This is a genomic window from Rhodococcus sp. PML026, from assembly GCF_000963615.1.
Taxonomy (GTDB): Bacteria; Actinomycetota; Actinomycetes; order Mycobacteriales; family Mycobacteriaceae; genus Rhodococcoides; species Rhodococcoides fascians.
Genome location: NZ_KQ031375.1, coordinates 173014 through 230684 on the forward strand (window position 1 = coordinate 173014; position 57671 = coordinate 230684).

52 protein-coding genes (2 of these 52 only partly in view) are annotated in these 57671 nt (G+C 65.6%); 24 read left to right on the plus strand and 28 right to left on the minus strand.

Annotated features, from left to right (window positions below):
- The 3 genes in view from cobG to VF34_RS16290 are tightly spaced (at most 54 nt apart) and all read left to right on the plus strand, a layout consistent with a single transcriptional unit that may run on beyond the window.
- A protein-coding gene (gene cobG / locus VF34_RS16280) for a precorrin-3B synthase (RefSeq protein ID WP_045841901.1) crosses the window boundary here: on the plus strand, positions 1–492 show its 3' end. The gene continues 639 nt to the left of window position 1, outside the view; 492 of the gene's 1131 nt are visible here — the last part of the coding sequence; the start codon falls outside the window, past its left edge; it ends in the stop codon at positions 490–492.
- Positions 493–546: 54 nt separating this feature from the next.
- Positions 547–1173, plus strand: coding sequence for a precorrin-8X methylmutase (locus VF34_RS16285; protein WP_032372419.1), 627 nt, complete (start codon positions 547–549; stop codon positions 1171–1173).
- Positions 1170–2663 (plus strand): precorrin-2 C(20)-methyltransferase, encoded by a 1494-nt coding sequence (locus VF34_RS16290; protein ID WP_032372420.1) that lies wholly within the window; start codon positions 1170–1172, stop codon positions 2661–2663. Before VF34_RS16285 ends, VF34_RS16290 begins: the two co-directional genes overlap by 4 nt.
- On the opposite strand, the gene VF34_RS16295 is transcribed toward VF34_RS16290, so the two are convergent.
- The 3 genes from VF34_RS16295 to VF34_RS16305 are packed head-to-tail and all read right to left on the minus strand — an operon-like array spanning position 2646 to position 5412.
- Positions 2646–3392: a cobalt-precorrin-6A reductase gene (locus VF34_RS16295; RefSeq protein ID WP_032372421.1), complete on the minus strand. Its 747-nt coding sequence runs from the start codon at positions 3390–3392 to the stop codon at positions 2646–2648. The two genes, VF34_RS16290 and VF34_RS16295, sit on opposite strands and share 18 nt — an antisense overlap.
- A complete protein-coding gene (gene cbiE, locus VF34_RS16300) occupies positions 3389–4681 on the minus strand; it encodes a precorrin-6y C5,15-methyltransferase (decarboxylating) subunit CbiE (protein WP_230595112.1) in 1293 nt (430 codons plus the stop codon). Before cbiE ends, VF34_RS16295 begins: the two co-directional genes overlap by 4 nt.
- Complete coding sequence (locus VF34_RS16305) at positions 4654–5412, minus strand: decaprenylphospho-beta-D-erythro-pentofuranosid-2-ulose 2-reductase (protein ID WP_032372422.1); 759 nt, start codon at positions 5410–5412, stop codon at positions 4654–4656. The genes cbiE and VF34_RS16305 overlap by 28 nt, the downstream gene beginning before the upstream one ends.
- 64 nt (positions 5413–5476) lie before the next feature.
- On the opposite strand from VF34_RS16305, the gene VF34_RS16310 reads away from it, so the two are divergent.
- Positions 5477–5890 (plus strand): TIGR03618 family F420-dependent PPOX class oxidoreductase, encoded by a 414-nt coding sequence (locus VF34_RS16310; protein ID WP_032365855.1) that lies wholly within the window; start codon positions 5477–5479, stop codon positions 5888–5890.
- On the opposite strand, the gene VF34_RS16315 is transcribed toward VF34_RS16310, so the two are convergent.
- A complete protein-coding gene (locus VF34_RS16315) occupies positions 5887–6420 on the minus strand; it encodes a nucleotidyltransferase family protein (protein ID WP_230595113.1) in 534 nt (177 codons plus the stop codon). The genes VF34_RS16310 and VF34_RS16315 overlap by 4 nt on opposite strands.
- Before the next feature lie 50 nt (positions 6421–6470).
- The gene (locus VF34_RS16320) at positions 6471–7601 is read right to left on the minus strand and encodes a M24 family metallopeptidase (RefSeq protein WP_032372424.1); all 1131 of its coding nucleotides are present in this window, start codon (positions 7599–7601) and stop codon (positions 6471–6473) included.
- A gap of 27 nt (positions 7602–7628) precedes the next feature.
- Here VF34_RS16320 and VF34_RS16325 point away from each other — a divergent pair, with 27 nt between their 5' ends.
- Complete coding sequence (locus VF34_RS16325) at positions 7629–8606, plus strand: 5'-3' exonuclease (protein WP_032372774.1); 978 nt, start codon at positions 7629–7631, stop codon at positions 8604–8606.
- 6 nt (positions 8607–8612) lie between these two features.
- On the opposite strand, the gene VF34_RS16330 is transcribed toward VF34_RS16325, so the two are convergent.
- The 7 genes from VF34_RS16330 to pafA all read right to left on the minus strand — a co-directional run bounded on the left by VF34_RS16330 (position 8613) and on the right by pafA (position 17411).
- The gene (locus VF34_RS16330; protein ID WP_052061589.1) at positions 8613–9617 is read right to left on the minus strand and encodes a DUF4333 domain-containing protein; all 1005 of its coding nucleotides are present in this window, start codon (positions 9615–9617) and stop codon (positions 8613–8615) included.
- A 122-nt stretch (positions 9618–9739) separates the two neighbouring features.
- Complete coding sequence (locus VF34_RS16335) at positions 9740–12514, minus strand: DEAD/DEAH box helicase (RefSeq protein ID WP_045841756.1); 2775 nt, start codon at positions 12512–12514, stop codon at positions 9740–9742.
- A 27-nt stretch (positions 12515–12541) separates the two neighbouring features.
- On the minus strand, positions 12542–13513 hold the full coding sequence (tatC, locus tag VF34_RS16340; protein ID WP_027497094.1) for a twin-arginine translocase subunit TatC: 972 nt from the start codon (positions 13511–13513) through the stop codon (positions 12542–12544).
- 109 nt (positions 13514–13622) lie between these two features.
- The gene (gene tatA / locus VF34_RS16345; RefSeq protein ID WP_027497093.1) at positions 13623–13889 is read right to left on the minus strand and encodes a Sec-independent protein translocase subunit TatA; all 267 of its coding nucleotides are present in this window, start codon (positions 13887–13889) and stop codon (positions 13623–13625) included.
- A gap of 85 nt (positions 13890–13974) precedes the next feature.
- On the minus strand, positions 13975–14970 hold the full coding sequence (locus tag VF34_RS16350; protein ID WP_032372425.1) for a helix-turn-helix transcriptional regulator: 996 nt from the start codon (positions 14968–14970) through the stop codon (positions 13975–13977).
- Positions 14967–15959: a helix-turn-helix transcriptional regulator gene (locus VF34_RS16355; RefSeq protein WP_032372426.1), complete on the minus strand. Its 993-nt coding sequence runs from the start codon at positions 15957–15959 to the stop codon at positions 14967–14969. The genes VF34_RS16350 and VF34_RS16355 overlap by 4 nt, the downstream gene beginning before the upstream one ends.
- Positions 15960–16052: 93 nt before the next feature.
- Positions 16053–17411 carry a Pup--protein ligase gene (gene pafA / locus VF34_RS16360; protein ID WP_174557245.1) on the minus strand — a complete coding sequence of 453 codons (1359 nt, stop codon included), beginning with the start codon at positions 17409–17411 and terminating at the stop codon, positions 16053–16055.
- 76 nt (positions 17412–17487) lie between these two features.
- On the opposite strand from pafA, the gene VF34_RS16365 reads away from it, so the two are divergent.
- Positions 17488–18957 carry a bifunctional phosphatase PAP2/diacylglycerol kinase family protein gene (locus tag VF34_RS16365; RefSeq protein WP_032391417.1) on the plus strand — a complete coding sequence of 490 codons (1470 nt, stop codon included), beginning with the start codon at positions 17488–17490 and terminating at the stop codon, positions 18955–18957.
- A gap of 37 nt (positions 18958–18994) precedes the next feature.
- Here VF34_RS16365 and prcA read toward each other — a convergent pair whose 3' ends face one another.
- The 5 genes from prcA to arc all read right to left on the minus strand — a co-directional run bounded on the left by prcA (position 18995) and on the right by arc (position 24437).
- Positions 18995–19768 (minus strand): proteasome subunit alpha, encoded by a 774-nt coding sequence (gene prcA / locus VF34_RS16370; RefSeq protein ID WP_027497088.1) that lies wholly within the window; start codon positions 19766–19768, stop codon positions 18995–18997.
- Positions 19765–20706 carry a proteasome subunit beta gene (gene prcB, locus VF34_RS16375; RefSeq protein ID WP_027497087.1) on the minus strand — a complete coding sequence of 314 codons (942 nt, stop codon included), beginning with the start codon at positions 20704–20706 and terminating at the stop codon, positions 19765–19767. The genes prcA and prcB overlap by 4 nt, the downstream gene beginning before the upstream one ends.
- Positions 20703–20897: a ubiquitin-like protein Pup gene (locus VF34_RS16380; protein ID WP_027497086.1), complete on the minus strand. Its 195-nt coding sequence runs from the start codon at positions 20895–20897 to the stop codon at positions 20703–20705. The genes prcB and VF34_RS16380 overlap by 4 nt, the downstream gene beginning before the upstream one ends.
- Before the next feature lie 195 nt (positions 20898–21092).
- Positions 21093–22592: a depupylase/deamidase Dop gene (gene dop / locus VF34_RS16385; protein WP_027497085.1), complete on the minus strand. Its 1500-nt coding sequence runs from the start codon at positions 22590–22592 to the stop codon at positions 21093–21095.
- A gap of 81 nt (positions 22593–22673) precedes the next feature.
- The gene (gene arc / locus VF34_RS16390; protein WP_032365854.1) at positions 22674–24437 is read right to left on the minus strand and encodes a proteasome ATPase; all 1764 of its coding nucleotides are present in this window, start codon (positions 24435–24437) and stop codon (positions 22674–22676) included.
- A 184-nt stretch (positions 24438–24621) separates the two neighbouring features.
- Here arc and VF34_RS16395 point away from each other — a divergent pair, with 184 nt between their 5' ends.
- The gene (locus VF34_RS16395) at positions 24622–25107 is read left to right on the plus strand and encodes a WKL family lipoprotein (RefSeq protein ID WP_032365805.1); all 486 of its coding nucleotides are present in this window, start codon (positions 24622–24624) and stop codon (positions 25105–25107) included.
- A 22-nt stretch (positions 25108–25129) separates the two neighbouring features.
- Here VF34_RS16395 and VF34_RS16400 read toward each other — a convergent pair whose 3' ends face one another.
- Positions 25130–25945, minus strand: coding sequence for a tRNA (adenine-N1)-methyltransferase (locus VF34_RS16400; RefSeq protein WP_045841903.1), 816 nt, complete (start codon positions 25943–25945; stop codon positions 25130–25132).
- 459 nt (positions 25946–26404) lie between these two features.
- Between VF34_RS16400 and VF34_RS16405 the strand changes: the two genes are divergently transcribed.
- Positions 26405–27211 carry a RecB family exonuclease gene (locus VF34_RS16405; RefSeq protein WP_045841904.1) on the plus strand — a complete coding sequence of 269 codons (807 nt, stop codon included), beginning with the start codon at positions 26405–26407 and terminating at the stop codon, positions 27209–27211.
- Positions 27208–28020, plus strand: a complete 813-nt coding sequence (locus tag VF34_RS16410; protein WP_032365804.1) for a thioesterase family protein — start codon at positions 27208–27210, stop codon at positions 28018–28020. Before VF34_RS16405 ends, VF34_RS16410 begins: the two co-directional genes overlap by 4 nt.
- A gap of 33 nt (positions 28021–28053) precedes the next feature.
- Here the strand turns inward: VF34_RS16410 and hisG are convergent, their stop codons facing one another.
- The 4 genes from hisG to metH are packed head-to-tail and all read right to left on the minus strand — an operon-like array spanning position 28054 to position 33507.
- Positions 28054–28905, minus strand: coding sequence for an ATP phosphoribosyltransferase (gene hisG / locus VF34_RS16415; RefSeq protein ID WP_032372777.1), 852 nt, complete (start codon positions 28903–28905; stop codon positions 28054–28056).
- A 48-nt stretch (positions 28906–28953) separates the two neighbouring features.
- A complete protein-coding gene (locus tag VF34_RS16420; RefSeq protein WP_027497080.1) occupies positions 28954–29217 on the minus strand; it encodes a phosphoribosyl-ATP diphosphatase in 264 nt (87 codons plus the stop codon).
- 59 nt (positions 29218–29276) lie between these two features.
- Positions 29277–29945: an HAD family hydrolase gene (locus VF34_RS16425; protein ID WP_032365803.1), complete on the minus strand. Its 669-nt coding sequence runs from the start codon at positions 29943–29945 to the stop codon at positions 29277–29279.
- Positions 29938–33507, minus strand: a complete 3570-nt coding sequence (metH, locus tag VF34_RS16430) for a methionine synthase (protein WP_045841757.1) — start codon at positions 33505–33507, stop codon at positions 29938–29940. Before metH ends, VF34_RS16425 begins: the two co-directional genes overlap by 8 nt.
- A gap of 104 nt (positions 33508–33611) precedes the next feature.
- Between metH and VF34_RS16435 the strand changes: the two genes are divergently transcribed.
- The 8 genes from VF34_RS16435 (at position 33612) to VF34_RS16470 (ending at position 46481) form a co-directional block, all read left to right on the plus strand.
- A complete protein-coding gene (locus VF34_RS16435) occupies positions 33612–34592 on the plus strand; it encodes a PAC2 family protein (protein WP_230073645.1) in 981 nt (326 codons plus the stop codon).
- A gap of 101 nt (positions 34593–34693) precedes the next feature.
- Entirely contained in the window at positions 34694–35041 is a 348-nt protein-coding gene (locus VF34_RS16440; RefSeq protein WP_032365800.1) for a hypothetical protein, read from the plus strand.
- Entirely contained in the window at positions 35041–37530 is a 2490-nt protein-coding gene (gene nirB / locus VF34_RS16445) for a nitrite reductase large subunit NirB (protein ID WP_045841758.1), read from the plus strand. The genes VF34_RS16440 and nirB overlap by 1 nt, the downstream gene beginning before the upstream one ends.
- Positions 37527–37826, plus strand: a complete 300-nt coding sequence (locus VF34_RS16450) for a Rieske (2Fe-2S) protein (protein WP_032400754.1) — start codon at positions 37527–37529, stop codon at positions 37824–37826. Before nirB ends, VF34_RS16450 begins: the two co-directional genes overlap by 4 nt.
- Before the next feature lie 350 nt (positions 37827–38176).
- Positions 38177–39652, plus strand: a complete 1476-nt coding sequence (locus VF34_RS16455) for a TIGR02677 family protein (protein ID WP_308051208.1) — start codon at positions 38177–38179, stop codon at positions 39650–39652.
- Positions 39649–41064, plus strand: a complete 1416-nt coding sequence (locus tag VF34_RS16460; RefSeq protein WP_032370531.1) for a DUF2398 family protein — start codon at positions 39649–39651, stop codon at positions 41062–41064. Before VF34_RS16455 ends, VF34_RS16460 begins: the two co-directional genes overlap by 4 nt.
- 4 nt (positions 41065–41068) lie before the next feature.
- Positions 41069–45253 (plus strand): TIGR02680 family protein, encoded by a 4185-nt coding sequence (locus tag VF34_RS16465; protein WP_032400756.1) that lies wholly within the window; start codon positions 41069–41071, stop codon positions 45251–45253.
- Positions 45243–46481: a DUF2399 domain-containing protein gene (locus VF34_RS16470; protein WP_230593496.1), complete on the plus strand. Its 1239-nt coding sequence runs from the start codon at positions 45243–45245 to the stop codon at positions 46479–46481. Before VF34_RS16465 ends, VF34_RS16470 begins: the two co-directional genes overlap by 11 nt.
- On the opposite strand, the gene mshC is transcribed toward VF34_RS16470, so the two are convergent.
- The 5 genes from mshC to VF34_RS16495 all read right to left on the minus strand — a co-directional run bounded on the left by mshC (position 46478) and on the right by VF34_RS16495 (position 50854).
- Positions 46478–47719 (minus strand): cysteine--1-D-myo-inosityl 2-amino-2-deoxy-alpha-D-glucopyranoside ligase, encoded by a 1242-nt coding sequence (gene mshC, locus VF34_RS16475; RefSeq protein WP_032365793.1) that lies wholly within the window; start codon positions 47717–47719, stop codon positions 46478–46480. The genes VF34_RS16470 and mshC overlap by 4 nt on opposite strands.
- 24 nt (positions 47720–47743) lie before the next feature.
- Positions 47744–48517 carry an SCO1664 family protein gene (locus tag VF34_RS16480; RefSeq protein WP_169879440.1) on the minus strand — a complete coding sequence of 258 codons (774 nt, stop codon included), beginning with the start codon at positions 48515–48517 and terminating at the stop codon, positions 47744–47746.
- Between the two features lie 35 nt (positions 48518–48552).
- Positions 48553–49143 (minus strand): DUF3090 domain-containing protein, encoded by a 591-nt coding sequence (locus tag VF34_RS16485; protein ID WP_027497067.1) that lies wholly within the window; start codon positions 49141–49143, stop codon positions 48553–48555.
- A 135-nt stretch (positions 49144–49278) separates the two neighbouring features.
- The gene (locus VF34_RS16490; RefSeq protein WP_027497066.1) at positions 49279–49998 is read right to left on the minus strand and encodes a histidine phosphatase family protein; all 720 of its coding nucleotides are present in this window, start codon (positions 49996–49998) and stop codon (positions 49279–49281) included.
- A 25-nt stretch (positions 49999–50023) separates the two neighbouring features.
- A complete protein-coding gene (locus VF34_RS16495) occupies positions 50024–50854 on the minus strand; it encodes an undecaprenyl-diphosphate phosphatase (protein WP_032365850.1) in 831 nt (276 codons plus the stop codon).
- 211 nt (positions 50855–51065) lie between these two features.
- On the opposite strand from VF34_RS16495, the gene VF34_RS16500 reads away from it, so the two are divergent.
- The 4 genes from VF34_RS16500 to VF34_RS16515 all read left to right on the plus strand — a co-directional run bounded on the left by VF34_RS16500 (position 51066) and on the right by VF34_RS16515 (position 54962).
- Positions 51066–51998, plus strand: coding sequence for an aldo/keto reductase (locus tag VF34_RS16500; protein WP_032372436.1), 933 nt, complete (start codon positions 51066–51068; stop codon positions 51996–51998).
- A gap of 65 nt (positions 51999–52063) precedes the next feature.
- Positions 52064–53068 carry a heme/hemin ABC transporter substrate-binding protein gene (locus VF34_RS16505; RefSeq protein WP_371828115.1) on the plus strand — a complete coding sequence of 335 codons (1005 nt, stop codon included), beginning with the start codon at positions 52064–52066 and terminating at the stop codon, positions 53066–53068.
- The gene (locus tag VF34_RS16510) at positions 53065–54132 is read left to right on the plus strand and encodes a FecCD family ABC transporter permease (RefSeq protein WP_032372438.1); all 1068 of its coding nucleotides are present in this window, start codon (positions 53065–53067) and stop codon (positions 54130–54132) included. Before VF34_RS16505 ends, VF34_RS16510 begins: the two co-directional genes overlap by 4 nt.
- Positions 54129–54962 carry a heme ABC transporter ATP-binding protein gene (locus VF34_RS16515; protein ID WP_032372439.1) on the plus strand — a complete coding sequence of 278 codons (834 nt, stop codon included), beginning with the start codon at positions 54129–54131 and terminating at the stop codon, positions 54960–54962. The genes VF34_RS16510 and VF34_RS16515 overlap by 4 nt, the downstream gene beginning before the upstream one ends.
- A 21-nt stretch (positions 54963–54983) precedes the next feature.
- Here VF34_RS16515 and VF34_RS16520 read toward each other — a convergent pair whose 3' ends face one another.
- Entirely contained in the window at positions 54984–55517 is a 534-nt protein-coding gene (locus tag VF34_RS16520) for a hypothetical protein (protein WP_228139215.1), read from the minus strand.
- On the opposite strand from VF34_RS16520, the gene VF34_RS16525 reads away from it, so the two are divergent.
- From VF34_RS16525 to VF34_RS16535, 3 genes are all read left to right on the plus strand, one after another.
- Positions 55516–56541 carry a YncE family protein gene (locus VF34_RS16525; RefSeq protein ID WP_032365788.1) on the plus strand — a complete coding sequence of 342 codons (1026 nt, stop codon included), beginning with the start codon at positions 55516–55518 and terminating at the stop codon, positions 56539–56541. The genes VF34_RS16520 and VF34_RS16525 overlap by 2 nt on opposite strands.
- Before the next feature lie 81 nt (positions 56542–56622).
- Positions 56623–56862, plus strand: a complete 240-nt coding sequence (locus VF34_RS16530) for a DUF5703 family protein (protein ID WP_027497059.1) — start codon at positions 56623–56625, stop codon at positions 56860–56862.
- Positions 56863–56954: 92 nt separating this feature from the next.
- The coding region annotated (locus VF34_RS16535) for a quinone-dependent dihydroorotate dehydrogenase (protein ID WP_045841907.1) crosses the window boundary (this coding region is incomplete at its 3' end): on the plus strand, positions 56955–57671 show 717 of its 903 nt. Its footprint extends 186 nt past the window's final position.

Sequence of the window (57671 nt, forward strand, 5' to 3'; positions counted from 1 at the left end):
GACGTGCTCGGGTTGCAGGCCGGACCGGTACTGGCCATGCCCGCGCCGGTCGAGGTGCCACCGATCGGCTGGCTCGATCAGGACGACGGCCACGTTGCGCTCGGCGCAGGTCTGGCCAACGGCGTCCTCGGCGCGCGGTTGGCCGAATTCCTCGCGGCCGTCGATCGTCCGCTGATCGTGACGCCGTGGCGATCGCTGATCGTGGGTGATCTGGACGAGGAACCGGCCGAACAGGTCGTTCGAGTTCTCGCACCCATGGGCCTGATCTTCGACGCCGCGTCACCGTGGATCCGAGTCAGTGCCTGTACCGGATCGCCCGGCTGCGAGAAGTCCCTCGCCGACGTCCGAGCCGACCTCGCGGCCGCGGTCGACGCGCGGATGACGCCACGGGACGAGCGGCAGCATTGGTCCGGTTGCGAGCGTCGATGCGGCCGACCCAAAGGCGAGGTGACCGACGTCATTGCGACGGGAATCGGCTACCAGGTGTCCTGAGCACCTGGAGACCGGCTTCCGGCTGAGGGGTCCCTCTCCCCTATCGTGACACGCATGCACGACTACATCCGTGACGGCGCGGAGATCTACCGCCAGTCTTTCGCAACCATCCGTGCCGAAGCGGATCTGTCTCGGTTCACCCCGGACGTCGCCCAGGTCGTCGTGCGCATGATTCACGCTGTCGGTGAGATCGACCTGACCGAGACGATCGGCTTCACGCCCGACGTGGTGGAGTCCGCCCGAACTGCTCTGCGCGCAGGGGCACCCGTGTTGTGCGACGCCAACATGGTTGCCGCCGGTATCACTCGTCGCCGTCTGCCGGCCGACAACGAGGTGCTGTGCACCCTGTCCGATCCTCGGGTACCGGATTTGGCTCGGAGTATGGGCACCACGAGAACCGCTGCAGCGCTGGAGTTGTGGGGTGACAAGCTGGGCGGTGCCGTCGTCGCGATCGGAAACGCGCCGACCGCCCTGTTCCACCTCATGGAAATGCTCGCGGCCGGGGCTCCGAAGCCCGCAGCCATCGTCGGCGGCCCGGTCGGATTCATCGGCGCGGCGGAGTCGAAGGAAGATCTGATCGCCGCCGAACTCGGCGTGGAGTATCTGGTCGTCCGGGGCAGACGCGGTGGCAGCCCCATCACCGTCGCCGCGGTCAATGCCATTGCGAGCGAACAAGAATGAGCTCCAGCGGAAAGTTGTGGGGAGTGGGCGTCGGCCCGGGCGACCCGGAGTTGTTGACCGTCAAGGCCGCTCGCGTGATCGGCGAGGCCGACGTCGTCGCCTTCCACAGTGCTCGGCACGGTCGCAGCATCTCGCGCGCCCTCGCGGCCGGTTACATGCGCGACGGGCAGATCGAGGAACACCTGGTGTATCCGGTGACCACGGAGGCGACGGCTCATCCCGGTGGGTATCAGGGGGCCATCGACGAGTTCTACGAGTCCGCTGCCGCACGGCTCGCCGCTCATCTCGACGCCGGCCGATCGGTTGTGCTTCTGGCCGAGGGCGATCCACTGTTCTACAGCTCGTACATGCACATGCACAAACGCCTGGCACACCGGTTCGAGGTCGAGGTGGTTCCCGGCGTGACCTCGGTGAGTGCTGCATCGGCCGCCCTGGCGACTCCACTGGTGGAGCGCGACGAGGTTTTCACCGTCCTCCCCGGCACCTTGCCGGTGAACGAGCTCACTCGCCGACTCCGCGGCACCGACGCCGCGGTCATCATGAAACTCGGTCGAACCTATCCGACCGTGCTCGATGCACTGGAACGATCCGGCAGGCTCGACGAAGCGCGGTACGTCGAGCGGGCCAGTACAGCCGAGCAACGCGTCCTCGATGCCGCCGACGCGGACAACGTGCCGTACTTCTCGATGATCGTCGTGCCGAGTCCGTCGAATCGAACCGAACTTCCCACCAGTACGGGCGAAGTGGTCGTGGTCGGTCTCGGTCCGGGCGACGACGTGTGGACGACGGACGAAGTGCGAGCCGAACTCGCGGCAGCAACCGATCTGGTCGGATACATCACCTACATCGATCGAGTTCCTCAGCGACCCGGCCAGATTCGGCATGCGAGCGACAACAAGGTCGAATCCGAGCGCGCGGCATTCGCCCTCGACCTCGCCAAACAGGGTCGCCGCGTCGCTGTGGTGTCCTCGGGTGATCCGGGTGTGTTCGCGATGGCGACAGCGGTCATCGAGGTTGCAGCCGAACAGCAGTGGAGTTCGGTACCGGTACGCGTGGTCCCGGGAATGACGGCAGCCAATGCTGTTGCCAGCCGCGTCGGCGCGCCGCTCGGGCACGATTACGCCGTCATCTCCCTCTCCGATCGCCTCAAGCCCTGGGACGTGGTGGCCCGACGGCTCTCGGCAGTGGCCGAAGCCGACATGGCGATCGCGATCTACAACCCCGCCTCGAAGACTCGCACCTGGCAGGTCGCGGCCATGAAAGATGTTCTGCTCGAACATCGTTCACCGGAGACGCCGGTGGTGATCGGGCGCGCGGTAGGCAGTGCGCAGGAATCGGTGCGCACCGTGACCCTCGGCGAACTCGATCCCGAGTCGATCGATATGCGATGCCTGCTCATTGTCGGCTCCTCGATGACGACGGTGGTGGAGACCGGAAGCGGTCCGAGAGTGTTCACGTCGCGGCGCTACCCGTCAGGGAGTGACGCGTAGGCGTTCGATCAACCACCGAGCGGCGGCATCGACCTCGTCGACCGTCGACGCCGAGGTGTCGGCGGTGGGTCGCGAGATCATCAGCACGGGAATCGAGGCCGATCGCGCCGCGTCGACCTTGGCGCGGGTCATCGTGCCGCCGCTGTTCTTGGTGACCAGCACGTCTATCCGGTTGTCGGCGAGCATTGCCGACTCGTGCGCGAGGTCGAACGGCCCGCGGCCCAGTTCCAGGGTGGCGCGAGGGGGAACGGCACCGGTCGGTGGATCTATCGAACGAATCAGGAACCACGCATCGGCGACTCCGGCGAAATGGTGAACGCCCTGCCTGCCGATGGTGAGGAACACCCGACTACCCGGTTCTATCGATGCGGCCGCCTCGGGGAGGGATGCCACGGTGGTCCAACGGTCGTCCGTCGACGCGATCCACGGCGGCCGGGTCAGCACGAGATGAGCGACACCGGTTGTCCGAGCAGCGAAGTCGGCATGCGCGGTGATGGTGGCGGCAAACGGATGCGTTGCGTCGACCAGTGCGTCGACGGCGTTGTCTCGAATCCACTGTGCCAATGCGTCGGCACCGCCGAAACCGCCGATCCTGGTATGGCCCGACACCGGCGCCGGCTCGGCGACTCGCCCGGCCAGCGAGGTGATCAACTCGATCCCGGGCACGCCGGCCACGGCGGCCGCGAGTTGCCTGGATTCGGACGTGCCGCCCAGGAGTAGGACCTTCACTGCTCGTCCGCATCCGCCCCGTCGGGCGCACCCCAGGGTTTCGTCACGCACCACTGGGTGACCGGCAGTTGTGGTCGCCAGGTGGTGAAGGAGCCCAACGGCTCACCCCGGTAGATCTGGAACCGGCGCAGCCTGCCGCCGTATCGTGCAGCTGCCGAGAGCAGCAGTGAATCCGATTCTGCGGTCACCGAATTGGCGACCAATCGGCCACCCGGACGCACGGCCGCCCAGCACCGCTCGATCATGTCCGGCTCGGTCGCCCCGCCGCCGACGAACACCGCGTCCGGAACGCCTGCACTGCCGGGGACCTCGTCGAAAGCTCCGGGCGCAGTGCCGAGCACGGCCAACCCGGGCACCCCGAGCCGTTGTGCGTTGGTTGTGATCTGGTGTCGACGATCCGCAGACGACTCGAATGTCACTGCACGACACGATGGATCGGTGCGCATCCATTCGATGGCGATCGTCCCCGAGCCCCCGCCGACGTCCCACAGGACCTCGCCGGGTCCGGGCGCCAACGCACACAGCGTCAGTGCGCGCACTTCCTGCTTGGTCATCTGACCGTCGCCGGTGTACTGCGAATCGGGCAGGCCCGGAACGCGAGTGAGTCTGGTGGCGCCTCGATCTCGAACGCATTCGAGCGCGACGACGTTGAGCGGGTCGGCGTCGGCGAACGTCGATTCCGTCGCCGTCCCCCGGGTGACTCGTTCGGCCGGGCCGCCGAGTTGTTCGAGCACACTCACCGTGCTGGCACCGAAACCGTTGTCACGCAGGAGCGCACACACGTCACCCGGTGTCGAGCTGCCTCGGCTCAGTACGAGAAGTCGACGACCGTGGCCCAGTTCCGGGAGGACGGTCTCGACCGGGCTGTTCACCAGCGACACCGTCGTGGTGTGCGCGAGCGACCAGCCCAGACGCGCACAGGCGAGCGAGACCGACGACGGTGCGGGATACACCCTCAGACGTTCGGCGCCGAATTCGCGAGCCAGGCTCACACCGATACCGTGAAACATCGGGTCGCCACTGGCCAGCACACACACGGTCCGGCCGTCACAGGAGTCGATCATCGGCCGCAGGCTCGGCAGCAACGGACTGGGCCACGCACGAGTGTCGGCGCACCTGTCCACCACGCCAACAAGCTGCCTCGCCGACCCGAAGACGACATCTGCCTGCTCGACTACGACACGTGCGACAGCAGACAGTCCGTTCCAACCGTCCGCGCCGATTCCCACCACTGCGATGGGATGAGGGTTGGGCTCCGCCATCAGCGCGGCATCCTGCGCCACAGCCATTGCGGAAGCAGTCGCATCGCGAAGAACACCGGGCGAAGAGTGCCGGGAATCCACACCGTCGACTTCCGGCTGTGCAGCGCAGCCACCACCGCGGCGGCCACCTGATCGGGTGTGCTGGACATCGGTGCCGGGTCCATGCCCTCGGTCATCGAACCGATGACGAACCCTGGGCGCGCGAGCAACAGATGGACGCCGGTGCCGTGCAGGGAATCGCTCAGTCCGCTGGCGAAGCCGTCCAGACCCGCTTTGGCCGAGCCGTAGACGTAGTTGGCCCGCCTCACCCGGATACCCGCGACGGACGAGAAGACCACCAGATCGCCGCTCTTCTGCGCCCGCAGTACCTTCGCGGCGTGGGTGAGGACGGAAGCCTGGGCCAGGAAGTCGGTCGTGATCACCTCCAGCGCATGCCCGGCGTCGTCCTCGGCGCGCGTCTGATCCCCCAGAATCCCGAACGCCAACACCACGATCCCGATGGGCCCGTGCCGTTCCACGACGGAGCGCAGGATTTCCTCGTGGGTGTCCATGGCGTTCGCGTCGAACTCGACCGCATCGACGGTCGTCGCGCCTGCCTGCAGCACACGTGACCTTTGCGTCGCCAGGTCGGAACTGCGTCGAGCGGCCAGTACGACCGTTCGTCCCGGTGCCAGCCGAGTGGCGACCTCGAGACCGATCTCGCTTCGGCCGCCGAGCAACAACAACGTTCCCGAGGCGGGTTCAGATCGTCTGCTCACGCCGAACAGTCTCTCCGATCGAGCCCCGCTCGTGGCAGTCGGGGCACGTCACTACAGTCGAGTCATGGCCGCTACCCCCGCTGACGCGACTGCCCTCACCGACGAGGCGATCGAATTCCTCACCGAACGGCACCTCGCCACGCTGACGACGTTGCGTCCGGACGGCACGCCCCATGTCGTCGCCGTCGGGTTCACCTACGACGCGGACGCCCACGTCGCCCGTGTCATCACCAACAACGTGTCGCAGAAGGCGATCAACGCCGGCCGCGGTGCCTACGCCGCCGTCACCCAGATCGACGGTGCCCGCTGGCTGACGTTGGAGGGTCCGGCCACCGTTCGTGACGACCACGAGTCGGTCGCCGATGCGGAGAACCGCTATGCCCGACGCTATCGAGTGCCGCGGGAGAATCCGACCCGCGTCGTCGTCGAGATAGCGGTGCGGCGGGTACTGGGCAGCCGCTCGCTGCTGCGACGCTAGTCGTCCGTCGGCCAGGGTAGAACGGTCAGGTTCGGCCATTCGGTGGTCCACCGCGCGGCCTTCGCCTCGTAGACGTGCCGCATCGGTAATCGCGGATTCGGCCGGACGATCCCGGCGAACAGGTCTTCGAAGCCGTGTGGGGCATAGACGCGGTCCATACCGTGGGAGTCCACGGTGATTCCGAAACAGCACGTGGTCGACACGAAGTGGTCGATGGCATCCTCGGAGCTTCGGTACGAAGCCAACGTCGCTCCGAAATGCTGCTCGTACCACAGGTGTACACGCGCTTGATTACGCACTTCGACGTCGACCCCGAGGTCGGCGAACACGTCGGCCGCGGTCTCGATCACGTCGTTCTCGGCGGCGTACGACAGATCCGTGTCGTCGAAGTAGAAAAAGTCGTAGTCGCGAATTCCGGCCCCGAGATCTCGGTCGGCGAGGTGATTCCACACGGTTTGGAACAGACCGCCCGCCGTCAGGTACCAACCCGAGAGCCCGAGCTGCGGCGCACGCCGAAGTACCTCGGCCACAATCGGATTCGTCCTGACGACGGAGACGAACTCTACTTGGCGGCCGTCGGTCACACCGGCAGCACGGCGAGACCGTGGGGGCGGAGATTGACCGATTCGCACCCGTTCGCCGTCACGACGACGATGTCCTCGATCCTGGCACCCCACTGCCCACGGAAATAGATGCCCGGTTCGATGCTGAACGCCATTCCCTCGGTGAGAGTGATGTCGTTGCCCGCCACGATGTACGGCTCCTCGTGCACCGACAGGCCGATACCGTGTCCGGTGCGGTGCAGGAACGCCTCTCCCAGACCGGCTTCGACCAACACCTCGCGTGCGGCTGCGTCGATGGACTCCGCGCTGACTCCCGGCGACACAGCGTCGACTGCGGCCTGCTGAGCTCGCTCCAGTACCGCGTACCGGGTAGCGACCTCGGCCGAAGGCTCGCCGAGACTGTAGGTGCGAGTGGAGTCCGAGTTGTATCCCGGCGCAACGGGTCCACCGATGTCGACGACGACCACGTCGCCGGCCTCGACGACACGATCGGAGACCTCGTGGTGCGGATCGGCACCGTGCGGACCGGAGCCGACAATGATGAATTCCGGTGCGGTATGGCCTTCCTCGACGATCGCCGTCGCGATGTCTGCCGCGATCTGGGCTTCGGTTCGGCCCACTCGGAGCCACTCGCCCATCCGGGCGTGAACCCGGTCGATGGCATGACCGGCTCGACGCAGAGCATCGATCTCGGCGTCGTCCTTGATCATCCGCAGCTGGCGCAGAACGTCTGTCGCCAGTACCGGCACGGTCCCGAAAATCGTTGCCAGCGGCACGAAGTGCAGGGCGGGCATTGCGTCGGCGACAGCGGTCTTGCTGCCGGCCGGGACGGCCGCAGCCACGAGCGCGTACGGATCGACGCCGTCCACCCAATCGACGAGCGTCAGTGACAGGTCCCCGGCGGCGGAGTCACCCAGCGCGGCGAGTTCGAGCCGCGGCACGACGATGCTGGGAGTGCTGCCGTCGGCCGGCACCACCAACGCGATGAGACGCTCGAACGAGCTGGCCGTGGACCCGATCAGATACTGCAGATCCGGGCCCGGAGTGATCAGCAGGGCGTCCAAGCCTGCGTCCGACGTCAGGCGGGCCGCGCGCGCGAGCCTGGAGGCGTAGACATCGCTGGGAAAACGAGAAGAATCGACACTCATACCTTCAGGCTAGTGCCGTACGGCAAGATGAGCCCCATGACCACCCCCGGAAAGTCGCCGTTGCTGCTCCTCGACGGCGCGAGCCTGTGGTTCAGGGCCTACTACGCTCTGCCCGAGTCGATTACGGCGCCCGACGGCCGTCCCGTCAATGCCGTGCGAGGTTTCCTCGACATGATCTCGGCCCTGATCACGCGAACCGAACCGAGCCGATTGGCTGTATGCCTCGACCTCGACTGGCGTCCACAGTTCCGAGTGGACCTCGTTCCCTCGTACAAGGCTCACCGGGTTGCCGACGCCGCGCCGGATGTGGCCGAGAGCGAAGAGGTTCCCGAGACCCTGACGCCACAGGTGGACATGATCATGGACGTCCTGGCGGCGTTGGGAATTGCCACCGCGGGGGCCGCCGGCCTCGAGGCCGACGACGTGCTCGGAACCTTGGCTGCACAGGAACGACGCGATCCCGTCGTCGTGGTCAGCGGCGACCGAGATCTGTTGCAGGTGGCGGCGGACGAACCGAACGAGGTACGGGTGCTGTACGTGGGTCGAGGCTTGGCCAAGGCAGAACTCTTCGGCCCGGTCGAGGTGGCCGAGCGGTACGGCGTCCCGTTGCACCGCGCGGGAGCGGCCTACGCGGAATTGGCGCTTCTGCGCGGCGATGCGTCGGACGGGCTACCGGGTGTCAAGGGTGTCGGTGAGAAGACGGCCTCCACACTCATGCTGCAGTACGAGTCCGTCGCGGCCCTGCGTGCGGCGGCACTCGATCCGGAGTCGGGCATGGCCAAGGGAATTCGGGCGAAGCTGGCCAACGCCAGCGACTACCTCGATGCGGCACTCCCAGTGGTGCGGGTCGTCACCGATGCCGACGTCGTCCTGTCGAGGTCGGACGAGATTCCGGCGGAACCGGCAGATCTCGAGGCACTCGACACGCTCGCGGAGACCCTGGGAATCAGAAACGCCGTGGACCGCCTCGTCTCGGCGATGGCGGCCACGGCGTCGCAGAATTGACCGGGGCTATTTCGGGAGTGAGACCTCGTAGTCGGCGTCGTCGTTGAGGAACGTCAACGTCACCTTCTTGAACGCCCCGTCGACCGTCAGCGTGCAATCGACGCTGGTGCCGGCCTTGACTTCGATGTTCTGCGGGCACGACACCCCCGAGACGTTCGTGGCACCGTAGGACTCGGTCAACACCGTGCGAATACCGTCCTGAGCAGCCGTCGTATCGAGGGTGGTCGTGCGCCCGAACGCGAAGTACAGCACTGCCGCGACCACGGCCACGACGGCGATGACGGAGCCCGCGATGATCAGCGGCTTCTTGGACTGCGCGCCACTGCGACCGGGACCTGGCTGCTGGCCCGGGAACTGGCCGGGGTACTGGCCCGGATACTGCAGTCCGGGATAGTGCTGACCGGGATACTGCTGATTCGGATTCTGCCCGCCCGCGAAGGGAGGCTGCTGACCGTACTGGCCGGCACCGTACTGCCCACTGCCACCGAATTGTTGTGGTGCGTAGGGGTTTTGGTAGGCGGCGTCACCGGCAGGCTGCTGTCCGGTCCCCGGATACGGTGCCCCGTACGGCTGTCCCGCCGGGTATTGCGCGGTCGGATTCTGTGCGGTGGGATTCTGTGCGGTCGGATTCTGCGGGTTGTAGCCCTGCGGGTACTGCCCCTGCGGACCCTGAACCTGAGGATTCTGACCCTGCTGCGGGTAGGGCCCGGCCGGATACGCGCCCTGGGGGTATTGCCCCTGGGGATACGCGCCCTGAGGGTATTGCCCCGGGGGAGTTTGCCCCTGGGGAGACTGGCCGTACGCGCCTCCGGAAGGTTCGCCGTACTGCGTGGTCGGGGTGCCGGTGGGCGGCGCGTACTGTCCCCACGCCGACGGAGTCGGAGTCTGCGATTCGGATGTCGCCGCAGCTTCGCCGGTGGAAGCTTCCTGCCCGTCCTTCGCGGCACCGTCCTGGTCCGGCGTTCGTGACCAACTGTTGTCGGGGTCGGTCGGACCGTATGGGCCGCTCATCTCGCCTCCACTGAAATCTCGAATCCGTCGGGGGTACAGTATCCCGCTTGTCGCTGCGTCCGCTGTACCGACCCGGCAGTCCGGTTTCGGCCCGTCACGCAGCGCCGGTCACGCAGCATCGGTCACGCGGCATCGACGGCCACCACTCCTTGTCGCAGCGCGGCGACGGCACGGGCGGCGGTTCGCGACAGCTCGGGTTCGGGAGCGGCGAGCCGGACCTGGTCGAGCAGGTCGATGACCTGCCGACACCATCGGACGAAGTCGCCACCGGACAGCGCCTTGCCGTTGTCGCCTGCCGCGACCAGTGCGTCGACGAGCGAATGGTCGGAAGCCCACTTGTAGATCGCTTTCACGAAGCCCATGTCCGGCTCTCTGGTCGGTGGCAGTTTGTGCCGAACCTCGTCGGCCCGCAGCTCGTGCCACACCCGCACGGTCTCGGTCAACGCGTGCCTGATGGGTCCGGTCGGGCCGTGCGGGGTGATGTCTCCCTCGGAGCGGGACTCGTAGACCACGGCCGAGACCACTGCGGCCAACTCTGCGGCCGACAATCCCTGCCACAGTCCGCCTCGCAGGCATTCCGCGACCAGAAGATCGGATTCGGAATAGATCCGGCTCAATCGCGCACCGTCGTCGGTCACCTTGGGATCCTTGCCCGGGGTCACGTAACCGCGGTCCGCCAGCAAAGCCAGAATGCGGTCGAACGTTCGGGCCAACGAGTTCGTCGTGGCCGACACCTTCTGCCGCATCGACTCGGTCTCCCGGGCCAGCCGGTTGTAGCGTTCGCCGGTTCGAGAGAGTTCCTCACGATCCGGCCGGCTGTGCACCGGATGCGAGCGGATGGCCCGCCGCAGGGTTGCCAACTCCTTGTCGTCGGCGGCGGTCGACTTTCGTCCCACGCGATCGGAGGGCTGGGATATGCCGCGGGTGACCAACGCCGCCGCCAGATCCCGACGGGTCTTGGCGGTGCGGTGATCGACGAACCGTGGCAATCGCATGGAGCCGAGAGGCGTTGCCGGCGTAGGGAAATCGGCAGCGGACAGACGACCGGCCCATTTGTCCTCGGTCAGCACGAGCGGCCGCGGATCGCCGCGATCGTCGTCCGGTTCGAGTACCACTGCCAGTCCGCTGCGCCGTCCGGACGGCACCGAGATCACGTCGCCGCGGCGCAACGCACGCAACGAGTCGACGGCTTTGTCCCGCCGATCGGACCTGTTCTGACGCTCGAGGGTCTTCTCTCGATCCTTCAGACGCTCGCGCAGTCGCGCGTACTCGAAGTACTCCCCGTCGGGGCCACCGAGCGTTGCGCCGAGCGCCTCCAACGTCTTCATGTTCTTCTCGATACCGCGGACCATGCCGACGACGGACCGGTCGGCCTGGAACTGAGCGAAGGACCGCTCGAGCAACTGCCGTGAATCCGCTGCCCCGAACTGTTCGATCAGATTGATCGACATGTTGTAGGCGGGCGCGAAGGAGCTCCGGAGGGGAAACGTTCGCGTCGACGCGAGTCCGGCCACCTCGGTCGGTTCGGTACCGGGCTGCCACAGCACAACCGCGTGACCCTCGACGTCGATGCCGCGTCGCCCGGCCCGGCCGGTCAGCTGGGTGTACTCCCCCGGTGTCAGCTCCGCGTGCGTCTCACCGTTGAACTTGACCAGCTTTTCGAGCACCACGGTTCGGGCAGGCATATTGATTCCGAGAGCCAGAGTTTCGGTGGCGAACACCGCTCTGACCAATCCCTTGACGAACAGCTCCTCGACGGTGTGACGGAAGACCGGCAGCATTCCGGCGTGGTGCGCGGCGAACCCGCGTTCGAGCGCATCTCGCCATTCCCAGAAGCCGAGCACTTCCAGATCCTCGCGCGGGAGTTCGGAGGTGTGCTTTTCGACGATGTACCTGATCTCCTCGGCCTGCTCCGGCGTCGTCAGAACCAGCCGTGAACGCATGCACTGAGTCAGGGCCCCGTCACAGCCTGCACGACTGAAGATGAACGTGATGGCCGGGAGCAGACCTTCCTCGTCCAGCTTGGCGATCACATCGGGACGAGCCAGCGGACGGTTGGCACCTCCGCCTCCCTGGTGGCCGCCGCGTCCGCCGCCCCCGCTTCGACCTCCGCGTCCTCGACTGTGCGGTGCGTGCCACCGATCCATGGAGTCCAGCGACTGACGCTGCTTGACGTGCCGCACCAGGTCTCGGTCCACGACGACCTTCTGGTGGCCGTCCGGTGACTGTGCTCGGGTGTCGAAGAGATCGAACAACCGATGGCCCACCATGATGTGCTGCGAGAGGGGAACGGGACGGTTCTCGTCCACGACCACCGAGGTGTCGCCGCGAACGGTACTCATCCACGCGCCGAACTCCTCGGCGTTGCTGACCGTTGCGGACAGGCTCACCAGACGCACGTCGTCGGACAGGTGCAGGATCACTTCTTCCCAGACCGCACCTCGGAACCGATCCGCCAGGTAGTGCACCTCGTCCATCACCACGTGCGAGAGCCCGCGCAGTGCGTCGGAGGATGCGTAGAGCATGTTGCGGAGCACCTCGGTCGTCATGATGACGATGGGTGCATCCGGATTGATGGACGAATCACCGGTCAACAGACCGACCGTCTCGCGTCCGTATCGCGCAGTCAACTCTGCGAACTTCTGATTGCTCAGCGCCTTGATGGGGGTGGTGTAGAAGCATTTGCGACCGGCAGCGAGGGCCAGGTGCACCGCGAACTCGCCGATCACCGTCTTGCCCGCACCGGTCGGGGCGCAGACCAACACCCCGTGACCGTTCTCCAACGCAGTGCACGCATCCACCTGGAAGCGGTCCAACGGAAAGCTCAACTCCGCGGAAAATCGTTGCAGTTCAGTGGGTTCTGGCCTGGACCGGGTGTCGACAACAGCCTCGCTCATGGTCGCGCCCCGACGCTGGGACTCACATCAGATCGTGTCGTCGTACTGGGCCTGTGTTCGGGTCGCAGTGCCGATACCGCCCACCGGCGGTGTCGGTGCGACAGCGTGTGGGGCCTGGATAGAACTTGCGCCTTCGATGCGTGTTGCTTCGTCATCTGACACATCACCCCATTCGTCTCTTCTCTTGCGCAACTTACGCTTGTCGTGAATCCGCGCAATCTGCACTGCCATCTCGAAGAGCACCGTCAGAGCCAACGCCAAGGCCAGCATCGAGAAGGGATCCTGTCCGGGCGTCGCGATCGCCGCGAACACGAACAGTCCGAAGATCAACCCGCGACGCCACGCCTTCAGGCGTTCGTAGGTGAGAACACCGACGAAGTTCAACCCGACGACCAGCAGCGGTATTTCGAAGCTGACACCGAAGATGATCAGAAGATTGATCAGAAAACCGAAGTACTGATCGCCGCTCAGTGCCGTGATCTGAACGTTGTCGCCGATCGACAGCAGAAAGTGCAAGCCCTTGGCGACGACGAAGTACGCCAGAATCGCTCCGGTCACGAACAGCGCAGCGGCACCGGTGACGAAGGAGACTGCGTAACGGCGTTCGTTGGCGTACAGGCCGGGAGTGATGAACGCCCAGATCTGGTACAGCCAGATGGGGCAGGCGAGCACGACGCCTGCGGTGAACGCCACCTTGAAGCGCAACAGGAACTGGTCGAACGGGCCGGTGGCGAGCAGGCGGCACTGATCGTCGTTGCTCAGATCCGCACGCAGGCTCGGGTCCAGGGTGCAGTACGGGCCTCGGAGCAGATCGCCCAGGCTTTCGACGCCGAAGATCGTGTGTGAGTACCAGAAGAATCCGAATGCAGTGGTCACCGCGATGGCCAGCAGCGACCAGAGCAGCCGGGTTCGCAGCTCGTACAGGTGATCGACCAACGACATCGTGCCGTCGGGATTGACTCGACGCTTACTGCGCCGTGGATCGAACGGAATGCGCATGGTGTTCTACGGTCAGCCTTCTTCGGTCGGCAGGCGGCACGAGGCCGTCACCGACAGCAGTGAACCTTCGGTGCCGACGCGGCACCGAAGGTGTGCTGAGCGGCGTCGCTCAGGCAGACTTCGCGTCGTGCTGGGGTGTGGTCTCGGTCTGCGCCACGGGTGCCGGGGAGGGCAGCTGAGCGGGTGCGGCCGGCTGCTGTGCAGTCGCGGTATCGGTGTCGGATTTGCCGTCGTTCTGCATCTCCTTGACCTCGCTCTTGAAGATGCGCAACGAGCGTCCGAGTCCACGCGCAGCCTCGGGCAGCTTCTTGGAACCGAACAGAATGATGACGACCACCGCAACGATGGCCCAGTGCCAGGGACTGGTGAATCCCATGTGAACCTCCTGAGATCAGATGAATCGAGCGTACCCGACGGCGGGCGGTGCGCTCGGCAACGGAGCGCACCGCTTCACCTCACGTTCATGTTGCGACGCCGCCGCCGGTGTCGGTGGCGTCGAGCTCCGCGTAGGCAATCAGGGCGGATCGCGCGCGATCGCGGACGGAATTCACCAAGGATTCAGGTCCCAGTACTGTTACGCCACCGCCGAACCCGAGGGTCAACCGGGTCATCCACTGCAGCGTCGCGAAACGCATGGTCACCTCGATGGACCCGTCCGAATCGGCGGCTACCTGCGTCATCGGGTAGTAGTCCAGAATCCAGGTGAACGCAGGTGAGACGCGTAACCGCGCTTGGGACAGAGAGGGGTCGTCGTTGAAGATCTCGAACGCGTCCTCGTCCTGCACCGATTCCGGCGGAGACGACGGTTCGTCGAGTTCGGTGGCCGAATCGATGCGATCGAATCTGAACAGCCGAACGCCCTCGGCACCGCGACACCATGCCTGCAGATAGCTGTTGTCGTCGACCACCACGGTCCTGATCGGATCGACGATGCGCTCGGTGAGCACGTCTCGCGACGCCGAGTAGTAGGTGAGTTCGAGTGCGTGCCGGGCTCGGAGCGCAGACCGTACGGTGCTCGACACCGGACCCTCCTCCGCGTCGGCCGTGTCGTGGTCGGACGAGAGCGGCACGTTCGCCGCCGCCGACCCGGCCGCGGTCTCGATCTTCGCGATCGCCCGCTGAGCGGCCGACGGATCGACCATCCCCGGCATCGAGGTCAACGACCGAAGTGCGACCAACAGTGCGGTGGCCTCGGTGGACGTCAACCGCAGCGGCCGGTCGATCCCGGCGGAGAAAGTGACGTCGATGCTCTCCTCCGAGAACGACAGATCGATGAGGTCACCCGGTCCGTATCCGGGCAGACCGCACATCCAGAGCTGATTGAGATCGGCCATCAGCGTCGCGGTGGTCACGCCCAGTTCCCGAGCGGCCTCCTCGGCGCTCAACCCCGGATTGGCCATGAAGAAGGGCACCATGTTGAGCAGGCGGGCCAACCGCACCGACAGACGCGCGCTCATCGTTCGTTCTCCAGTTCGGCTGCAGTCTGCAATGTCGAGATGACATCGGCCCTCAGCTCTGGCGGGGCCAACACCATCGCGTCGGGACCGTGACCGGCGATGAGCCGCGAAATCCAATCCCAGGACCGTACCGGAACCTCGACGACAGTTCCGGTACGCGACCCCACCGTCTGCTCCCCCACCACGGTGCCCATCCTCCGCAGCTCCGTCGCCCGACCGTCCTGGAGCCACACTCGCGCGGTACCCGACACCGAGGACGTGCCCGCGACGCGGCGGACGATGTCCTGAAGATCGATACCGTCGGGCTTGCGGACACTCTGAGGTGATCCGAAGGCTTTGACGTCGTCGCCGATCCGGGACAGTCGGAAGGTTCGGGTGTCGTCTCGGTCCACGTCGTGTCCAACGAGGTACCACCGTCCCCGGAACGTCACAACGCCCCACGGCTGGACGGTTCGGGTGACGAACGGCTCGGTCAACGAGGGTCGATGTTCGAACCGCACCGACTTACCCTCGTCGATCGCCGCGAGCAGGGCGCCCAGTGCGGGCTCGGACCCGCGGGTTCGGGCCGGAACGGCCGTGACGGCAGCGGCCGACTCGTTCTGGTCGACCTGAATACCTGCGGCGCGCAGTTTCAGCAGCGCACTCTGGGCCGCGGAGGTCAGTTCCGGTGATTCCCACAGTTTGACGGCCACCGCGACCGCAGCCGATTCCTCGCTGGTGAGATCGATGTCCGGCAGCTCGTAGGCATCTCGGTTGATGCGATAACCCTCGACACCACCGAACCGCGTAGCGATGCCGGTCTCGAGGGGCACCCCGAGATCGCGCAGTTCGTTCTTGTCACGCTCGAACATCCTGCTGAACGCTTCGAGGCTCGTCGAGTCGTCGTACCCGGCAACGCTCTCGCGGATCCACTCCGCGGTCAGGAACTGACGCGTCGACAACAGACAGATGACCAGGTTCATCAGGCGTTCGACTTTGGTGGTGGCCACGACAGTCGAGCCTAGTTGTTCACCGCCCGCCGGAGCTGTAGCGACCCGAGTTGCCTGGATCGCTACCCGACCTCCAGCCGAGTCGCGTCCGGACTACATCGATGCGATGAGTCGCTCGACGCGCTCGTCGACCGAACGGAACGGGTCCTTGCACAACACCGTTCGCTGCGCCTGATCGTTGAGTTTCAGGTGTACCCAGTCGACGGTGAAGTCGCGTCCGGCTTCCTGGGCCGCGGTGATGAACTCACCGCGCAGCTTCGCGCGTGTCGTCTGCGGCGGCAGATTCACCGCTTCGTCGATCTGCTCGTCCTCGGTGACTCGCTTGACCAGACCCTTGCGCTGCAGCACGTCGAACACTCCCCGTCCACGCTTGATGTCGTGGTACGCAAGATCGAGCTGAGCGATCTTGGGATCGGAAAGTTCCATCGAGTAGCGGTCCTGATACCGCTCGAACAGCTTGCGTTTGATGACCCAGTCGATTTCGGTGTCCACCTTGGCGAAGTCCTGCGACTCGATGGCATCGAGTGTGCGTCCCCACAGGTCCACCACCTGGGTCACCTGAGCATTGGGCTCCCGCGTCTGGAGATGCTCGACGGCCCGGGAGTAGTACTCACGCTGGATTTCGAGTGCACTGGCCTGGCGGCCACCGGCGAGGCGGACCGGCCTGCGACCGGTCAGATCGTGGCTGACCTCGCGAATGGCTCGAATCGGATTGTCCAGCGCGAAGTCTCGGAACGAGACGCCTGCCTCGATCATCTCGAGTACGAGTGCGGCCGTCCCCACCTTGAGCATGGTCGAGGTCTCGGCCATGTTGGAATCGCCGACGATGACGTGGAGCCGGCGATACTTCTCGGCATCGGCGTGCGGTTCGTCGCGGGTGTTGATGATCGGCCGCGAACGAGTGGTGGCCGACGACACGCCTTCCCAGATGTGCTCGGCGCGCTGCGAGAGGCAGAACGTCGCGGCCTTGGGTGTCTGCAGCACCTTGCCTGCGCCACAGATCAATTGGCGGGTGACCAGGAACGGTAGGAGTACATCCGAGATGCGCGAGAATTCGCCCGCTCGCTGGACGAGGAAATTCTCGTGGCAACCGTAGGAGTTGCCCGCCGAATCGGTGTTGTTCTTGAACAGGTATATGTCTCCGCCGATGCCCTCCTCGGCGAGACGCTGCTCGGCGTCGATCAGCAAATCCTCGAGTACTCGCTCGCCTGCGCGATCATGGGTGACCAATTGCAGCAGGCTGTCGCATTCGGCAGTGGCGTACTCGGGATGCGAACCGACGTCGAGATAGAGGCGAGCGCCGTTGCGGAGGAACACATTCGAGCTGCGGCCCCACGAGACCACGCGACGGAAGAGGTAGCGGGCCACCTCGTCCGGACTCAGGCGTCGGTGTCCGTGAAAGGTACATGTGACACCGAACTCGGTCTCGATGCCCATAATTCGTCGCTGCACACTTCGACACTACAACGCAAGCCACCGATGGATGTGTCGGAGCGCCTCGATGGCGTCCATGCCTAGGCTGGGCCCTATGACTTCCACGCCAACGTCTGTTGCGGCCTCGGTTCACGCGTGGGACCTGTCCCTGGTTTCACGAAGCGCGGCATTGCGCTCGAGCAGGGCGGATGCAGGGCTCCGCGCGTTGAGCACGGCCGCCGATCACAGTCGCCTGTGGCTCGGAGCTGCCGCACTTCTCGGCGCGGCCGGTGGCTCGGCCCGACGCGGCGGCGTGCGGGGGCTGATCGCCGTGGCGGGTGCGAGCGCCGTGGCGAACGGTCTGCTCAAGCCGGTGTTCCCGAGGTCGAGGCCGGATACCGAGCTGGTTCCCGTACTGCGCCGGGTGCTCGCCCCGCCGGTGTCCTCGTCGTTTCCCTCCGGTCACTCGGCGTCCGCGGCCGCCTTCGTCACCGCGGTCGCCATCGAATCACCGAAGGCAGGATTGCTGTTGGCTCCGGTCGCCGCAGCAGTCTGCTATTCCCGGGTTCACGTCGGCGTCCACTGGCCCACCGATGTCGTCGCCGGAGCGGCGCTCGGTTCGGCGGTCGCGCTGTCGACCCGCCGCTGGTGGGCCGTGCGTTCGGCGAAGCCCGCCGATCTCGGCTCGCCGGTCGAGGTCGAGGCACTGCCGGGCGGACGGGGACTGTTGGTGCTGGTCAATCCCGGATCCGGTGACGGTTCGGAGGCGGTACCGGACGCCATCCGTCGCGAGCTCCCCGACGCCGACCTCTTCGTACCCGATCCCGAGAGGGACTTCAACGAGCAACTGGAAGAGAGAATTCGGAACACGACGCCGCGTGCTCTCGGAGTGTGTGGAGGCGACGGCACGGTCGTCAGCGTCGCCGCCTCGGCCGCCCGTAACGGCCTGCCACTCGCCGCGTTTCCGGGTGGCACTCTCAACCACTTCGCTCGCGACACCGGTCTGACCGCAGTCGAGGACACCGCCGCCGCCGTCGAGGCGGGCACCGCCGAACTGGTCGATATCGCCGAGGTGGACGTCGACGGCCGCAGTGTGTCGTTCGTCAACACCGCGACGTTCGGGGGTTACCCCGACTCGGTGCGGTTACGGCAGAAGCTGCAGAAGCGAATCGGTAAGTGGCCGGCCGCTGCGGTTGCGATGACACGAGTGCTCGCGGCTGCAGAGCCACTGAACATTCGACTCGACGGGGTGCCGCACTCGGTGTGGATGCTCTTCGTCGGCAACGGTACCTACGATCCGATCGATCAAGTTCCCATGTCGCGCAGCAGCATTCATACCGGCACCCTCGATGTTCGCTTTCTCCCGTCGGAACCCAAGGCATCGAGAACACGACTGCTGTGGGCGACGATCACAGGAACGCTCGGCTCGTCGCCTGCCTACGTGCGCAGTGTGGCGCAACGCTTGACCGTCGAGGTGGACGGTGCCCCGGTTGCCCTCGCGGCTGACGGCGAGGTCGTCGGAGACGGCACGACATTCCAGTTCAGCAGCGACAAGAACGGCCTCGTGCTCTACCGGAAGCGATAGAGCACGAGGCCGTCGACCTCGATCCGAAGTGTGGGGACTACTGCGGAGTCTCCGGCTCCGAGGAGCCGTCGCCGGTCGCGGACGGTGCCGATGCGGGCAACATATCCGCCAGAGCAGCTCCGGCGATACGCCGGAACGCTCGACGCGGTCGCCCCTGATCCAGGACGGCCACCTCCAGGGCCGACACCTCGAGAACCTTCTTCTCGGGCTCGGCACCGGCAGTCGCAGGCGACGTCGGACCGGCGGTGAGCGCGTCGACGGCGATACGAACTGCGTCCGCCAACCCGAGGCCGGACCGGTACGTATCCTTCAGCGCGGCCACGATGGGCTCGGTGGTACCGCCCATGACGACGAAATCCTGTTCGTCGACGATGGAGCCGTCGTACGTGATGCGGTACAGCTGCGTGGCCATCGGCTCGTCCTGATGGGACACCTCGGCGACGCAGATCTCGACCTCGTACGGCTTGAGCTGCTCGGTGAAGATGGTGCCCAGTGCCTGGGCGTAGGTCTTCGCCAACGACCGGCCGGTGACATCGCGTCGATCGTAGGTGTATCCCTTGATGTCTGCGTGCTGGATGCCGGCCTTGCGTAGGTTCTCGAACTCGTTGTACTTGCCGACGGCAGCGAAACCGATGCGGTCGTAGAGCTCACTGACCTTGTGCAGCGCGGTCGAGCGATTCTCGGCGACGAACAGGACCCCGTCGGCATACGCCAGCACGATGACGCTGCGGCCGCGGCCGATTCCCTTGCGCGCCAATTCCGAACGATCGCGCATGATCTGTTCGGCAGATGCGTAATACGGCATCGTCATAGCGCGCTACCCCCTTCGCTGACTTCCTGGCCTGCTCGGGTGTGGTGGTCCGTGCCGCCGGTGTGTGCTGCGCTCTCGGTTCGTTCTGCCAGAACCGATCGGGCCGCAGCCGATATGCGATCGTGCGCGACGTCGTCCGCACCGACGCTCGTGATGGCAACTGCCGTCGGGTAGATGCCGCGGGTGACATCGGGACCACCGGTGGCCGAGTCGTCGTCGGCGGCGTCGTACAGCGACTCGACTGCAGCCCGAAGCGCCTCGTCCTCGGACATTCCGGGGCGGTACAACTTCTTGAGCGCGGATTTGGCGAACAACGAGCCCGAACCCACTGCGTGATAGCCCGACCGCTCCTCGTAACGCCCGCCGACCACGTCGTACGACACGATGCGTCCGGCTCTGTCGGGATCGGAGATGTCGATGTCGAATCCGACCAGCAACGGCACCGCAGCCAGTCCCTGCATCGCCGCACCCAGATTGCTCCGAACCATCGACGACAACTTGTTGGCCTTGCCGTTGAAGGTGAGCGGCACGCCCTCGATCTTCTCGTAGTGCTCGAGTTCGACAGCGAACAGACGAACCAATTCGATTGCGATACCCGCAGTTCCGGCAATGCCCGCAGCGGAGTACTCGTCGGTGACGTAGACCTTCTGCATGTCACGGTTGGCGATCAGATTGCCCTGAGTGGCGCGCCGATCACCGGCGATCAGCACCCCGCCCGCGTAGGTGAGGGCGACGATCGTCGTACCGTGCGGAGCGATGCCGGACTTGTCGGTGGTGCCGTTGGCGGCGTGGGACGCCAGGTCCGCGGCGAGGCCGCTCTCCGGCAGCAGGTGCGGGGCGTGCTGACGGAGGTAGTCGGAGAAGGACGAGCTACTGGACCCCAGCGGAATCGCCGGTCCGTCGCCTGCCGACCGTGGGTCCGAACGATCCACCGTCACTGGCCGCCCTTCTGAACGTAGGCGCGGACGAAGTCCTCGGCATTCTCCTCGAGAACGTCGTCGATCTCGTCGAGAAGATCGTCGGTCTCCTCGGCCAACTTCTCGCGCCGTTCCTGGCCACCGGCCCCCGTGTCGCCTGGGACCTCGTCGTCGCCGCCGCCGCCCGAGCGCCGTGTCTGCTCCTGAGCCATAGTCGCCGACCTCCTCTGTGTATCGAGAAAACAGATCTACTGCACGGTCGCCGGGTCATCCGAGGCGCACCGGCGTGGATGTGCAAGTGCTACCGAACGTTCCGCCGAAAGTGCACGGACCTTTACCCTACCGACAGTCCGACCTCGCCGGTTGGCAAGACACCGCCGAACGACCCATTCGAATGCCCTGGACGATCAGGTGGTGAGCTGGTCGACCAGTTCCGCTGCACTGTCCACGGACTCCAGCAGGGCACCGACGTGGGATTTCGTTCCCCGCAACGGCTCGAGCGTCGGAATCCGTACCAACGAATCGCCACCGAGATCGAAGATGACCGAGTCCCAGCTCGCCGCGGCGATGTCGGCACCGAATTTGCGCAGGCATTCGCCGCGGAAGTAGGCCCTCGTGTCGTCGGGCGGTGTGCCGACCGCATCGAGAACTTGCTGCTCGGTGACGAGACGATCCATCGAACCGCGGGCGACCAACCTGTTGTAGAGCCCCTTGTCGAGGCGAACATCGGAATACTGCAGGTCCACCAGGTGCAGCCGCGGAGCGGACCAGCCGAGGCCCTCACGCTGTCGGAACCCTTCGAGCAGTCGCAATTTCGCCGGCCAGTCCAGCAGATGCGCGCACTCCATGGGATCGCGCTCGAGCAGGTCCAGCACCATCGCCCACTTGTCGAGCACGTCCAGTGCTCGTGCGTCGTCGCTGCCCTCGGCAGCCACGAACTTCGCCGCCCGCTGGTGGTAGATCCGCTGCAGCGCAAGGCCCGTCAGTTCGCGGCCGTCGGCGAGTGCCACGGCCTTGCGCAGGGTGGGATCGTGGCTGATCTGATGGACAGCCGTGACCGGCCTGGCCAGCTGCAGATCCGACAGGTCGACGCCCGCCTCGATGAGGTCGAGCACGAGGGCCGTGGTTCCCACCTTGAGGTAGGTCGACATCTCCGCCAGGTTGGCGTCGCCGATGATGCAGTGCAGACGTCGGTACTTGTCTGCGTCTGCGTGCGGTTCGTCCCTGGTGTTGATGATGCCGCGCTTGAGGGTGGTCTCCAGTCCGACCTCCACCTCGATGTAGTCCGCTCGCTGCGAGAGCTGGAACCCGGCCTCGTCGCCCGACTGGCCGATACCGACTCGCCCGGAGCCGGTGATGACTTGCCTGGAGGCGAAGAACGGCGAGAGCCCCGCGATCACCGCCGAGAACGGTGTCTCACGCGACATCAGATAGTTCTCGTGCGTGCCGTACGACGCGCCCTTGCCGTCGACGTTGTTCTTGTACAGCTGCAGGCGCGGAGCCCCTGGGACGCTCGACGCGTGCCGTGCGGCCGCTTCCATGACGCGTTCGCCTGCCTTGTCCCAGATCACCGCGTCCAGTGGGTCCCGCACCTCCGGGGCCGAGTACTCGGGGTGCGCGTGATCGACGTACAGGCGGGCACCGTTGGTGAGAATCATGTTCGCCGCACCGATTTCGTCGGCATCGATGACCGGAGCCGGTCCGCTGAACCGTCCGAGATCGAAGCCTCGTGCATCGCGCAGCGGTGATTCCACCTCGTAGTCCCAGCGGGTGCGCTTGGCGCGGGGCACTCCTGCGGCTGCCGCGTACGCCAACACCGCCTGGGTGGACGTCAGGATCGGGTTGGCGGTGGGTTCGGTCGGTGAAGAAATGCCGTACTCGACCTCGATACCGATGATGCGCTGCATAAGTCGAGCCTAGACGGCCGACGGATGCAGTTCGGGGCGCGCCCTGTGCGGACGCGCCCCGAAAACTGCCCAGCGGTGGATCTACAGGTACTGACCGGTATTGGCCTCGGTGTCGATCGCCCGGCTCGCGCTGGCGTTCTTGCCGGTGACCAACGTGCGAATGTAGACGATTCGCTCGCCCTTCTTGCCCGAGATCCGAGCCCAGTCGTCCGGATTCGTGGTGTTCGGCAGATCTTCGTTCTCCGCGAACTCGTCGACGATGGAATCGAAAAGGTGCTGAATCCGCAGTCCGGCGTTTCCGGTTTCGAGAACCGACTTGATGGCGTACTTCTTTGCCCGGTCGACGATGTTCTGGATCATGGCCCCGGAGTTGAAGTCCTTGAAATACAGAACTTCCTTGTCCCCGTTGGCGTAGGTGACCTCGAGGAACCGATTGTCGTCACTCTCGGCGTACATGCGCTCGACGACGCGATCGATCATGCCCCGGATGCACGCCGCGCGATCGCCGCCGAACTCGGCGACGTCGTCGGCGTTGACCGGAAGCGAATCGGTCAGGTACTTCGAGAAGATGTCCTGTGCCGATTCGGCGTCGGGACGCTCGATCTTGATCTTCACGTCGAGTCGGCCGGGTCGCAGGATCGCCGGGTCGATCATGTCCTCGCGATTGGACGCACCGATCACGATGACGTTCTCTAGGCCTTCGACACCGTCGATCTCGGCGAGCAGCTGCGGAACGACCGTCGTCTCCACGTCGGACGAGACGCCGGAGCCGCGGGTACGGAAGATCGAGTCCATCTCGTCGAAGAACACGATGACCGGGGTGCCCTCGGACGCCTTCTCTCGTGCCCGCTGAAAGATCATGCGGATGTGACGCTCGGTCTCACCGACGAACTTGTTGAGCAGCTCGGGGCCCTTGATGTTGAGGAAGAACGACTTCGCCTCCCGCGCATCCTGGCCACGTGCCTCGGCGATCTTCTTGGCCAGCGAGTTGGCAACGGCCTTGGCGATCAACGTCTTTCCACACCCGGGAGGGCCGTACAGCAGCACGCCCTTCGGCGGACGCAGTGAGTACTCTCGGAACAGATCCTTGTGCAGGAACGGCAGCTCTACGGCGTCCCGAATCTGCTCGATCTGTCGACCGAGACCGCCGATGTCCTCGTATCCGACGTCCGGAACCTCCTCGAGAACGAGATCCTCCACCTCGGCCTTGGGAACGCGCTCGAACGCGTAGCCGGCCTTGGTGTCGACCAGCAGCGAATCCCCGGGACGGAGCTTCCGTGACGGCTCGTCCGGGTCGACCGGTCCGTCGTCGTTGACCATGTCGATCAACGGTTTGGCCAGCCAGACCACCCGTTCCTCGTCGGCATGTCCGACGACGAGAGCGCGCGATCCATCCCCCAGAAGCTCTCGGAGAGTGCTGATCTCGCCGACCTGATCGAAGGTGCACGCCTCGACGATGGTCAACGCCTCGTTCAACCGCACGGTCTGTCCCGGAGCGAGCGTGTCGGCCTCGATGTTGGGTGAGCACGTCAGTCGCATCTTCCGACCGGACGTGAACACGTCGACTGTGCCGTCCTCGAACACGCTCAGCAGGACGCCGTATCCGCTCGGCGGTTGACCGAGACGGTCCACCTCCTCGCGCAGCGCGATGAGCTGTTGTCGGGCCTCCTTGAGAGTGTCGAGCAACTTCGTGTTGCGCAGCGACAAGGAATCGACCCGGCCCTCGAGCTCGCGTACCTGCTCGGGGGACTCCCCCAGTTGGCGCCGTAGCGACGCGACTTCGGCTCGCACGGCGTCCAGTTCGGCTCTGGCCGCGGCCACATCCGGATTGTCTGTTGAGCTCATGAGCGACTCCTCCCAGTGACGATCTATCAACGCTACCGGCAGCGGCGCGGAGATGCGGACCGACACCTCGAACGGGGTCGGCATCCACTCTGCTCGGCGGCCTCGAAAGGCCATCCCAGTTCATGTTAGCCTCACCTGACCAATCGATCGACAGACGACGGAATCAGGGGCCTCACCAGTGAAAATGCGTATTCTCTCGGCAAGCGTCGCAGTAGCCGCGGTGGCTCTGGTGGGTGCAGGATGCAGTTCGAGCGATGAATCCGATCACGCCGATCACAATTCCGCGTCGACCAGCGACTCCATGCCGACGACCACCGCCGGGCCGGCTGTCACAGCACCTACCGTCGCCGAATTGCAGACCTCGCTGCAGCAGCTGGTCGCACCGGACGTGGACGCAGCGACCAAGGCTGCGGCAGTGGAGAACGGTCAGGCGCGCCTGACGAACCTGGAGACGATGACCGCCGCACTGGCGAACTACGGAGCGATCACCTTCGAGGTGTCGGAACCGACCGTCGCCGGTGAGACGTCCACCGCGGACGTCGCCATCGCCACTCCACGCGGGACCGCGGCTCCGGCACCGCAGACCTGGGTGCTGATCGATGGCACCTGGAAGCTGTCGGACGCCAGCACGTGCCAGATCCTGGCCATGGGCCAGGCACCCTGCGTCTGAGTCGGCAGCCGAGCCTGCAGCGTCAGCCCTTACCGGAACGACGCTGCGGTTTCGGGGTCACGGTGCCCTCGGCGAGGCGTCGAACGCTGACGAGGAATGCCGTGTGTCCCTGCATGCGGTGCTCGGGGCGAACCGCGAGACCCACCACGTGCCAGCCGCGAACCATCGACTCCCACGATCGAGGTTCGGTCCAGCACTCCTGTGCGCGTAGCGCCTCGACGACCTTGGACAGCTGCGTCACCGTGGCCACGTAGACCAGCAGCACCCCACCGGGGACGAGGGCCTTGGACACCGCGGGCAACGCGTCCCACGGCGCGAGCATGTCCAGGACCACCCGATCGACCTGCTCACCCGGACGATCGACACCGAACTGGTCGACGTCTGCCACGGTCAGGTGCCAGTTCGACGGGCGCTCGCCGAAGAACGTCTCGACGTTCTTCACGGCATAGTCGGCGTGGTCCTGCCGGATCTCGTAGGAGATGACCGTTCCTGCTGTACCGACTGCACGCAGCAGTGAGCACGTCAGAGCGCCGGATCCTGCACCGGCCTCGAGCACCCGTGCGCCGGGGAACATGTCACCCTCGTGCACGATCTGCGCCGCGTCCTTGGGGTAGATCACCTGGGCACCGCGGGGCATCGAGAGCACGTAGTCGGTCAGCAGCGGCCGCAGCGCGAGGTAGGGGGTGCCGTTGACGGAGGTGACGACGCTGCCCTCGTCGGCACCGAGCAGTTTGTCGTGAGTGATGCCGCCGCGGTGAGTATGGAATTCCTTACCGGCTTCCAGTACCACCGTGTAGTGACGACCCTTGCCGTCGGTGAGCTGAACTCGATCGCCCACTCGAAACGGCCCACTGCGGGCGGGACCGGTCTCCGCCGGTGCGTCTGCAGCTGTGGCGTCGGCAGCTGGAGTGGCCTCCGCGCCGGACGTGACATTCGGGTCGAGTTCGATCTCGTCGGTCGTGGCAGTGACCACGTCGTCCGCACTGGGCAGCGATGCGTCGACCGTGGCGTCGAACGCGGCGTCGGCCTCGAATCCGTCGGTCGACGCGGATGTGGAATCACCGGAGGACACAGCGGACCTGCTTTCGTTGCGATGTGACGCTCGGCCTCGATCGGCGGGCGTCGGGGGACGACTCGACGTGCCAGACTACGGCCTTCACCGAAGATGTCGGACCAGCGGCATAGTCTCGCAGTCGTGAGTATTTCCGTGTCGAGCCCCATCGACTTACCTCTTCTCGATGTCGGTGACAGCGCCGACGTACCGCGTTCGAGGTCCGGCAACCGCAGTACCCCGGCTCTGTCTCCTTCTCGCGCAGGTGATTTCAAGCAGTGCCCACTGTTGTATCGCTTCCGTGCCGTGGACCGGCTTCCCGAGGTCTCCACCGAGGCACAGGTGAAGGGAACTGTGGTGCATGCCGCACTCGAGGCCCTGTACGCACTCCCTGCCCGCGATCGAGTGCCCACCACTGCGCGCGACCTGGTGGACCCGGCCTGGGATCGGGTCGTGGCCGAGTCACCCGACATCGCGTCGCTGGTTCCGGCGGACGACCGTCCGGCGTTTCTCGACCGGGCTCGTGCCCTGGTGGACGGGTACTACGAACTCGAAGATCCCACGCACTTCGATCCCGAGTCCTGCGAACAGCGCGTCGAGATCGCGTTGGACGACGGAACGCCGCTGCGCGGATTCATCGACCGGATCGACGTCGCACCCAACGGAATGATTCGCGTCGTCGATTACAAGACCGGACGTGCGCCGCGTGAGTTCACCGAATCCAAGGCTCTGTTCCAGATGAAATTCTATGCGCTGATGATCATGCGCATGCGCGGAGTCGTTCCCGCGCAACTGAAGTTGATGTACCTCGCCGACAAGCAGGAGCTGACATACGCACCGGACGAGGGTGAGCTGCTGCGCTTCGAGCGCATGCTCTCGGCCATCTGGAAGGCGATTCTGGCGGCCGGTGAGACCGGCGACTTCCGCGCCAAGAAAGGCGCACTGTGCAAGTGGTGCGATCACCGGGCACTGTGCCCCGAGTTCGGCGGCACTCCCCCGCCGTACCCCGGTTGGCCGCAGGCGGCTGCGGAGCAGGAGGAGACGGAGCTGTGACGAGTCCGGACGCCTTCTTCGTTCCTGCCGGTGTCGACGACGACGGTTACGAGATCGTCACCGCGACCGAGCACACCGTCAGCCTGTGGGCACCGACGATGCAGCACGGCGCTCCGCCGTCCGCGTTGTTGGTCCGCGCACTCGAGCGGGTCGACGCCAGACCCGATACTCGAATCAGCCGGGTGGTCGTCGACATTCTCGGACCTGTTCCGGTGTCGGACATCACGATTCGCGCATGGACGGCGCGGCCGGGCGCTAATGTCGAACTCGTCGTCGCCGAACTGTGGGCTCGAGGATCAGCGGGGCCGGCGCGAGCGGTGGCGCGGGGCAGCGCATGGCGTATGCGTACCGAGCCCACCGACGACGTCGTGCACGTGGGAGATTCGGTGATGCGACCGGTGAGCGCCGGCGTCGACAGCACCTTCGGCGGACTCTGGACCTCCGGATACCTCGACGCGGTCGAGTTCAAGTTTCTCACCGAGCTCGGCGCAGCGGGGCCCGGTGAAGTGTGGGCGAAGCCGACTCCCGTTCTGGTGCAGGGTGAGTCGATGACGCCACTGGAACGGCTGTTCTCGATTGCCGACATCGCCAACGGTGTGGGTGCGAAATTGCCGATCGAGCAGTGGACGTTCCTGAACACCGATCTGACGGTGCACGTCTTCCGCGAACCCCAGGGTGACTGGATCGGAGTGTCGGCCGAGACGTCGACGGGTCCGGACGGCATCGCCATGTGCGCAGGCACCCTCAGTGACGAACTGGGGCCGGTCGGGCGCATCGCGCAAACAGTGCTGGTTCGCCGACGCGCGTGATCGTGGCGGAACGACGGGCGTTCCGCCACGCACTCAGAACGCTCGGCAGGACCTGATGTCGGAGGCGAGAATGGCTTTCGCGCCCAGTTCCGCGAGCTCGTCCATCACGTTGTTGTGGACCTTGCGAGAGACCATGGCGCGCACGGCAACCCAGTTGTCGTCGACCATCGGTGCGAGCGTAGGTGATTCGATGCCGGGGGTGATCTTGACGGCTTCGTCGAGGATCGACTTGGGGCAGTCGTAATCGAGCATCAGGTACTGCTGGGCGAAGACGACGCCCTGTACGCGAGCGATCAACTGCTTGCGTGCGGAGTCGGTGCCCGGCGTGCCTGCGCGCTCGATGAGAACACCCTCGGAATCGCACAAAGATTCGCCGAACGCGACGAGATTGTTCTGACGCAGTGAGCGACCCGACTCGACCACGTCCGCGATGGCGTCGGCGACACCGAGTTGAATGGAAATCTCCACGGCCCCGTCGAGACGGATCACCGTGGCCTCCAAGCCGCGCTCGGCCAGGTCCTTACGCACGAGATTGGGGTACGAGGTGGCGATGCGCAGTCCGCCCAAGTCCTCGGGTGCCCATTCCTTGCCCGCGGGTGCCGCGTAGCGGAACGTCGACCGGCCGAATCCGAGCGCCAGGCGCTCTTCGACCGCTGCCCCGGAATCGAGAGCCAGGTCTCGTCCGGTGATGCCCAGATCGAGCTGGCCCGACCCGACGTAGATGGCAATGTCCTTGGGACGGAGAAAGAAGAATTCGACCCCGTTGGCCGGGTCGAGGACGGTCAGATCCTTGGAGTCGCTCCGACGCCGGTAGCCGGCCTCGCTGAGGATCTCGGCGGCGGATTCGGACAACGCGCCCTTGTTGGGTACGGCTACACGCAGCATGGAGTTTTCCTTCATCGGTGAGTTCACAGGAGACGTTCGGGCCTTGCCTCACAGATGTCGGTAGACGTCCTCGAGCTCGATTCCCCTACCCACCATCATGACCTGAACCCAGTACAGCAGCTGCGAAATTTCTTCGGCGAGTGCAGCGTCGCTCTCGTGTTCGGCGGCGATCCACACCTCGCCGGCCTCTTCGAGGACCTTCTTTCCCTGGAAATGAACACCTGCGTCCAACGCAGCGACGGTGCCCGAGCCCTCGGGGCGGGTCTTCGCGCGGTCGGTGAGCTCGGCGAACAGGGAATCGAAAGTCTTCACGGATTCGTATTCTTTCACGTCGGTATCCAGCGGAATCAATTCGGTCGAGATTCGAGGAGTCAGGCCGCCCAGGCCCGCCGGACGTCGTCGGCGGTCAGTCCGACCAGACCGTCGCGGATGGTGTATCCCGGCGCTGCCGGAACAGCCACCTCAGACGGGACGACCAGTACCGGGCAGCCTGCAGTATGTGCGGACAGGGAACCTGTCGGAGAATCCTCCACTGCAAGGCAGGCACCGACGTCGACGCCGAGCAGCGCGGCACCCCGCAGGTACGGCGCCGGGTGCGGTTTCCCGAACTCGACCTCGTCGCCGCTGACGGTGATGTCGAAGTAGTCGCGCCCGAGTGTCTCCAGTGCACGCTCGACGAGCCCACGTTCGGTGTTGGTGACCAATCCGGTCGCCAGGCCCATGTCGCGTACGAGTGCAAGAGCATCCTTGGCACCGGGCCGCCACGGAATACCTTCGGCGAACATGTCGCCGACGCGCGTGGTCAACCACTCGCGGCCCTCGGCCAGGTTGTCGTCGGTGACCGCAACCGATGCATTGGCCAGCACTTTGCGCAAGGCGTCTCGCATCGAATTGCCGAGGGTGCTCTCGCGTACTTCCGCGCTGAGTTCGGTTCCCAGTGTGCGGGAGTACTCACCGATGGCCACGTCCCAGATCTTCTCCGAGTCGAGCAGGGTGCCGTCCATGTCCCACAGGACACCGTGCAGGTGGGTTCTAGACATTGAAGTACTTGGCCTCCGGGTGGTGAAGTACGAACGCATCGGTCGACTGTTCGGGGTGCAGCTGCAGTTCCTCGGAGAGCTTGACGCCGATTCGCTCGGGTTCGAGGAGTGCGGCGAGCTTGATCCGGTCCTCGAGATCGGGGCATGCCCCGTAGCCGAACGAGTAACGAGCTCCGCGGTATTCGAGTTTGAAGTACCCCTCGGCCTCGGTGGGATCCTCCGCGGCGACCGATTTGCCGTCGGACAGTTTCAGTTCCTCGCGCACTCGGCGATGCCAGTATTCGGCGAGAGCCTCGGTCAGCTGAACTCCGATCCCGTGCACCTCGAGGTAGTCGCGGTACGCGTCGGCTGCGAACAATTCGTTCGCGAAGTCCGCGATGGGCTGCCCCATGGTGACCAGGTTCATCGGCAGCACGTCGACTTGCCCGGATTCCCTTGCCGCAGTGCGTGATCGGACGAAGTCCGCGATGCAGAGGAAGCGGTCGCGGTGCTGACGCGGGAACGTGAACCGAAAGCGTTCGGGCGCATCGGGTTCGGGCTCGGTGAGCACGACGACGTCGTCGCCCTCCGAAACGGCCGGGAAGTATCCGTACACCAATGCGGCGTGCGCGAGAATGCCGTCCGTACTGAGCCGATCCAGCCAATACCGAAGGCGCGGTTTGCCTTCCGACTCCACCAGATCCTCGTAGGTCGCGCCCTCGCCCTTGCGGGCTCCTCGCAGCCCCCACTGCCCCAGGAACAGGGCACGTTCGTCGAGCAGGCCCGAGTAGTCGGCGAGGGACACGCCTCGGACGATGCGGGTGCCCCAGAACGGCGGTACCGGAATGTCGATGTCCGCGGCGACGTCGGATCGCTCGGGTACCACGACCGGAGCCTCGGCGGCCTTGCGCTTCTCCGCGATGCGCTTCGACCGTTCGTGGCGATCTTTGCGTTCGGCAGCCTTGGCTTTCGCGGCGAGCGCCTCGGGGCTGTCGGGGGCCGGACCGCCGCCGCGCTTGGTGGTCATGATGGTGTCCATCAAACGCAGGCCTTCGAACGCGTCCCGCGCATAGTGCACGTCGCCTTCGTACACGTCCTGCAGATCGTTCTCGACGTACGACCGCGTCAAAGCAGCGCCGCCGAGGAGCACCGGAAATTGCTCCGCCACGCCGCGGGAGTTGAGCTCGATCAGGTTGTCCTTCATGACCACCGTCGACTTCACCAGCAACCCGGACATGCCGATCACGTCTGCGCGTTTGTCCAACGCGGCTTCGAGAATGGTCGAAATCGGCTGCTTGATACCGAGATTGACCACCTCGTAGCCGTTGTTGCTCAGGATGATGTCGACGAGGTTCTTGCCGATGTCGTGCACATCGCCCTTGACGGTACCGAGCACGATTCGACCCTTGCCGTCGTCGTCGGTGGCCTCCATGTGTGGCTCCAAGTACGCCACGGCAGCCTTCATCACCTCGGCGGACGCGAGCACGAACGGCAACTGCATCTGGCCGGAACCGAACAGCTCGCCGACGGTCTTCATGCCCGACAGCAACGTCTCGTTGATGATCTCGAGAGGCGGCTTCTCGGCCATCGCGGCGTCCAGATCTGTGTCGAGGCCGTTGCGTTCGCCGTCGACGATGCGGCGTTCGAGCCGCTCGAACAACGGCAGCCGACCCAGTTCCTCGGCGCGCGATTCCCGGGCCGATGCTGCCGAGACGCCCTCGAACAGCTGCATGAGCTTCTGCAACGGGTCGTAGCCTTCACGGCGGCGGTCGTACACCAGATCCAGAGCGGTCTCGCGTTGCTCGTCGGGAATCTTGTTCATCGGCAGGATCTTCGACGCGTGCACGATGGCGGTGTCGAGGCCGGCCTGGGTGCACTCGTGCAGAAAGACCGAGTTGAGCACCTGCCGGGCAGCAGGATTGAGGCCGAACGAGATGTTCGACAACCCGAGGGTGGTGTGCACCTTCGGATACTTCTCCTTGAGCTGCCGGATCGCCTCGATGGTCTCGATGCCGTCGCGTCGAACCTCTTCCTGGCCGGTGGAGATCGGGAAGGTGAGGGTGTCGACGATGATGTCCTCGTGGCGCAGGCCCCAGTTCTCGGTGATGTCGGTGATCAGGCGATCGGCGACACGCACCTTCCATTCGGCAGTACGCGCCTGCCCCTCCTCGTCGATGGTCAGAGCGACGACGGCGGCACCGTGTTCCTTGACCAGACGCATGATCTTCTGGAACCGCGAGTCGGGCCCGTCGCCGTCCTCGTAGTTGACCGAGTTGACGGCGCTACGTCCGCCGAGGTGCTCGAGGCCGGCCTCGAGCACGGCCGGTTCGGTGGAGTCGAGCATGATCGGCAGCGTCGACGCAGTCGCCAATCTGCTGGCGAGTGCGGCCATGTCGGCGGCACCGTCGCGGCCGACGTAGTCGACGTTGAGGTCCAACATGTGCGCGCCGTCGCGGGTCTGATCCTTGGCGATGTCGAGGCACTTCTCGTAGTCCTCGGCGAGCATCGCGTCACGAAATGCCTTGGAGCCGTTGGAGTTGGTGCGCTCACCGATCATCAGGATGCTGGCGTCCTGCTCGAACGGCACGGCGGTGTAGAGCGAGGAGACGCCTGGCTCCGGGGCCGGCTGCCGTTCCAGCTTCGTCGCCCCGTGCACCATGTCGGCAACCTGACGAATGTGCTCGGGGGTGGTGCCGCAGCATCCGCCGACGAGTGCCAGCCCGTACTCGCGGACGAAACCGCTCAGAGCGTCGGCCAATTCGGGGGCGGTCAGTGGGTATTCGGCACCCTTCGCGCCCAACGTCGGCAGTCCGGCATTGGGCATCACCGATACCGGAAGACGGGAATGCTTGGACAGGTGGCGCAGGTGTTCGCTCATCTCGGCGGGGCCGGTGGCGCAGTTCAGTCCGATCATGTCGATGCCCAGCGGTTCGAGCGCGGTGAGGGCTGCACCGATCTCGCTGCCGACCAGCATTGCGCCCGTCGTCTCGACCGTCACATGGGTGATGATCGGGATTCGGACGCCGAGCTTGTCCATGGCGTGCTGGCTACCGATGATCGCGGCCTTGACCTGCAGTAGGTCCTGGCACGTCTCGACCAGAATGGCGTCGGCACCGCCGTCGATCATTCCGAGCGCAGCCTCCGTATACGCATCGCGCAGCCGTGCGAACGGGGCGTGGCCGAGTGTGGGGAGCTTGGTTCCGGGGCCCATGGAACCCAGGACGTACCGATCCATCCCGTCGCGGCCGGGTCCCATTTCGTCCGCAGTCTCGCGGGCGAGCCGGGTGCCTTTCTCGGCCAACTCGCGGATTCGATCCTCGATGTCGTAATCGGCCAGGTTGGGCAGGTTGCATCCGAACGTGTTCGTTTCCACGGCGTCTGCGCCGGCCGCGAAGTACTCGCGATGAATCTCGCGCAGCACGTCGGGCCTGGTGTGGTTCAGAATCTCGTTGCATCCCTCGAGGCCGAGAAAGTCGTCGAGAGTGAGGTCGGCGTCCTGGAGCATCGTGCCCATTGCTCCGTCGCCGACGACAACGCGACGTGAAATCGCATCGAGCAGACCGGGCTTGTGTTGATCGGGCATCACTACAGAGTAGTGGGCACCACGGTTACCTCGAGTCGTAGGCTGTCGTGGTGAGTCCCCGAAACCTCGATGATCAGTCCCCGCCCGACGACGGTACCGACAAAATGGACAAATCAGGTGCCGACGCGGACATCCCCTTGGACGCCGCGCTGATCGAGGCCGTGCAGGATGCTGTGGCGAACGCCACAGACGCCGACGCCGACTACGACGAGGACGATCTGAACGACGACATTCCCGAGCTGCGCTCCCCCATACTGGTCGCCGCTTTTGAGGGCTGGAACGACGCAGGCGATGCGGCGAGCGGCGCGGTCGAACATCTGGAGCTGATCTGGGACGCCAGCCCACTGGCCGAGCTGGACTCCGAGGACTACTACGACTACCAGGTCAATCGGCCGACCGTTCGTCAGGTCGACGGGGTCACCCGCGAGATCGAGTGGCCGTCGACTCGATTGTCGGTGTGTTCACCGCCCGGCAGCGACCGTGACGTGGTCCTGTTGCGCGGTATCGAGCCCAACATGCGGTGGCGCAGCTTCTGCGACGACCTGCTCGAGTTCGTCGAGCAGCTGGGCGTCGAAACCGTCGTCATTCTCGGCGCGCTGCTGGCGGACACCCCGCACACCAGGCCCGTCCCGGTCACCGGCACTGCCTACAGCACCGAGTCGGCCGAACAGTTCAACCTCGAGCAGACCCGCTACGAGGGGCCCACCGGTATCACCGGCGTTCTGCAGGACGAATGTGTCAAGGCAGGTGTGCCGGCCGTGTCGTTCTGGGCTGCTGTCCCCCATTACGTGTCGCAGCCACCGAATCCGAAGGCCACCGTGGCGTTGCTGCAGCGGGTCGAAGACGTACTCGACATCGAGGTGCCGCTCGGAGAGCTGCCCACGCAGGCCGAGGAGTGGGAGGAGGCGGTCAACGAGATGACCAAAGAGGACGAGGAGATCAGCGAATACGTGCGCAGCCTCGAGGAGCGTGGTGACGCCGAGGTGGACATGTCCGATGCGATCGCCAAGATCGACGGCGACGCCATCGCCGCCGAGTTCGAGAAGTACCTCCGGCGGCGCGGCCCGGGCAACTTCGGGCTCTGACCCGAACGCACACGAGGAGCCGGGAGCCGGTGAGGTCTTTCTGATGCCGACGTAACGTCACCGCAGCGGTGGCGTCACCCCGACACCGGAGCCTCGTGGGTATGGCCAGCACACCGCGATTTCTGCAAGGCGTCTTCTCCTTCACCGGCAACGGTCTGGACAAGCCCGAGTTGATCGATCCCAGCCTGAGTTTCGTCGTCCCCGAGGGGGTGACGGCTCAGCCGCTATACTTCCGGGGCGGTAATTCGAGCGATGAACTGGTGGTCGTGACCTTGCTGCGCGACGGCAGCCCGATGCGTATGTTCCCGATGGGGGCCAAGAGCGGCGTCAACATTCCGTTGCGGGTCGTCGAGGACGTCGATCCCGATACCGTGCTCGAGCTGGTGATCGCGGCCCCCGCCGGAACCAACGGAGAGGTCGTCGTCGACTTCGGTCTGGTGCTGGTCTGATGACTGCGGGAAGACAGCGATTGCTGGTGATCGGCAACGGAATGGCCGGTGCCCGGACGGTCGAACAGATCCTCGAGCGAGACGGCAGCTCGCTGTTCGAGATCACGATGATCGGCGACGAACCGTACGGCAATTACAACCGCATCATGCTCTCCCACGTGCTGTCCGGTGAGGCCACCGTCGACGACGAGGATCTCGTTCTCAACCCCATGAGTTGGTACAGCGAGAACGGCGTGACGTTGCACGTGGGCGATCGAGCGGTGTCGCTCGACCGGTTCTCCAAAACAGTTGTCTGCGAAAGCGGTCGGTCCGTCGACTACGACGTACTGATCATTGCCACCGGTAGCAACACGTTCTTCCCGAACATGGACGGTCTGCGCGAGTCCGACGGCAGACTGGCACGTGGGGTGTTCGGATTCCGCACGATCGCCGACACCAACGGCATGTTGCAGATGGCGCAGTCGCGCGACGACGTGTCGGCGGTGGTGATCGGCGGCGGACTGCTCGGTCTCGAAGCAGCGTACGGACTGCGGACGCAGGGGCTGGACGTGAACGTGGTGCACTCCCCCGGGCACCTGATGAACCAGCAGCTCGACGAGCGCGGTGGACGGGTGTTGCGCAACAAGATCGAGTCGCTCGGCGTCGGTGTCCACACCTCGAAGAGAACCACCTCGGTGTTGCGGTCGGACGACGGTACCGTCATCGGCGTCGGTTTCAACGACGGCACCTCGCTGGACGCCGACATGGTCGTCGTGACCGCCGGAATTCGGCCCAGTGTCGATTTCGCCCGCGCCGGCGGCCTGGTCATCGAACGCGGAATCGTCGTCGACGACCAATTACGTTGCGAGGACGAGGGTTCCATCTATGCCGTCGGCGAATGCTGTCAGCACCGCGGTGAGGTGTACGGCCTCGTCGCGCCCCTCTGGGAGCAGGCCGCTGTCCTGGCCGATGTACTCACCGGTGCCGATCCCGCTGCCGCGTATCACGGTTCGCGTCTGACGACCAAGCTCAAGGTGGCCGGCGTCGACGTCGCGTCGATGGGGATCACCGCGCCCGAGCGCGACGACGACGAATTCGTTCAGTTCTACGAACCACGCAGTGGCACGTACAAATCGGTCATCGTGCGGAACAACAAGCTCGTCGGCGCCACTCTGCTGGGCGACATCTCCAAGGCCAACTTTCTCACCCAGGCGTTCGACGAGAAGGTGCCGCTGCCCGACGAGCGCATCAGCATGCTCTTCGACATGGGAACGCCCTCTGCGGCAACAGGAGCCGCGGAGCTGGCAGACGACGTTCAGGTGTGCAACTGCAACGGCGTCACCAAGGGCGCCATCGTGGCCTGCGTGCACGCCGGTGCCAAGAATCTGAGCGATGTGACCGCGAAGACCCGAGCAGGCAAGGGATGTGGGTCCTGCAAGGGGTTGGTGAAAGACATCATCGCGTGCGCATCCGGTGGCGCGGTCGAAGCGGACCCCACCGCAGACCGGTACGTGCCGTGTATCCCGATGACGAAGCCGGAACTGATCGAAGCAATCAGATCGCGGGACCTCCGGGCAGTCTCGCAGGTGTTCACGGCGCTTGCGACCGACGGCGTCGAGGACGCCGCCGCCAAGATGCCGCTGGCGTCACTGCTGCGCACCGTCTGGGGTCCGGATTGGGTGGACGAGCGCGGCGCACTGTTCATCAACGACCGGGTGCACGCCAACATTCAGCGGGACGGCACGTTCTCGGTGGTACCGCAGATGAAGGGTGGCGTCACTACCCCGGATCAACTGCGCAAGATCGCCGACGTCGCCGACGAGTACAACGTGCCGCTGGTCAAGGTCACCGGCGGACAGCGCATCGACCTCCTCGGGATCAAGAAGGAAGACCTACCCAAGGTGTGGGGCGATCTGGACATGCCCTCCGGCTTCGCCTACGGCAAGAGCATGCGCACGGTGAAAACCTGTGTGGGCAGCGACTTCTGCCGCTTCGGTCTCGGCGACTCGACGGCTCTCGGCATCGCGCTCGAAGAGCGGTTCCAAGGCTTGGAGACTCCCGCGAAACTCAAACTCGCGGTCGCCGGCTGCCCGCGCAACTGCTCGGAGGCGCTGTGCAAGGACTTCGGCGTGGTCTCGGTCGGCGAGGACAGGTGGGAGATCTACGTCGGCGGCGCGGCCGGGGCTCACATCCGCAAGGGAGATCTGTTGGCCACCGTGACGGGAGCCGAGGAGGTGATGACAGTGGCAGGCAGATTCATCCAGCACTATCGGGAGAACGCGCAGTGGCTCGAACGGACGTACGCCTGGGTTCCGCGCGTCGGCTTGGAGGAACTGCAGAGCGTTCTGATCGACGACCGTGACGGCATCGTCGCCGGACTCGACGAGCGACTGCAAACATCGGTCGACGGCTACGTGGACCCATGGCAGGACCGCACGGCACCCAAATCGCCTGCGCAGTTCGCACCCTCGCTGCCACTGCTCCCGCTGCCACAGGTGCCGGTCCGATGAGCGTCCCGGTGGGAGCGTTGGAAGACCTGACTCCCGGCGAGGGACGGGCCTACGTCGTGGATGGCAAACAGGTCGCGGTGTTCCTGCTAAGTGACGGCTCGGTGCGGGCGATGGACGCCGTCTGTCCGCACCGGGGCGGACCACTGGCCGACGGCCAGATCGACGGGTCCGTAGTCGTCTGCCCACTTCATCAATACGCCTTCTCTCTCGACGACGGCACCTGCCCGAGCGGCATCGACCCGGTGCGCACCTACCCCGCGGCCGTGGTGGACGGAAAAGTGATCGTGGAGCTGTAACCGGCACGGTCGAACAATTGGCACTCCTACCCCCCGGGTCATTCCGCAGGCTCCCCTCCTCCCACCAGGGTCATTCCGCAGGCTCCACTCCTCCCACCAGGGTCATTCCGCAGGCTCCACTCCTCCCACCAGGGTCATTCCGCAGGCTCCACTCCTCCCACCAGGGTCATTCCGCAGGCTCCACTCCTCCCACCAGGGTCATTCCGCAGGCTCCACTCCTCCCACCAGGGTCATTCCGCAGGCTCCACTCCTCCCACCAGGGTCATTCCGCAGGCTCCACTCCTACCCCCTACCCTGTTCCAGTGACCGAATCAGGCGAGGACGCACGGCTGGGTGCCGCGAATGCGTTCGTGGAGGAAGACCGTCTCGGTCTCTTCTCGTTCGCCGTCGCCGAGAAAAGATCCGAATACCTGGCAGTACTGCGGGCGTTCGACACCGCTCGCGCGAACTACGTGGTGTTGCTGCACTCGGGCGAGGTCGCCGATCTCATCGCTCGTAGCCCCGGGCGTCACGACGCGCTGACCACACTGGACATCGCACCCCTGCTCGATCAACTCCACACCTGGGGTCTGCTCGAACGCAGCTACGACGGCACCCGCGCCGCGACCCTCGCCGAATACCGCAACCGGCACTTCGTCTACCAGTTCGGTCAGGCCGGCTACAAGGCCTACCGCGCGGTCGAGGACGTGCTCGGTGCGCGCCTGGACGACGCCTCGCTGTCCCGGCTGGTGCTGCCCGAGCTGCTGGCCGACATGCACGAGCTGGCCGAGGCGAACCGTCAGGCCGACGGCGACCGCATCTACCGCAAGCTCAGCAGACTCGATTCGACGTTGTCGGAGATGGCGACCCGCGCCGCCCACTTCTATCTGGTGCTGGGCGACCTGGTGCGCACCACCGAGATCACGCCCGAATCGTTCTTGGCGCACAAGGATGCACTGCTCACGCACATGCGTGAGTTCAGCTCCGATCTCACCCGCTATGCCCCCAAGTTGGCGGAAGCGATCGCACTCGTCGAGAGCACCGGCATCGAGGAACTCGTCGACCGTGCCGCGATCAGCGACGAACGAGTCTTTCTCTCCGTCGACGAACGGCGAGCGGACTGGACCGACCGATGGGCCGGGTTGTCGCACTGGTTCGTCGCGGCCGAATCCGAGCTCAGCGAATCCGAGCGCCTCCGCGAGGGCACGATGAGCGCGATCGCTGCTGTGCTGTCACTGCTGCGGCGCGTCACCGAAACTCGGAAGGGCGGTGTGAGTCGCGAGAGCCAACTGCGTCACCTCGCCGGCTGGTTCGCTGCTGCTCCCACCGAGGACAGCGCACATGCTCTGTTTCACGCCGTGTTCGGCCTCGGCCGACCCCGGCACCTGTCGATGGTCCATCCCGACGCCGACATCATCCCCATGTCCCGATCATGGTGGGAGGCACCGCCGGTCGAGATCTCGCGCACGCTGGCCGAGACCGGACGCACTCCGACTCCCGGCGTTCCAGGGCGGGTACAGCGCAACGACGGCGGCATCAGACGACTGCGCGAGCAGCAACTCGAGTCGCAGCGATCACGCAGTGCCGCGGCGCAGTCGCTCGCCTCGGCCGGAATCCACGACCGCATTCTGAACGAGCAGGAAACCGAAGTGTTGCTGAGCCTGCTCAACGCCGCGTTGACTGCCCGGGTACGCGTGAGCGGACGCACCTCGGACTCGTCCGGATCGGACAGTGGCGTGCGCCTGACGCTGAGCGACAGCGACCGTTCGACGATCGTGCGCACCAGCCGTGGCCGATTGCATCTGGACCGCCTCGCCCTCGACGTCAGTGAGGTGGCCCGCCGGTGAGAGCACGTGAAATCTCCTCGCTCGCTCTGGATTCCTACCAGCGGGCTGCCCGAGTCGCGTTGTCCAACCACCTGGTCACCGCGACGTACCCCGATCGAATCGCGTTACCGCTGCTGCGCAGGTGGGCAACCGAACTGCGTGAGGATCTCCTGGAGCTGTTCGGCTACCGCTTCGAGGTCACCGAGACGACCGCGCGTCTGTTCCCCGTGATCGATCGTCTCGACGACAGTCAACCCGCGCGAACGCCGTCCGAGCGGGTGTTCGACCGCCGCAGGTACGCGTATCTGGCGCTGGCGCTTGCCGCGCTCGGTCGGGCCGGAAACCAGATCACTCTGTCCGAACTCGCCGATCACGTGGCGACGGAGTCGAGTCAGGTGGACGGCGTCGAACTCACGACCGACCGCGCGAGCGACCGAGACGCATTCGTCGACGCGATCGGATGGCTGGCCACGCGTGGTGCGATCTCGCTGGCCGACGGCGACGCCACGGGCTGGGCGAACAATCCGACGGCCGGTGAGGCCCTGTACGACATCGACCGATCGGTGGTCGTCGCGATGTTTCGGCCGCCGCGTGCCGTGCAGCACCTGCGTTCGATTCGTGGCCTGCTGGCCGGCTCGGATGCCCCGATCGATCCCGAGGATTCCGATCTCGGACACATCGAGTCCGGGCGTGAGGCAGACCCGAAGGAAACGCTGCGTGCGGTACGCCGAGCGTTGGTCGAACACCCCGTCGTCTATCTCGACGATCTCGACGGAGACGCACGCACCGCCCTGACCGCCTCGCGCACCGTCGCCGACGTCGAGTTGCTCACCGGTCTCGTTGCCGAGCGTCGCGCCGAGGGCGTGGCCCTCATCGACACCTCGGGACGGTTGTCCGACCACCGCTTTCCCAGCACCGGAACGATCGCTCAGGTGGCGTTGCTCATCGCGGGAGAAATCTCCGATCGGGTCGTGGATCCCGACGCTCCGGCGCTCACAACGCATCCGCTACCTGCGAGCGACCTACTCGTCGAACAGCTGGACGACGCGATCCCCGGCGGCGGAATCTTCGGCGACCTGGCCGATTTCGGATTTCCCGCCGATCCGACGACGGTCGAGAACTCGGCTGAGCGCACACAGTACCCGCTGATCGAGGACAGTTGGCTGGTCTCGGTCGTCGACGATCTCGTGGACCGATTCGGTCGCACGTTCGCGGCGCAGTGGCAGACCGACCGGGATGGTCTGCGCATACGAGCGATCGCGCTGTTGCATCGACTTCGGTTGATACACAGCGTGTCCGGCGGCGTGCTGGTACTGCCGGTGATCGCTCGGTACCGAGACGTGATGGTCAGCGTGCGTGACCGAGCCCCGCAGGACTCGCTGTTCGGCACCGAACAAGCCCCCAGTACCGATCCATCCGAAGTAGAGGCTTGAGCAGATGACCGCACACTCGAATCGCTTTCGGCCCACGCGCGCCGGAATCGTCAACCTGTGGGACTACCGGGATCAGGAGTTCTCCTTCGCCGACGGTCGATTGGTACTGCGCGGACCCAACGGATCCGGCAAGACCAAAGCGCTCGAAGTGCTGTTTCCCTTCGTCCTCGACGGCCGGATCGAACCGCGCCGGCTCAATCCGTTCGCCGGTGAAGAACGAACGATGAAGTCCAACCTGCTCTACCGAGGGCAGGAAAGCGCGCACTCGTACGTGTGGATGGAGTTCGGCCGCGGCTCGCGCGAGGACCCCGAATCGGTGACGGTCGGAATCGGTATGCGGGCGAGCCGTCACAACGACAAGGTGACCCGCTGGTACTTCGTGGCCGACGGCCGAGTGGGCGTCGACTTCTCGTTGTTGGGCTCCGACGACCGGCCGCTCACGAAGAAGCAGTTGGCCGAACAACTCGGCAGCGATGCACTGACCGATCGTCCGGTCGACTACCGCGCCGCGATCGATGCCCGGATGTTCGGGCTCGGCGCGCAACGGTACGACCAGTTGATCAATTTGATTCTGACACTTCGCCGTCCGCAGTTGGCCAAGAATCTCGATCCGAAAGGGTTGTCCCAGGCGCTGACCGACGGTCTGCGTCCCCTCGACGAGCAACTGGTGCTCGAGGCAGCACGTTCCTTCAGCGACATGGAGGAAGTCGGACGCGCGCTGGAGGGACTGGCCCAAGCCGATCAGGCGGCCAGGAACTTCGTGTCGGTCTACTCCAAATACCTTTGCGTACAAACCCGTTCGGACGTCGAACAAGTCTCGCGTCGGCTCGAAGCCGTGACGCACGCGACCACCGCACACTTCGCCGCCGCCGCCCTGAAGGACCGGCGTCTGCTGGAACGGGCGGCCGCAGAGACTCGATTCGACGAGGCCGAGCGTGCGCTCGATCAGGCCGTCGCGGACCGGGAGACCCTGCAGCGCTCGAGCGCGTACGAGGGCAAGCAGCAACTGGACGATCTCGCCGAATCCGCTGCGAAGCTGGAGGTCTCGACGGCGCAGCAGGCCGATCGCGCACGCAAAGCGCAAGCAGAACTGGAGCAGCGCACGGCCGAGGCGGCCCGGGCGGATTCGGCACTCCGGGACTCCGTTGCCGGAGTGACTCGCGCAGAGGACGAGCTGCAGACTGCGGCCGAGGACGCGGGCATCGTGTGGACACCGCTGCCCGGCACGGCGCGCAGTGATCAGATCAGTACCGCGCTTCGTGGGCACGCCGAGGAACGGGACGGCGACGTACGTGCAGTGCGTGAGGCGCTGGCCACCGTCGAGAAGGCGTCGACGGAACGCGCTCGCGCGGAGAAGGCCGCAACGAAGGCGCGCGAGTTGCTCGAAGCAGCCGCGGCTGCCGTCACCGAGGCCGAGGCGACGGTGGACCTGGAGAAGGCGCAGTTCGCTTCGGGCCTGCGGGCCTGGTGGTCGAGCAACTCGTCGCTCTACTCCTCCGCGGGCATCACCTCCGCTGTGTTCGAGGCCCTCGACGCAGCCCTGGCAGGCATCGGCGACGACGACGCCCCGAGCCTGGAATCCGTGCTCGCCGAGCAGACCTCGGACGGTATCGACGCGATTCGCGCCCGGCAGGCACAGGCACGCGTCGACGTGGCCGCGCGCGAGGCCGAGGTGAAGGCGCTGCGGGGCGAACTGTCCCTGGTAAGAGCCGAACACGACGATGCCCCACCACCGTTCGCAGCGCGCACCGACAGCCGAGCAGATCTCCCGGGCGCACCGCTGTGGCAACTGGTTCGGTTTGCCGATGCGGTCTCCTCTGCCGACGCGGCGGGGATCGAATCCGCACTGCAGGCCGCGAACCTGCTCGACGGGTGGATCCACCCGACCGCAGACTCCCCCGTCGACGCGACGTCGGAGCAATATCTGTCGCCGCTACCGGTGGCCGCGAGGCCGACCGGGTCGACGCTCGCGTCCGTGCTGGAACCCGAGCCCGGTACTGCCGTCCAGGAATCGCGAATTCTCGATGTACTGAATTCGATTGCATTGCAGCAGGATCGAAACGACCCCTCGGACAGTTCTGTCTCGATAGGCGTCGACGGTCGGTACTGGCAGGGAGTGCAGCAGGGTCGCCACGCAAAACCGGATGCCGAGTACATCGGTGCCACGGCGCGGGCGCGTCGGCGAGAGCAGCGCATCGCCGAGCTCGGTGCTGCGATCGATTCCGCGACAGCCGAACTCGCGACCGCGACCGCCGCCGAGCTGGCGGCACGCGAGCTGGTGCAGGCGTTGAACGCGGCCGCCAAGCAGCTCCCCCGAGTCTCGGCCATCGTGAAGGCGCAACGTGCCGTCACGGCAGCCGCAGGCGCGCTGCGCACCTCGAAAGATGCGTCTGCAGCGGCAGACAGAGAATTCGACCAGGCGATCGCCGACCTGTCCGCGAAAGAGAAACAACTGCGCTCCGTCGCCGTGGCCCATCGCACCCCATACCTGGGCCGCGATGTCGATGCCCTCGCCGCAGCGATTCGCCATTTCGAGCATCAGGGCGCAGCGGTCATCCGTAAACGCAGCGACCACGCACGCGAGACCGAGCGGGCGCGCGAGGCCACCAACCGCCTCGAGGAGGCCACCGGACTGGCCGAGGAACTCGCCGAGGAAGCCGCGATAGCCGACGAGAGCTATCGGCAACAGCTGCAGCGTCTGGAATTGCTGAGCGAGAAACTCGGTGCCACGGCCGAACAGATCAACACCGATCTCGACAACGCGCGCGATCGCATCGAGAAGTGCCGAGCCGAGCAGCGAGCAGCCCGAAAGGCGGACAAGGAAGCCGGCGAGGCGATCGGCAAGGCCGAGGGTGCATGCAACACGGCGCTCGAGAGCCTGCGCGCCGCCGTGACCGAGACCCTGGGTGATGCCGTCCGACTGGCACCGTACGCCCGCAAGGATCTGCTGCACATCCTCGGCGTGCACGAGACGTACACGTGGCCGGCCAGCGACTCGGCGTGGCTGACGGTCGAACAGATCCTGTATCGGGTTCAGCAGGCCGCCGGCCCCGACGACGACGTCCCGGTACTTCCACCGGTGGTGCTCGCGCTGCATTCGGCTCTCGACACGGCGACGGCGTCGGTGAAAGTGAGCGACTCGAGCCGGAAGTCGACACGAACGGCGCTGACGAGCGCACTGCAGGAGTTCGACTCGCAACTGGCCGCTTCCGGTCAGGACTACCGCCTGCAGTGGGACGCACCGGACGGGTTGACGGTGGTACGCGTGCAGGACGAGCAGGGCTATTCCTCGGTCGGAGACTTCGCCGACCGCATCGGTGCCGCCAGGGCCGACCAGGAACTGCTCTTGACCGAGCAGGAACGCCGAATTCTCGAAGACGCGCTGCTGACCGGGTTGGCACAGCAGATTCACGAGCGCACCGTCGACGCACGCGAGCTGATCGCCCAGATGTCCGCCGAGATGAAGCAACGCCGTATGTCCTCGGGCAACACGATCGGCGTGCACTGGGTGCTCGCGGACAACCTCGACGACGGGGCGCGGGCAGTGTCCAAGCTGCTCGACCGCGATGCCTCGGCGCTGAGCCAGGACGATCTGGCCGCGATGCGCGCACACTTCGCATCGGAGATCAGGATCGCTCGTGCGGCACATCCGGAACGGTCGTATCCCGAGATCCTGTCCGCGACACTGGACTATCGCCGCTGGCGGGTGTTCGCGTTCACGCTCATCAGCGGCGACGGCAACGAGGATCGTCTGACCGTCGCTCGTCACAGTGCACTCTCGGGCGGTGAGCAATCGGTGTCGCTGCATTTGCCGCTGTTCGCCGCGGCGCACGTGATGCTCTCGTCCGCCGATCCGCATTCACCGCGGCTGCTGGCGCTGGACGAGGCGTTCGCCGGTGTCGACGACAACGGTCGTAGCGAATTGCTCGGACTGAGTGTGCAATTCGACCTGGATCTGTTCATGACCGGTTACGACCTGTGGATCACCTACGCGGACGTCCCCGGTTGCGCACACTACGATTTGGCGCACTCGACCGCCGAGAACACCGTCAGCGCAGCACTTCTGGTGTGGGAGAACGGTGAATTGTTCGCCGAACACGACGGCACCGACCTCGCAGCCGCCCTCGGATCACCGTTGACCCGCCGGGTGCCGACCCGAACCGAAGGTGGGCTGGAGTTTGGCCGGTAACAGTGAGTGGCGAGGCAGCGTCGAATTGGCGGCGCTGTTGGACGCTGCGCGAAAGAAGTTGGAGTCCAACTGGCTTCGTGTCGGCGGCAACATCACCGTCGACCTGAGTGATGCGCCGGAACTGTGGCGTCTGTGCAGTGCCATCTCGAAGTCCAACTCCAGCCTGCACTCTCGGGCACGGAGCACCCGGCTCGATCTCGAGCGGTTCGACGCGTGGTTGAGCCATCCGCTCAACGGCGGTATCGGTCTGATCGACACCCTTGCCGGTCAGGCACCACTGCAGGACAAGAAGCGCATTGCGGCCGACAAGGCTCAGGTGCGCGCCGATGCGCTCGATCGGGCGCGTGAGGCGCTCGGCGGTGGTACCGATCGCGAGTGGATCGAGCACTGGATCGCGTCGTTGCTCAATCAGGACGGCACCCTCGGTGGCCGCGTCGCCGTCGACGCGCTCGGGGTCGCAACGCAAGTCCTGGCGCTGCTCCCGGTGGACGGGATGTCGCTCACCGAGCTGGCGGAACTGGCCACCGGTGATACCAAGGCCCTCACGGGCGGCGGTGCCGCGAAACTCGTCCTCGATGCATTGTCGTTGCGCGAGAACGTGCCTCGACCCGTCGATCCAGTGGGGATCAGAGCGCTGTGGGAAACGGCCGGGGTGTCGGTCGACGCCGTGTCGAGCCGGGTACTGGTTCTCGGCTACCGCGTCGTAGAGACCCACACGGTGGCTCGCTGGCTCAACGAAGCAGCCGACGAGGGCGTGCCCTTTCCCGTCACCGTGGACATGCTCGCGCGCGGCCCTCTCACCAACAGCTCGTCGACCGTGTTCGTGTGCGAGAACGTCGCTGTGCTCGCGGCCGCAGCCCGCTCTCTCGGCTCGAACTGTGCCAGCTTGATCTGCACCGACGGTCAGCCCTCGGCCGCAGTGCATCGGCTGCTGGCTGCGCGCGCCCCCGGCACCACGATCGAATGGCGTGCCGACTTCGACTGGGCCGGAATGCACATGGTGACCCGCGCACTCACCCGGTACGACGCGGTGCCGTGGCGAATGGACGTCGACTCGTACCGCCGCGCACTGGACGCGCGCAACTCGGAACCACTGAAGGGGCATCCCACGGACACTCCGTGGGACCCGGAACTGGCTGCTGCACTGCGGGATTCGGGACGAGCGGTCATGGAAGAACGCCTGATCCCGGATCTGCTGGCGGATCTACGCCTGGGGCCCGCGGACTAACGCAGCGGAACTCCGAGCAGCGCATCGACCGCATCGGCGAAAGTGCCGGGTGCGGTCGCATCCGATCCACCGCGCTCGACTGCGAAACTCGCCCACGCGTCGAGGGCGTCGAGAGCCTTGGGCGTGTCGAGGTCATCGGCCAGATGCTGACGCAGGCGGTTGACGACGTCGTCGGCCGACGCTGCGGACTCGAGCGCCGCTGCTCGACGCCACAGCGCGAGGCGGGTGTGGGCTCGCTCGAGGACCTCGTCGGACCACGGCCGATCCTGCCGGTAGTGGCCCGCGAGCAGGCCCAGCCGCACCGCGGCCGGATCGACGTTCTCTGCGCGGAGCTTCGAGACGAACACCAGGTTGCCGCGGCTCTTCGACATCTTCTCGCCGTCGAGACCGATCATTCCCGTGTGCACGTAGTGCCGGGCGAACCGAGGGTCACCGGTTGCCGCCTCGGCGTGTGCCGCCGAGAACTCGTGGTGCGGGAAGATGAGATCGCTTCCGCCGCCCTGGATGTCGAAACCGGTTCCGATGCGGTTCAATGCAATGGCAGCGCATTCGATGTGCCAGCCCGGTCGGCCGGGGCCCCACGGCGACGGCCACGACGGTTCGCCCGGACGTACCGAGCGCCACAGCAGCGCATCGAGTGAATCGCGCTTGCCCGCACGATCGGGATCTCCGCCGCGTTCGGCGAAGAACGTGTCCATGGTGGGACGGTCGTAGCCGGATTCGTAGCCGAACTGCTCGGTGGCGTCGGCACGGAAGTACACGTCGGGGTACTCGGCGTCGTCGACGACGTAGGCAGCGCCGGACGCCACCAGCTTCTCCACCAGTTCGACAACTTCCTCCACCGACTCGACGGCACCGATGTAGTCGTGCGGAGGCACGACCCGCAGAGCCTCCATGTCGGCGCGGAACAGCTCGATCTCGCGCGCACCGAGATCGCGCCAATCCTCACCGTCACGATTCGCGCGCTCGAACAGCGGATCGTCGACATCGGTGACGTTCTGCACGTAGTGCACGTCGATACCCGCATCACGCCACAAGCGGTTGATCAGATCGAACGTCAGATACGTTGCCGCATGTCCCAGGTGGGTGGCGTCGTACGGGGTGATTCCGCAGACGTACATGCGAGCGGTCGAACCGGGGGTGACCGGACGGACCTGGCGATCTGCGGTATCGAACAACCGAAGCGCTGGACCCTGTCCTGGGATTGTCGGGATCTCCGGGCTGGACCAAGAATGCATGCAGCCGAGCCTATCCGAGCCCGTTCAGAAGGCGGGCCACGGTATCGGTCTGCTCGATCGAGGTTCCGGCATGACCGGGCGCGCGATCAGCTGCTGGGCCCGATCCAACACCGCAACGGTTTCGGCCAGCGTTATCTTGTCGACCAGCCGTGGAGCGATGACGGTGTCGAAGGTCTCGACGAACCGCACGACGTCGGCCATCAGAGCATCGTCGACCGCCTGGCCTGCCCACCCCCAGAGAACCGTGCGCAGCTTGTTCTCGGCGTGCAGGCAGATGCCGTGATCCACCCCGTAGACATAACCGTCGAGACCTTCGAGGGCATGCCCACCCTTGCGATCTGCATTGTTGAGAATGACGTCGAGAACCGCCATCCGCTGCAGGCGTGGATCGTCGGCATGGATCAGAGCGATCTCTTCCCCATCGCCGTCGTAGGCCTGCAACACCGGAATCCAGCCCGCCGGAACGAGATCGGGACGGCAGATGTCGACCAGGTCCACGCGGCCCTCGACCCGCTCCTCGGGAGTATCTATCCACTTCTGCACCATGCCGGGACCGAACGGACCGTCGCGCAGCACCGTGGGCGGAATCACGCCCCACCCGAGCGCCTCGGAGATCTCGTACGACGCCACCTCCCGCCCGGCGAGGGTGCCGTCGGGAAAGTCCCAGAGCGGCACCTCTCCGCGCACGGGTTTGTACACGCACCGCACTGCTGAGTCGCCGTCGCCCGCCTCGCACACGAGGGTGGCGTTGGACGCCGAAACCACCCGGCCGACCACAGTCAGCTCGCCGGTCTCCATGGTCTCGCGGCCCTCGAAGGGAGGTAGTTCGACGGTCAAGACTCGTCGACCTCTGTCACCGGACCGAAGGTGGCACCGCGGCGGTAGCCGTTCGTCCTGATGCAGACGTGTCCCTCGGGGGCGAGCGGCAGGCCGCACAGCGGGCACGGCGCTCGGCCGGCCGCCACGACCAGCTCGGACCGCGCTGCGAACTCGCGAGCCTGAACGGGTGTCAGAAACACTCGAACCGCGTCGGGGCCCTCGTCGGTGTCGTCGAGCACGACGGATTCGTCGACCTCGACCTCACTGACGGCCAACAACTCCACCACGACGGCATTGGCATCGGCGTCCCAACCCAACCCCATCGTGCCGACTCTGAATTCGGTGTCGATCGGTGTCACCAACGGGCTGGTGTCGAGTGTCTCGGCCTCCTCGGTCGGCACATCGGTACCGAAGCGACGCTGCACCTCCTCGAGCAGCAGTCCCATTCGATCGGCCAGCACCTGTACCTGCTGCTTCTCCAACGCGACCGAGACCACTCGGGCATCGTGCACCGCCTGGAGAAAGAACGTTCGGTCACCCGGCTCACCTACGGTCCCGGCGACGAAACGATCAGGGGTGCGAAAAACGTGTATGGCGCGCGGCATTGCACCTCCTAACGACTCGAAAAGCTCCGCGAAACGAATCGCGAACTTCCATTATCGGCCACAGATCGACCGTGGACGGTATTGCTCGCCCTCCAGCCTGCCACCGATCGGGAGATCGGCGGCGAACCGGCATCTCTAGGTGCCCGCGCCGCCGCCCACCACTGCATCGGACGAGTCTGCAACGTCGGGTTTCGCGCCTGCTTCGTCGGACGTCGGCTCTTCCGCCTTCGGCACGAACACGCTCAAGTCGGATCCGGTGTCGTTGGTCCGCAACACGAACGGCCGAGTCGAGGTGTAGCGCACGACGCTGATCGACGCCGGATCGGCAACGATCCGCTGGAAAGAATCGAGATGGGCACCCATCGCATCGGACAGCACCGACTTGATCACATCCCCGTGAGAGCAGGCCACCCACAGCACATCCCGGCCGTGGTGGGCGGCCAGCCGCGCATCGTGCTCCCGTATCGCCTGGACCGCGCGTTGCTGCACCGTAGCCAAGCCTTCGCCTTCGGGGAACACCGCCGCGGACGGATGCTGCTGAACGACCTTCCACAGCGGCTCGGCCAGCAGCTCCTTGATGGTTCGACCGGTCCATTGTCCGTAGTCGACCTCGACGATCCTGTCCTCGACCATCGGAGTCAGCCCCAACCGAGTGGCCAGCGGTTCCACGGTCTGCTCGCACCGCAACAACGGAGAGCGCACGATCTCCACGACCGGGAGGACCCCCAGCCGTTCGGCAACCGCCTGTGCCTGCTCTCGGCCCCGGTCGTCGAGCTCCACCCCTTCGCTCCGACCTGCGAGCGTGCCCGCAGTGTTCGACGTCGAACGTCCATGGCGAAGCAAGATGACTGTCATTGCTCCGAGCCTAACGAGGAACGGTTCACGTAGCCGAGACAACCCCGCCGGCCAGCAGACCCAGCACAACCACACCGAGCACGATGCGGTAACCGACGAACCAGTACAGCGAATGGTTCGCGACGAACTTGAGCAGCCAGGCGATCGAGGCATAACCCAGGCCGAACGCGATGATCGTGGCCACCAGCAGCTGTGGTCCCGACGCGGCGAGGCCGGAGCCGACCGGCTCGAAGGCGTCGGGCAGCGAGAACAAGCCGGACGCCGTGACGGCCGGGATGGCAAGCAGGAACGAAAAGCGCACTGCAGCTTCGCGTTCGAGTCCGAGAAACAGGCCGGCGCTGGTGGTGGCTCCGGAGCGGGACACTCCGGGAATCAGCGCCAGGCATTGAGCGAGGCCCATGACGATGCCGTCCCTGGTGGTGAGTTTCTCGATCGGCCGTTCCTTGCGACCCAGCCTCTCCGCGACGGCGATTACCACGGCGAAAGCGATCAGCATGAACGCGATGAGATACAGATTGCGCGCACCGGTGCGGATCTGATCCTTGAACAACAGACCCAGAATGCCGATCGGGATGGTGGCGATGATCACGTACCACCCCATGCGGTAATCGAGACCCCGTTCTTCTTTCCTGCGCAATCCGACGAACCAGGCCTTGATGATTCTGACGATGTCACGCCAGAAGAAGAGCAAAACAGCGGCTTCGGTACCCAGCTGCGTCACCGCGGTGAACGACGCGCCGGCGTCCTCGTTCCAGAACACCCCCGACACGATTCGCAGATGACCGGAAGAGGAAATGGGAAGGAATTCCGTCAGTCCCTGGACTGCGCCGAGGATGATCGCCTGCAGCCACGTCATGTCGATCATGCGGCGCCCCGTCCCAGCGTCGAAGCGGACGATTCGATTGTTGCCGGCGCGTGGACGAGTGCCCGCCCCCTGGATTCGCGATTCACGGGGACGACCGTACCCGGCGCGGCACTTGCGCACCGAGCGGCGCGGCGCACTACTGTGCACTGGCGGCAGGCCAGTACGAACCCGACGATCACAGGCAAAAGGACATTCGGCACATATGAAGCAGAGATCGGTCGGCACCAGCGGACTTCGGGTGTCGAGGCTCGGCCTCGGCACTCTCGGGTGGGGCAGCGGGACCGATGGGGACGACGCTGCGGCGCAGTTGTCGGCGTTCGCCGAGGCGGGCGGCACCTTGGTCGATACGTCTCCGGCGTACGGCGACGGTCGAGCTCAGCGAGTACTCGCGGAGTTGCTCGACGATGTGGTTCCTCGGCAGGACTTGGTGATCAGCAGTGCCGCGGGGGTCGGTTCGCGGTACGGCCGGTATCACGTCGATTGCTCGAGGCGCGGACTGCTCGGTCAGTTGGACGCAACGCTGCGTGAGCTCGGTACCGACTATCTCGACCTGTGGCAGGTAGCCACGTGGGATCCGATGACCCCGGTCGACGAGGTGGCGGCGACACTCGACTACGCCGTCTCGAGTGGACGGGTTCGCTACACCGGTGCCCGCGGGTATCTGGGCTGGCAGTTGGCTACGGCTGCGGGTTCGGCCGGTGTCGGACGGATCGTGTCGACGCAGGCGGAGTACTCACTGTTGGCCCGCGGGATCGAGGACGAACTGGTTCCCGCCGCTGTTCACCACGGCATCGGAATCCTCGCGGCGGTTCCACTGGCCGGTGGGGTCCTGACGGGTAAGTACCGCAACGGGATTCCGGCCGATTCTCGCGGGGCCGACGAGCTACACGCCGACGCGGTGAATGCATATCTGACCGATTCGGCGGTAGGCGTCGTCGATGCGGCGGTCACGGCCGCCGATGGCCTTGCCACCTCTCCCCTGGTCGTCGCACTTGCGTGGGCTCGTGATCGTCCCGGGGTGAGCAGTGCGATCGTCGGTGCCCGCGATCTGGCCCAGTTGATGGGTGCTCTGATGGCCGAGGAGCTCGAACTGCCGGCTGCCATCACGTCGGCCCTGGACGACGTCAGCGGTTGATCGCAGGTGCTGCTCGGCCTGGGGTGAGGTCAACCGAAGGTCGGGCAGGCTAACCTATGGTCGTGATCGTCAAACGCCTCGCCGCCGCGCTGCTGACGGCCGGACTGCTGGTGTCGTGTTCGGTGAACAACTCCGCGGCCCCGGACTCCGGCACGATCGGCCCCCGCACCGCCGTCGTCGACGACCCTGATCCGACGCCCATCGCTGTCGATCCGGTTGCCGAACTCCCGGTCACCGTCACCGGTTTCGACGGCGTGCCCGTCACCATTTCGGACAACAGCAGGATCGTGGCGGCCGACCAGTACGGCACCCTCGCCGAAACGGTGTTCGCGCTCGGACTCGGTGACAATCTCGTCGGGCGCGACACCTCGGCGTCGTTTCCCGCGGCAGCAGACGTACCCGACGTCACCCCTACCGGCCACTCGCTCAGTGCCGAAGGCATTCTCGCGCTGTCGCCGACGGTCGTCCTGACCGACACCAGTATCGGCCCGCGCGCTGTCCAGGATCAGATTCGGGCCGCGGGAATTCCGGTCGTCTACTTCGACCCCGCTCGAACTCTGGCCGGGGTAGCAGGACAGATCGACGCTGTCGCGGGGGCTCTCGGGGTTCCCGACGCCGGTTCCGCACTGGCGCAACGGGCAACCGAAGAGATTGCCGCCGCGACACAGAACGCGCCCCGATCCGACGAGCCGCTGAAGGTTGCGTTCTTGTACATGCGTGGACCGGCGATCAAGATGCTCGCCGGTCCGGGTTCCGGAGCGGACGCTCTCATCGAGGCGATCGGTGCTCGGGATGCAGGGGTCGAATCGGGTCTGACCGAACAGTTCGTCCCGGTGACCAGTGAGGCACTCATCGCTGCGGCACCCGACGTGATTCTCATGATGACCAAGGGGCTGCAATCGATCGGCGGGATCGACGGGCTCGAGCAGATACCCGGTATCGCGCAGACGCCCGCCGGCCAGCAGCGTCGGGTGGTCGACATGGACGACGGCACCGTTCTCAGTTTCGGTCCGAACACCGGAAAGGTGCTGGCTGCATTGTCGAAGGCCGTCTACGAACCTGCCTCATGAGCGACGTGTCGTCTGCACGGTCGCGATCGGGTACGACGCGAGTGGTCTCGACGTTCGTCGCGCTGGCGGTCGCGCTGATGGTCCTGGCCTTGGTGTCGGCGGTCGTCGGGCAGGTACCGACGACTCCGGCGGAAGTGTTGGGGAGTCTGACGCATCGGGTGGGCCTCGACATCGGCCCGATGCCCGCTCATCCCAGCGGCGAGGTGACCCTCTGGCAGGTCCGGTTTCCGCGGCTGACCCTCGCGATGCTCGTCGGCGCCTGTCTGGGATGCGCGGGTGCACTGCTCCAGGGTGTGTTCGCCAACCCTCTCGCCGAACCCGGTGTCGTCGGCGTGTCGTCGGGCGCGGCTGTCGGTGCGAGCTCGGTCTTCGTCCTGGGCGGCAGCTTTGCCGGGGTCTGGACCGTTGCGCTCGCAGCCTTCGTGGGCGGACTCGTCACCACGATTGCGGTCTACTTCCTGGCTCGCAATGCCGGCCGAACCGAGGTGGTGACCCTCATCCTCACCGGAGTCGCCGTCAATGCGTTCGCCGGCGGCGTGATCGCGTTCTTCACGTTCGTCGCCAGCCCGGCCGCTCGCGACCAGATCGTCTTCTGGCAGTTGGGATCCCTTGCCGGTGCCACGTGGCAGTCGGTCGCGGTGGTCGGTCCGCTGGCCTTGGTCGGGATCGGAGCGTCGTCGATGATCGCCCGCCGACTGGACCTGCTCGCACTCGGTGAGAACGTGGCGCGCCATCTCGGCGTGAACGTCGAGCGCCTGCGACAGTTCGCCATCGTGGTCGTCGCAGTGCTCGTCGCGTCCGGCGTGGCGTTCACCGGGATCATCCTGTTCGTGGGTCTGGTGGTGCCCCACGCCATGCGCATGGTGCTCGGTCCGGCGCACCGGGTACTCATCCCTGCCAGCGCACTCGCGGGAGGCGTGGTCCTCCTCGGGGCCGATCTCGTCACGCGGACGCTCGTGGCGAACGTCGACCTTCCGCTCGGGATGGTGACCTCGTTGGCGGGCGCACCGTTCTTCTTCTGGCTGCTGCGCCGCACCCGGGCTCGTCAGGGCGGCTGGGCATGATCGGGAAATTCGGTGGACACCGTTCCGACATTCCTGCCGACCCGACACCGGGTTCACGCACCCTGGTCGCCGTGGGGGTCGGCGCACACCGCGGTGACCGGGCCGTTCTGAACGACGTGTATCTCGAGGTCGTCGTCGGAGAGATTCTTGCTCTCGTGGGCCCGAACGGGGCGGGTAAGTCCACGTTGCTGTCGGTCCTGTCCGGAGACACCGAGCCCAGTTCCGGATCGGTACTGCTCGGCGAGAGAGCACTGTCCCGCTTCCGGCCGGTCGACCTCGCGCGACGACGCGCCGTGCTCCCGCAACAGCACGCGATCGGGTTCGCATTCACCGCCGAGCAGATCGTGCGGATGGGCCGAGCTCCGTGGACCGGAACGTCGGCGGTACGCGAGGACGACGCGCAGGTGGCCGCCGCCATGGCCGCCTGCGACGTGTCCGAATTCGCCGGACGTCCGTTCGGTTCCCTGTCCGGCGGCGAGCAGTCCCGAGTCGCGTTGGCCCGTGTCATGGCACAGCGCACCGCCACGATCATGCTCGACGAACCCACCGCGGCGCTCGATGTTGGACACCAGGAGTCGGTGATGTCCGTGGTGCGTTCACTGGCCACGTCCGGTCGTGCCGTGGTTGTCGTACTGCACGATCTGGGGCTTGCTGCGGCCTACGCCGATCGGGTCGCGATTCTCGACGCAGGCGAGCTGGTGGCTACGGGACCGCCCCGGGAGGTTCTCACCGCCGAGCGGCTCGGCCGGATCTACCGACACCCGGTCGATGTCTTCGACCACCCCGTCACCGGTGAGCAACTGGTGATCCCGAAGCGGGGTCAGGAGTGAAGCCTGCGGAACGACCAGGGTTCAGAAACCCTCGAGCGCAGAGTTGACGCGATTGAAGAAGGCCCGGACTGCCGTGTCTCGCAGTGACACATCCGACAGCTGCTGAGCGTGAGCGACTGCGTCACGAACCACCCCGATGATGCTGCGTTCGTCGGTCAGATCGATCTCGGTGACCGAGTGCTCGGCGACGGCGTCCACTTCGGTTCGATCCGGCACGGCCGACACGACATCGGCCCGATAGATCTTCACGTAGAGCGTGCTGCGCTGCACTCTGAACGCGAACGCGCGTCCGTCGTCTGTTCTGCCGAAGCCGTTGGCGTGCGTACCCGCATTCACTTCCTCCACCACGAAGTGCGTTCCTTCGGATCCCACATCCGCTCCCATGTCGTGCTCGTTCACGAATTCGATGCCGATCGAACACGCTACCGTCTCCGCGCCCCCGACGAACGGCACCGAGTCCCGGGCTGTCGATTTCGCCGAGGTCGACGCGCGCTGGTACAGATGTGGCAGCGCCTTACCAGGGGCAGTCACCACAGGAAGTAGGTTCGGTTCCATGCGAACACCGTCGGCACGTACGGCCAGGACGGCAGTGGCGTCCGCGCTCGCCGTCGTCACACTCGTCGGTTTGGGTGGCTGCTCGAGCGAGGACGAGAACGCCGACGAGATCTCCGTCGAGCCGCAGCCGCCTGCCTTGTCCCCCGCGACTGCAGTGGCTCCGGCCGGAGTCGTCCGCGCCTTCGCTCCAGTGGACGCACTGACTTTCGATTCTGCAACGCGCACTCTGGTTGCCCTGACCGACGCGTCGACCACCGTGAGCCTGGTGGACGGGGAGGCGTCGAGCGAGCCCCGCGTGGTGGATCTGGGCGGATCCGCTGCAGAGCTGGTCGCCGGACGCGACTCGAGTGTCTTGGTTCCGATGGACGGAGTTCTCTCGAGGATCACCGTGGCAGACGCTCAGCGCACCGATACTCCGGTCGAAGGCCGGACTCTGTCGGCTGCCGATCTACCCGACGGCACCACGGCGGTGGGTGACGCCACCGGGCGTATCCGCATTCTCGACGCCGCCGGACAGGTGACGAGCACGGTCTCAGGACCGGGCGTGACCTCGGCCGACGCGTTGGCCAGCACACCGGACGGTGTCTCGGTACTCGATCGCCGCCAGACCTCGATCACCGATCTGAACCTCGACGACGACACCCTCGGTGTGGCCCTGCGCGCCGGCGAAGGCGCCGCCGAGATGACCAGCGACGAGTACGGACGACTTCTGGTCACCGACTCGACCGGCACCGAGCTGCTGGTCTTCACCTCGCACGATCTGCTGATGCGGCAACGGTTTCCGGTCGGGTCCGCGCCCTGGGCGATCGCCTACGATGAACAATCCGGTATTGCATGGGTCACCTTGCCTGCTCGCAACGAGGTGGTCGGGTACACACTCGACACCGGAATTCCGGTCGAGGCGCAACGGTTGCCCACTGTGCGACAGCCGAACTCGGTTGCCGTCGACGCGGATACCGGCGATCTGTACGTGGGATCGGCGACCGGGGACGGGCTGCAGCGCATCCCCGCCGCGGGCCGTTGACCTGCTGAATCGGCAGGAGACGGTACCCGCAGGAACGACCCTCGAGAATGGTGGAGGCACGTGAACGCACACGAGAATTCGATGCCGGGCCGAGCGAAGATGCCCGTCGGGTGGGAGGTGTCCCCGTCCGACGACTGGGAGTACGTCCCTCTCCGGTTGCCACCGGACGTCACTCGCGTGACCGCATCGATGCGGCTCGCGATTCAGGCCGAATTCGGCGGCTGGGAGCTGTCTCGGGTACGTCTGTACACCGACGGAAGTCGCCGCGTGTTGCTCAAGCGCAAGAAAACCGCCCATCATGTGCCGGAGCCCGGAATCTGAACGGCTCGACGACAGCATCGATCGACCCCGAACAACGACCCTGAAGTACCGACCCTGAAGTACCGACCGGAAAGAAGACCGTGGGAGACCGTCTGTACCGCGTCCTGTTGCGCCTGATGTTCCTCGTATCACCGGAGAGGATTCATCACCTCGCGTTCGGTGTTCTCAGGGCTGTTGCGGCGCTTCCTCCGCTTCGCAAGCTGGCAAGTGCACTGTTCGTCGTCGACGATCCGCGGTTGCGTTCGACGGCATTCGGAATCGAATTTCCGGCACCCCTCGGGCTTGCGGCCGGGTTCGACAAGAATGCCGATGGCATCGATGCGTGGGCCCCGCTGGGGTTCGGGTTCGCCGAGATCGGCACCGTGACTGCGCAGGGGCAACCCGGCAACCCGACGCCTCGTCTGTTCCGGCTGCCTCTCGACCGCGCGATCATCAATCGGATGGGCTTCAACAACCACGGTGCGGAGTACGCGGCCGCGAAACTGCGGTCGCGCAGAACGCGGATTCCCATCGGTGCGAACATCGGCAAGACGAAGATCGTCGAGCCGGCGGATGCCGCCGCCGATTACACCACCAGCGCCCGCTTGCTAGGCCCTCTGGCAGATTTTGTCGTCGTCAATGTCAGCTCCCCCAACACGCCGGGTCTACGGGATCTGCAGGCCGTCGAGTCGTTGCGGCCGATTCTGGTTGCCGTGCAGTCGGTGGTGTCGGTACCGGTTCTAGTCAAGATTGCGCCGGACCTGTCCGACGAGGACATCGACGCCGTCGCTGATCTGGCTGTCGAACTGGGCCTCGACGGCATCGTGGCG

What these genes read in the sequence shown, in the direction of transcription:
- VF34_RS16495 (WP_032365850.1), bottom strand. Translation starts at nt 50,854, where the DNA reads ATGACGTGGCTGCAGGCGATCATCCTCGGCGCAGTCCAGGGACTGACG.
- VF34_RS16510 (WP_032372438.1), top strand. Translation starts at nt 53,065, where the DNA reads ATGAGCGACGTGTCGTCTGCACGGTCGCGATCGGGTACGACGCGAGTG.
- VF34_RS16320 (WP_032372424.1), bottom strand. Translation starts at nt 7,601, where the DNA reads ATGAGTGTCGATTCTTCTCGTTTTCCCAGCGATGTCTACGCCTCCAGG.
- VF34_RS16380 (WP_027497086.1), bottom strand. Translation starts at nt 20,897, where the DNA reads ATGGCTCAGGAGCAGACACGGCGCTCGGGCGGCGGCGGCGACGACGAG.
- prcA (WP_027497088.1), bottom strand. Translation starts at nt 19,768, where the DNA reads ATGACGATGCCGTATTACGCATCTGCCGAACAGATCATGCGCGATCGT.
- tatC (WP_027497094.1), bottom strand. Translation starts at nt 13,513, where the DNA reads ATGCGCATTCCGTTCGATCCACGGCGCAGTAAGCGTCGAGTCAATCCC.
- VF34_RS16285 (WP_032372419.1), top strand. Translation starts at nt 547, where the DNA reads ATGCACGACTACATCCGTGACGGCGCGGAGATCTACCGCCAGTCTTTC.
- tatA (WP_027497093.1), bottom strand. Translation starts at nt 13,889, where the DNA reads ATGGGATTCACCAGTCCCTGGCACTGGGCCATCGTTGCGGTGGTCGTC.
- VF34_RS16330 (WP_052061589.1), bottom strand. Translation starts at nt 9,617, where the DNA reads ATGAGCGGCCCATACGGTCCGACCGACCCCGACAACAGTTGGTCACGA.
- VF34_RS16525 (WP_032365788.1), top strand. Translation starts at nt 55,516, where the DNA reads ATGCGAACACCGTCGGCACGTACGGCCAGGACGGCAGTGGCGTCCGCG.
- VF34_RS16335 (WP_045841756.1), bottom strand. Translation starts at nt 12,514, where the DNA reads ATGAGCGAGGCTGTTGTCGACACCCGGTCCAGGCCAGAACCCACTGAA.
- VF34_RS16310 (WP_032365855.1), top strand. Translation starts at nt 5,477, where the DNA reads ATGGCCGCTACCCCCGCTGACGCGACTGCCCTCACCGACGAGGCGATC.
- VF34_RS16500 (WP_032372436.1), top strand. Translation starts at nt 51,066, where the DNA reads ATGAAGCAGAGATCGGTCGGCACCAGCGGACTTCGGGTGTCGAGGCTC.
- VF34_RS16325 (WP_032372774.1), top strand. Translation starts at nt 7,629, where the DNA reads ATGAGCCCCATGACCACCCCCGGAAAGTCGCCGTTGCTGCTCCTCGAC.
- dop (WP_027497085.1), bottom strand. Translation starts at nt 22,592, where the DNA reads ATGCAGCGCATCATCGGTATCGAGGTCGAGTACGGCATTTCTTCACCG.
- VF34_RS16440 (WP_032365800.1), top strand. Translation starts at nt 34,694, where the DNA reads ATGGCCAGCACACCGCGATTTCTGCAAGGCGTCTTCTCCTTCACCGGC.
- metH (WP_045841757.1), bottom strand. Translation starts at nt 33,507, where the DNA reads ATGCCCGATCAACACAAGCCCGGTCTGCTCGATGCGATTTCACGTCGC.
- VF34_RS16395 (WP_032365805.1), top strand. Translation starts at nt 24,622, where the DNA reads ATGCGTATTCTCTCGGCAAGCGTCGCAGTAGCCGCGGTGGCTCTGGTG.
- VF34_RS16490 (WP_027497066.1), bottom strand. Translation starts at nt 49,998, where the DNA reads ATGACAGTCATCTTGCTTCGCCATGGACGTTCGACGTCGAACACTGCG.
- VF34_RS16480 (WP_169879440.1), bottom strand. Translation starts at nt 48,517, where the DNA reads ATGGAGACCGGCGAGCTGACTGTGGTCGGCCGGGTGGTTTCGGCGTCC.
- hisG (WP_032372777.1), bottom strand. Translation starts at nt 28,905, where the DNA reads ATGCTGCGTGTAGCCGTACCCAACAAGGGCGCGTTGTCCGAATCCGCC.
- VF34_RS16425 (WP_032365803.1), bottom strand. Translation starts at nt 29,945, where the DNA reads ATGTCTAGAACCCACCTGCACGGTGTCCTGTGGGACATGGACGGCACC.
- VF34_RS16350 (WP_032372425.1), bottom strand. Translation starts at nt 14,970, where the DNA reads ATGAGCGCGCGTCTGTCGGTGCGGTTGGCCCGCCTGCTCAACATGGTG.
- arc (WP_032365854.1), bottom strand. Translation starts at nt 24,437, where the DNA reads ATGAGCTCAACAGACAATCCGGATGTGGCCGCGGCCAGAGCCGAACTG.
- VF34_RS16515 (WP_032372439.1), top strand. Translation starts at nt 54,129, where the DNA reads ATGATCGGGAAATTCGGTGGACACCGTTCCGACATTCCTGCCGACCCG.
- VF34_RS16465 (WP_032400756.1), top strand. Translation starts at nt 41,069, where the DNA reads ATGACCGCACACTCGAATCGCTTTCGGCCCACGCGCGCCGGAATCGTC.
- cbiE (WP_230595112.1), bottom strand. Translation starts at nt 4,681, where the DNA reads ATGGCTGTGGCGCAGGATGCCGCGCTGATGGCGGAGCCCAACCCTCAT.
- nirB (WP_045841758.1), top strand. Translation starts at nt 35,041, where the DNA reads ATGACTGCGGGAAGACAGCGATTGCTGGTGATCGGCAACGGAATGGCC.
- VF34_RS16290 (WP_032372420.1), top strand. Translation starts at nt 1,170, where the DNA reads ATGAGCTCCAGCGGAAAGTTGTGGGGAGTGGGCGTCGGCCCGGGCGAC.
- VF34_RS16530 (WP_027497059.1), top strand. Translation starts at nt 56,623, where the DNA reads ATGCCGGGCCGAGCGAAGATGCCCGTCGGGTGGGAGGTGTCCCCGTCC.
- VF34_RS16435 (WP_230073645.1), top strand. Translation starts at nt 33,612, where the DNA reads ATGGACAAATCAGGTGCCGACGCGGACATCCCCTTGGACGCCGCGCTG.
- VF34_RS16450 (WP_032400754.1), top strand. Translation starts at nt 37,527, where the DNA reads ATGAGCGTCCCGGTGGGAGCGTTGGAAGACCTGACTCCCGGCGAGGGA.
- VF34_RS16365 (WP_032391417.1), top strand. Translation starts at nt 17,488, where the DNA reads ATGACTTCCACGCCAACGTCTGTTGCGGCCTCGGTTCACGCGTGGGAC.
- VF34_RS16520 (WP_228139215.1), bottom strand. Translation starts at nt 55,517, where the DNA reads ATGGAACCGAACCTACTTCCTGTGGTGACTGCCCCTGGTAAGGCGCTG.
- VF34_RS16485 (WP_027497067.1), bottom strand. Translation starts at nt 49,143, where the DNA reads ATGCCGCGCGCCATACACGTTTTTCGCACCCCTGATCGTTTCGTCGCC.
- mshC (WP_032365793.1), bottom strand. Translation starts at nt 47,719, where the DNA reads ATGCATTCTTGGTCCAGCCCGGAGATCCCGACAATCCCAGGACAGGGT.